Raw genomic sequence first — 53,243 nt, forward strand, 5'->3', positions numbered from 1 at the left:
CGCCCACGTTGACGCGTCGCGGTATGAGGAGATGTATGCGGCGTCGGTGTCGGATCCTGAGGGGTTCTGGGCGGAGCATGGCAAGCGGATCGACTGGATCAAGCCTTATTCGACCGTCAAGAACGTCGACTTCACGCTCGGCAATGTCGGCATCAAGTGGTTCGAGGATGGCACGCTCAACGTCGCGGCCAACTGCATCGACCGGCATCTCGAGACCCGCGGCGACCAGACCGCGATCATCTGGGAGCCCGACGACCCCGAGGACGCGGCCAAGCACATCACCTACCGCGAGCTGCACCGCAGCGTCTGCAAGATGGCCAACATCCTCGAAGAGCTGGGCGTGCGCCGCGGCGACCGCGTCGTGATCTACCTGCCGATGATCCCCGAGGCCGCCTATGCCATGCTTGCCTGCGCGCGCATCGGCGCCATCCACTCCATCGTCTTCGCGGGCTTTTCGCCCGACGCGCTGGCCGCGCGGATCAACGGATCCGACGCCAAGGTACTGATCACCGCCGACGAGGCGCCCCGCGGCGGCAGGAAGACCGCGCTCAAGACAAACGCCGACCAGGCCCTGCGCAACTGCAAGGACAGCGTCAAATGCCTGGTGGTCAAGCGCACCGGCGGCCAGACCACCTGGGTCCAGGACCGCGACTATGATTACAACGAGATGGCCGCCGAAGCCTCGGACGTGAGCCAGCCTGCCGAGATGAACGCGGAGGACCCTCTCTTCATCCTCTACACCTCGGGCTCCACCGGGCAGCCAAAGGGCGTCGTGCATACATCTGGCGGCTATCTGGTTTATGCCGCGTTAACGCACGAGATCACGTTTGATTACCACGACGGCGACGTCTACTGGTGCACCGCCGACGTGGGCTGGGTGACCGGGCATTCCTACATTGTTTACGGGCCCTTAGCGAACGGCGCCACCACCGTGATGTTCGAAGGCGTGCCGACCTATCCGGACGCCAGCCGCTTCTGGCAGGTCTGCGAAAAGCACAAAGTCGCGCAGTTCTACACCGCGCCCACGGCGATTCGCGCGCTGATGGGCCAGGGTAATGATTTCGTAACCAAATGCGATCTATCCTCGCTGAAACTGCTGGGCACCGTGGGCGAACCGATCAACCCCGAGGCCTGGAACTGGTACAACGAGGTGGTGGGCGGCGGCCGCTGTCCCATCGTCGACACCTGGTGGCAGACCGAAACCGGCGGGCACCTGCTGACCCCGCTGCCCGGCGCGCATGCGACCAAACCCGGCGCCGCGATGAAGCCGTTCTTCGGCATCAAGCCGCTGGTGCTGGACCCGCAGACCGCCGAGGTGCAGGAACAGAACCCGACCGAGGGCGTGCTGGTCATCGCCGACAGCTGGCCCGGGCAGATGCGCACGGTCTGGGGCGATCACGAGCGGTTCGAGAAGACCTATTTCTCGGACTACAAGGGCTACTACTTCTCAGGCGACGGCTGCAGGCGCGACGCGGACGGGGATTACTGGATCACCGGCCGGGTCGATGACGTGATCAACGTCAGCGGCCACCGCATGGGCACGGCCGAGGTGGAATCGGCGCTGGTGGCCCATGCCAAGGTCGCCGAGGCCGCGGTCGTCGGCTACCCGCACGAGGTCAAGGGCCAGGGCATCTATTGCTACGTCACCCTGATGAACGGGGTGGAGCCTTCGGACGAGCTGACCAAGGAACTGCGCACCTGGGTCCGCCAGGAAATCGGCCCCATCGCGTCCCCGGACCTCATCCAGTGGGCCCCCGGCCTGCCCAAGACCCGATCCGGCAAGATCATGCGCCGCATCCTGCGCAAGATCGCCGAAAACGACTACGGATCCCTGGGCGACACCTCAACACTCGCCGACCCAGACGTCGTCCAAAACCTCATCGATAACCGAAAAAACAAGGCGTGAGGGCAGCAACCTACGCCTGAACGATCTCCCGGCGTGCAATCACCACCGTGCGCCGGGCTGTTCGTCAACGATTAACCAAGGCTGACGATTCTCCACCCGTCGTGGCCGAGAGATGCTATTCTCAAAACGTGGGGCGCTACAGCAAGTGGAGACATGAGATGCAGATCTCAGGCACCCCGCCCTGGGCCGCACCGCATAGCACCGGCCACCCGCTGGGCCTGCCCGCCGCGCCGGACCGGCCCCAATCCGACACCCGCATCGCCGCCGCACGCGATGCCGCCGCCGCCGGGAGCGATCCGGGCCAGCAACGCCCGTTCGCGCATCCCACGCCGCAGAAAGCCGACGCCCCCAAAACCGCGCCGCCGTCGATCATGCAGCTGCGCATCACCTCGCATCTGCAGGAACAGGCCCAGGCCGCGCAGGACTCCGGCCAGCCGCAAGGCGATGAATCCCCTCAGGACAGCAACGCCCGCAATTCGGTCTTGAGCACCTTGCCGTAGTTGTTCTTGGGCAGTTCCGGCACAAAGACATAATCCTTGGGCCGTTTGAAACGCGCGATGTTGTCAAGGCAATGCGCGTTCAGCGCAGCCGCGTCGACACCGTCCGCAGCGACCACGAAGGCCACGACGACCTCGCCCCATTCCGGATCGGCGCGGCCCACGACCGACACCTCGCGCACGCCGAGGCAACCCAGCAAGACCTCTTCGACCTCGCGCGGATAGACGTTGGAGCCGCCCGAAATGATCAGGTCCTTTGACCGGTCCCGAAGCGTGACATAGCCGTCGGCATCCATCGCGCCCATGTCGCCGGTGCGCAGCCAGCCTTCCACCAGCGTCCGCGCCGTGGCGTCGGGATTGCGCCAGTAGCCCGGCATCACGGTCGCGCCGCGCACGCAAATCTCGCCCACCTCACCTTCGGGCATCGATGCGCCCGCCGCATCGGTGATGCAGACCTCGACCGCCGATTGTGCCCGCCCGACCGAGGCCAGCCTTTCGCGCCAACGGGCGTGCTCGCGGTCCGCGATATCCTCGCGGCAAAGCGCGGTGATGCCCATCGGGCATTCCCCCTGCCCGTAGATCTGGACAAAGACCGGACCGAACACCTGGGTCGCACGCAGGATATCCGCCTCGTACATCGGGCCGCCCGCATAAACGACCGTGCGCAGCCCGTCCCCGCCGATGCCGCGCGCCTGCGCCGCATCGGTCAGCCGCTTGACCATGGTTGGGGCGGCGAAAAGGTGGGCCCCGCCCAGATCGCGCGCCAGATCCAGCACCTCGGCGGCGTCGAACCCGCCCGAGCGTGGGAACACGTGCCGCGCCCCGGCCTGCACATGCATGAAGTTGTAAAGCCCCGCGCCGTGGCTGAGCGGTGCGGCATAGATCGTCGCATCTTCCGCCTCGACCCTGTCCACATCCGCAAGGTAGCACAGGCTCATGCTGCGCAGCATGCCGTGGGTGATGATCACCCCCTTCGGTCGCCCGGTGGTGCCGGAGGTGTAGAAGAGCCAGGCCAGATCGCCGTCCGAGCGCGGGGCAACCCGGTCGATCGGCGCGTGATCGGCCATTTGCTGCCACCGCGCGCTTCCCGTGGCGATCACCGGCGTCGGCCCCTGCCCGTCCAGCTGATCCGCGAGCACCGGCGTCGCGAGGCACAGCGCTGCCCCGGCATTGTCGAGGATCCACGCCACCTCGCGCGGGTGCAGCTTGGCGTTGATGGGCACCGCCGCGCCCCCGGCCATCCAGATGCCATAAAGCGCGACCAGGTAGTCCGGCACGTTCTGCATGAAGAGCGCCACGCGGTCGCCCGGCCCGATGCCGTGCGCCGCCAGCCCCCCGGCCAGTCGGTCGGCAGCGGCGCCGAACGCGCCGTAGTCGGCGATGCAGTCAGTGCCCAGGAAAAGCGCCGGGCGCGCCGGGTCGACCTGCGCCCTGCGCTGCAGCCAAAGTGCTATATTCATCGTATCCTCCCGCCGCCACTAAAGCCTGACCCGCAGGACGGTGCAATCGTCCGCACGACACGGATGCCGGGTTGCTTTTCATGGCCCGCAGCTTGGCCTATAAGCGGTCAACCCATGGTGGCCCCGGGGCGGGCCACACAGAGAGATTCGGGCGAGGATGGCATGACAAAGAACACCAAAGACGCAGACGTGGCCTTTATTCAGGCGCTGGCGGAACTGCTGCGCGAAAACGACCTGACCGAGCTTCAGGTCAAGCGCGAATATGGCGAGGACGACAGCCTGAACGTGCGCGTCAGCCGGTTGCAGCCGCAGGCGGCCCCGGTCGCCGCCGCGGCCCCCGCCCCGGCGGCCCCGCAGGCCAGCGCCCCTGCCGCCGCACCGGCCGCCGAGGCGGTCGAGGATCCCGCCGCACATCCCGGCGCCGTGACCTCGCCCATGGTGGGCACGGTCTACATGCAGGCTGAACCGGGCGCGCCCGCCTTCATAAATGTCGGCGCCAGCGTGTCCGAAGGCGACACGCTGCTGATCGTCGAGGCGATGAAGACGATGAACCATATTCCCGCGCCGCGCTCCGGCACGGTGAAACGTATCCTGGTCGAAGACGGGGCGCCGGTCGAATACGGCGCGCCGCTCGTGATCCTGGAATAAGGCCCGGGCATGTTTGACAAGATTCTGATCGCCAACCGTGGCGAAATCGCCCTTCGCGTCATCCGGGCCTGCCGCGAGATGGGCATCCAGAGCGTTGCGGTGCATTCCACCGCAGACAGCGACGCGATGCATGTGCGGATGGCGGATGAAACCATCTGCATCGGCCCGCCGTCCTCGACCGAAAGCTACCTGTCGATCCCGGCGATCCTGGCCGCCTGCGAGGTGACGGGCGCGCAGGCGATCCATCCCGGCTACGGATTTCTGTCCGAAAACGCGCGCTTTGTGCAGGTGGTCGAGGATCACGGTCTGACATTCATCGGCCCCACCGCCGACCACATCCGCGTCATGGGGGACAAGATCGCCGCCATCGAAACGATGAAGGATCTGGGCGTGCCCTGCGTACCCGGGTCGGGCGGCGGCGTGCCGGATCTCGACACCGCGCGCAAGCTGGGGGACGAGATCGGCTATCCGGTGATCATCAAGGCGACCGCCGGCGGCGGCGGGCGCGGCATGAAGGTAGCCAAGGACGCCTCCGAGATGGAGCGCGCCTTTCTCACCGCCCGGTCCGAGGCCAAGGCGGCCTTCGGCAATGACGAGGTCTATATCGAGAAATACCTGACCACACCGCGGCATATCGAAATCCAGGTCTTCGGTGACGGCAAGGGCCGCGCGGTGCACCTTGGCGAACGCGACTGTTCGCTGCAGCGCCGCCACCAGAAGGTGTTCGAAGAGGCCCCCGGCCCCGCCATTTCCGAAGAAGAGCGTGCACGGATCGGCAAGGTCTGTGCCGATGCGGTCGCCGCGATCAACTACGCCGGCGCCGGCACCATCGAGTTCCTCTATGAAAAGGGCGAATTCTACTTCATCGAGATGAACACCCGGCTGCAGGTCGAACATCCCGTGACCGAAGGCATCTTTGGCGTCGATCTGGTGCGCGAACAAATTCGCGTGGCCGCAGGCCTGCCGATGTCCTTCACCCAAGAGGATCTCAAGATCAACGGCCACGCGATCGAGGTGCGGATCAACGCCGAAAAGCTGCCGAATTTCTCGCCCAGCCCGGGCCGGATCACGCAATACCATGCCCCGGGCGGCCTCGGCGTGCGGATCGATTCCGCGCTTTATGACGGCTACAAGATCCCACCCTATTACGACAGCCTGATCGGCAAGCTGATCGTGCACGGCCGCGACCGCCCCGAAGCGCTGGCACGGCTGAACCGGGCGTTGGGCGAACTGATCGTCGACGGGGTCGATACCACGATCCCGCTTTTCCATGCCTTGCTGCAAGAACCCGATATCCATTCCGGGGATTACAACATCCACTGGCTGGAACACTGGCTGGAACAGGCGCTGCAGCCGGGATAGTCGCATGACCTGTTCCGCCGCGCTGCGCAACGCCCTTGCAAGCTCCGTGTTCAGCCGCCCCGGGCAGGCGGGATGAGCGTTTCACCCGAACTGCTGCTGCAGGCCTACCGCGCGGGCATTTTCCCGATGGCCGAAACCCGCGACGACCCGGATATCTTCTGGGTCGATCCGCGCCGCCGCGGGATTCTGCCGCTGGAGGGCTTTCACATCTCACGCAGCCTCGCGCGCCGCCTGCGCCGCGATCCCTACCAGGTGACGCTCAACACCGCCTTCGATGCAGTGGTCGACGGCTGCGCCGACCGGGCCGAAACCTGGATCAACGCGGAAATCCGCGACCTTTACAGCCGCCTTTTCGCCGACGGGATCGCCCATTCGATCGAGGTCTGGGACGGGTCAGAGCTGGTGGGCGGCGTCTATGGCGTGACGCTGGGCGCGGCATTCTGCGGGGAGTCGATGTTTTCGCGGCGCACGGATGCATCGAAAATCGCGCTGGCGTGGCTGGTCGATCATTTGCGGCGCTGCGGCTTCGTGCTGTTCGACACCCAGTTCATCAACCCGCATCTGGCGAGCTTGGGCGGCATCGAAATCTCTCGGGCGGAATATCACAGCCGACTGGCCGAGGCGCTGGACCGCAGCGCCAGCCTGACCGCACGCCCGCTGGCGATGTCCGGTCAGGAAGTCTGGCAGCGCAGCACCCAGACGTCGTAGCGCGGGTGATCCATCGGGTTGAGCGCCGGGGCGCTGGCGATCATCCAGCCCTGAAACACCGGCTCGGACACGCCGACCTCGCGCACCTCAAGGTAGGCAAAGGCGTCACCCGCCGGGTTTCCCTCGGGATAGCGGCATTCGTTCACGGTGATCTCGATCCGGCCCAGGGCGCGGCTCTGGCCATTGGCCAGTTCGACATCCGCCACCGTTCCGTTGAGCTTGTCGAGCGCGCGCAGCACGACACCGCTGCCGGGGCTGACCACCTCCTGCGCCGCGGCGCCGCTGGCAAGCGCGCAGAGCAGCGCCGTGCCCAGACACCGCATCCGAAACATGTCAGGGATCACTCCGGGCTCCAGGCCTCGTAATCGCTGCGGTCCTTGGGATCGACCCTGCGGATCGACCCGGCCGGGGCATAGGCCAGTGCCGTGCCGGTCAGGTTTTCCTGATGCGGTTTTTCCCAGGCCTTGTGCGTCATCGGGCGTTCGGTCGGTGGCTCCTGATAGGTGTGGTGCAGCCAGCCGTGCCATTCCGGGCCGATGCGGCTTGCCTCGGCCTCGCCGTTGAAGATCACCCAGCGCCGCGCGCCGTCCTTGCTTTGGTAAAAGATGTTGCCCTGCGCATCGTCGCCCACCTTGTGGCCCGTGCGCCAGGTGTAGAACTGCGTGTTCAGGGTCTGGCCGTTCCACCAGGTGACCGCGCGCAGCAGATTGCTCAGAATGCCCATGGATCGTACTCCGTCTCGTTGTCCCCGTGTATGGCGCATCCGCTGCGCGGCGTCCAGTGGGCGCAGGCGCTCAGGGGGCCAGCGCCGTAAGCTCGATCTCGATCCGGTATTTCGGATCGATCAGGTTGCATTCGATCATCGTGGCGGCGGGCGGCGCATCGCCGAATGTGTCGCGCAGGATCGGCCAGCAGTGTTCGAATTCCGTCGCATCGGGCAGATAGTAGGTCACCCGAACCGCATCCGCAAAGGTGGCGCCCGCCTGCCGCAATGCAGACGCGATGGTGCCAAGTGCTGTGCGGCACTGCTGCTTTACCGTGTCGCCCTGCCCGACGGTGCCCGCGACGTGCACGAAACCGCCCGCCACGACAGCGCGGCAATAGCCGATCTTTTCCTCGTAGGGGCTGCCGGAATGGATGCGCTTGACGGTCATCGCCCTCTCCTTTGCATGGGTCCGCGCCAGCAAACGGTGCCGATGCCGGTATGTCAACGGTGTCGCGCAACCCCCGGGCCAGGCAAAGAAAAAGGCGGGGACAGCCCCGCCTTCGTCGTCTTGTATGGAACCCGGGTCAGCCCGCCGACGCCGGTTCCTTCTTCTGATCGGCATAGATCATCAGGGGCTTCGCGTCCGAGGTCACGGCCTCTTCGTTGACGACCACCTCGACCACCTCGTCCATGCCCGGCAGTTCGAACATCGTCTCGAGCAGGATCGCCTCGAGGATCGACCTCAGGCCGCGTGCCCCGGTCTTGCGGGCGATGGCGCGCTTGGCGATGGCCAGCAGTGCGTCGTCGGTGAAGGTAAGCTGCGTATCCTCCATCTCGAACAGTCGCTGATACTGTTTGACCAGCGCGTTCTTGGGCGCGGTCAGGATGGTGACAAGCGCGTCTTCGTCCAGATCCTCAAGCGTGGCCAGCACGGGCAGACGTCCGACGAATTCCGGGATCAGGCCGAATTTTAGCAGATCCTCGGGCTCCAGCTCCTTGAAGACCTCGCCCACATTGCGGTCATCGACATTGCGCACATCGGCGCCAAAGCCCATGGCCGACCCCTTGCCGCGCTGCGAGATGATGCGGTCGAGCCCGGCAAAGGCGCCGCCGCAGATAAAGAGGATGTTGGTCGTGTCCACCTGCAGGAATTCCTGCTGCGGATGCTTGCGCCCGCCCTGCGGCGGCACGGATGCGACGGTGCCTTCCATCAGCTTCAGCAACGCCTGCTGCACACCCTCGCCCGACACGTCGCGGGTGATCGAGGGGTTTTCCGACTTGCGGGTGATCTTGTCGACCTCGTCGATATAGACGATGCCGCGCTGTGCCCGTTCGACGTTGTACTCGGACGCCTGAAGCAGCTTGAGGATGATGTTTTCCACATCCTCGCCCACATAACCCGCTTCGGTCAGCGTCGTGGCGTCGGCCATGGTGAACGGCACGTCGAGAATACGCGCCAGCGTCTGAGCCAGCAGCGTCTTGCCGCAGCCGGTGGGGCCGATCAGCAGGATGTTGGATTTCGACAGTTCGATGTCGTTGGTCTTCTGGCTGTGGTTCAACCGTTTGTAGTGGTTGTGCACCGCCACCGACAGCACCCGCTTCGCGGTCTGCTGGCCAATCACATAGTCGTCCAGCACCTGGCAGATTTCGCGCGGGGTTGGCACGCCGTCCGACGATTTCAGCCCCGACCCCTTGGTTTCCTCGCGGATGATGTCCATGCACAGTTCGACGCATTCGTCGCAGATGAACACCGTCGGACCGGCGATCAGCTTGCGGACCTCGTGCTGGCTTTTTCCGCAAAAGCTGCAGTACAAGGTGTTTTTGCTGTCACCGCCTGAATTCGTCGCCATATCGCACCTTTCTCGGCCCTGATGTCCGGGACCGGCGTCGCAGCCCCCACACCGCCACCGGGCCTTTGTGTTCCCGCCAGCTTAAGACAGGCATTTCCGGTCTACAATCGCAAATTTGCCCCTGCCGCGCGAGCCGCGGCAAAGGCTTTGGCAATGCTTAGGAACCGTCGCTTTCCGTCTTCGGACGGCTTTCCACGATCTCGTCGATCAGGCCCCAGTCCTTCGCCTCTTCGGGCGACATGAAATTGTCGCGCTCCAGCGCCGCTTCGACCTTTTTCAGGGTCTGGCCGGTGTGCTTGACGTAGATTTCATTCAGCCGGGTCTTGAGCTTCTGGGTTTCCTGCGCGTGGATCATGATATCCGTCGCCTGGCCCTGGTAGCCGCCCGACGGCTGGTGCACCATCACCCGGCTGTTGGGCAGCGAAAAGCGCATGCCCGCCTCGCCCGCCGTCAAGAGCAACGATCCCATCGACGCCGCCTGGCCAATCACAAGCGTGCTGACCTTGGGTTTGATGTACTGCATCGTGTCGTAGATCGACAGGCCGCTGGTCACCACGCCGCCAGGGCTGTTGATGTACATGCTGATTTCCTTGGACGGGTTTTCCGCCTCGAGGTGCAGCAGCTGCGCGACGATCAGTGACGACATGCCGTCGTGCACGGGACCCGACAGAAAGATGATCCGCTCCTTCAGGAGGCGCGAAAAGATGTCGTAGGCGCGTTCGCCGCGGCTGGTCTGCTCCACCACCATGGGGACCAGCGTGTTCATGTATGTATCGTAGGGATCTTGCATTTGCGCCTGCCTGCTCTCGCTGCGTGTGTCTAGCCATCATAGGTTACCCGAGTCTTAGTGTCGGCTACGGGCACCCGCAAGGGCTGCCGGTCAATTTGCCGGTCGCTTGGCCTCCGTCTTGAAGCGGTGCGCGCGCAGCCTATCCTTGCCGGGATGGATGCGCTGCAACACTTCCCCCCGACCCGGACCGAGGCGCTGACGCGGCTTCAGAAATTCGTGCCGCATGCGGGCCGCGACTATGCCGCACGCCGCAATTTCGATCTGGGCCCCGGACAGCACAGCGGCGTGTCGACCCTGTCGCCCTACCTGCGCCACCGCCTGCTGACCGAGGAAGAGGTGCTGCGCGCCACGCTGGGCCGGCATTCGCGCAGCGCGGCAGAGAAGTTCATTCAGGAGGTGTTCTGGCGCACCTACTGGAAAGGCTGGCTCGAGATGCGCCCGCCGGTCTGGGGCGGCTATCGCGCCGGTCTCGATCAGGCGCTGGACCGGGTGCAGACGCAATCGGGGCTGCGACAGGGGTGGGAGGCCGCATGCAAGGGCGACACCGGGATCGCCTGTTTCGACGCCTGGGCGCAGGAACTGGTGCAGACCGGATACCTGCACAACCACGCCCGGATGTGGTTCGCCTCGATCTGGATCTTCACCCTGCGCCTGCCGTGGGAGCTTGGGGCGGATTTCTTTCTGCGGCACCTGCTGGACGGCGATCCGGCGTCCAATACGCTGAGCTGGCGCTGGGTCGGCGGGTTGCAGACCAAGGGCAAGACCTACCTCGCCCGCCCGTCCAATATCGCACGCTACACCGAAGGGCGGTTTCATCCCGCAGGCCTTGCGCCCGAGGCCCCGCCGCTCGAGGGGCCCGCGCATCCGCCGCGGATGGACGCACCGACGGGCGACAGTTTCGATCCCGACCGGCCCACGGCCTTCCTGCTGCACGAAGAGGACCTGAGCCCCGGCTGGCTTTTCGATCTGGGCCTGCGCCCCCTTGCCACCGCCACGCTGCACGGCTGGCCGGGCCTCAGCCCGCTGCACACAGCGCCGCATGTGGGCGCCTTCAAGACCGCCGCGTTGGAGGATGTGACAGGCCGCTGGGCAGATCGGCTGGGCGAGATCACACCCGGTCTGGCCAGCGCCGAGGACATCACCCGCTGGGCGCAGGAGGCAGGGGCCGAGCAGATCGTGACGGCCTATGCGCCCGTGGGGCCGGTCGCGGATGTGCTGAACCAGATCACCGATCTGCCGGTGCTGCGCCCCCTGCGCCCCTACGATGCCCGCGCCTGGCCCAATGCCACCGCCGGGTTCTTCAAGTTCAAGGACAAGATCCCGACGCTTTTGGGCGAGATGTCGGGGATTCGCGCGGCCTGAGGGCCGACGCGATACGGGCGGCCTTTATCAGCCCTGCCGGAACCAGGGACCGACGGTGCTGGCCGGGATCAGTGGACGCTTTCGCCGATCTCGCTTGCATCCGCGCAGGCATGCCGGGCGCATTCCATCTCAAGCGTCAGATGCGCGATGCCGAAACGCTCTGACAGCTGCGCCTTGATCGCATCCTTGATCGCATCGGCCCGGTGCCAGGCGCCCTCCTCCACCACCACATGCGCCTGAAGCGCGCTGCGGTGTTCGTCCATCTGCCACAGATGCGCGTGATGCAGGTCCTGCACGCCCTCAACCGTCTTCGCGGCTCTCAGCACGTCCGATGGCGCCAGCCCGGGCGGTGTGCCCAGCATCAGAATGCGGATCGCGCCGCCGATTTCGGACCCGGCCAACCACAGGATGTACCCCGCGATCAGAAGCGTCACGACGGCATCCACCCAGACCCAACCGAACAGCAGGATCACGATCCCGGCGAAGATCACCGCGAGCGATCCCAGCGCATCGGCCAGATTGTGCACAAACGCCGCGCGGATGTTCATGCTGTGCTTTGACATCGCGAACGTCAGTGCAGCCGTGCCCAGGTCGACCACCAGCGCCACGCCGGCGATGATCACGACCAGCCAGCCGTCGACCCCCACGGGATCGAACAGCCGGAACACGCCTTCGTAGACCAGGTAGACGCCGATCACGATCAGCGTGGTGTAGTTGATCAGCGCCGCCACCACTTCGGCCCGGGCATAGCCGAAGGTCATGGCGCTGTCCGCCGGGCGCCGCGCGATCTTGCGGGCGCCGAAGGCGATGACCAGCGACACCGCATCCGACAGGTTGTGCACCGCGTCGGCGATCATCGCCAGACTGCCCGACAGCACCCCGCCGACGATCTGCGCCACCGTCAGTGCGACGTTGATTGCCACGGCAGCCACGACCCGGCGGTCGCCCGCCTCGGGGTCGACGTGGTGATGGTGATGTCCGTGTGCCATGCCGCGACCTAACGCCTTCGGTTGCCAGACTTCAAGCGCGGCGGCGATGAATGCCCTGGCCTGAAACGGCGAATGGCGCGCCGTAGCCCGGCGCGCCATCCGTTTGTGCCGCAGGATAAAAGCCTTAGCCGAACATGTCGGACGTGATGCCCGCGTACCAGCCGATGCTTTCCTCATAGGTCGCTTCGCGCACCGCGGCGTCTTCGCCGGTGTCGCTGATGAACCCGCCGGTGCTGGCGATCTTCTCGTCTGTCGCCTCGTAGGACGCGCCGACCTTGACGCCGTTATCGGCCGAGATCAGCGACCAGCAGGTGTTCGAGAACCGCGCCGGGAAAGCCTTGGAATCGGTCAGCGCAGCGCGCACGGCATTGGCGCAGACCTTGGCCTGGCTGTTGGCCGAGAAGCCGGATTTCGGCATGTCGCCCTGCTGGCTGGCATCGCCCAGGATGTGCACGTTCTCGTCCATCCGGCTTTGCATCGTCGCAGGCACGACAGGCGCCCAATTGCCATCGGTCAGGCCCGCCGCTTCGCAGATCAGCCCGGCCTTCTGCGCCGGGATCACGTTCACGACGCTGGCGTTGATCACCTCGCCGTCGATATCGACGGTCATGTCGTCCGGGTTGACGGAGGTGTTCTCGCCGCCGAAATCCGGGCCGATCCGGGTGATCATGCCGGAATAGTGCTGGTTCCAGCCTTCCTCAAACAGTCCCTGTTTCGAGAATTTCTCTTTCGGGTCGGCGATGATGATCTTCGCCGTCGGATTGTTCTCTTTCAGGTAGCTAGCCACCATCGACACCCGCTCGTAGGGGCCAGGCGGGCAGCGGAAGGGGTTGGGCGGGGCGACCATGACAAAGGTGCCACCCTCTTCCATATCCTCGATCTGCGCCTTCAGCAGCTCGGTCTGCGATCCGCCCTTGTAGGCATGTGGCATGGCGTTCTGCGCCGCCAGCGACCAGCCCGGAACGGAGCCTTCGATGAAGTCGATACCGGGGCTGAGGATCAGCCGGTCGTAAGGCACCGACCCGCCGCCCGCCAGCGCCACGGTCTTGGCATCGCGGTCGACACCAAGCGCCCAGTCATGCACGACGTTGATGCCGTACTCCGACGCCAGCGTGCCATACGTATGGCCCAGGCTTTCAAGCGTACGGAAGCCGCCGAGGTACAGGTTCGAGAAAAAGCAGGTGTAGTAGGTCCGCGTCGGTTCGATCAGCGTGACGTCGATCGCACCGTCGCTGTCCTTGGCGATGTAGCGCGCCGCCGTGGCACCGCCCGCACCGCCGCCGACGACCACGACACGGGGCTTGCCCTGTGCGCGCACCATCGGGGCCGCAAGGCTTAGTGCCGCCGCGCCGGTTCCCAGAAAACCGCGTCTGTTCAGTAGCATGGTATCTCCTCCCATAGTCGGGCCCGTTTATTCGAGCTCCTTGAAATAGGCCGCAAGGGCCGCGATCTCTTCGTCCGACAACCGCCCCGCCACCAGCTGCATCGCCGCGTTTTCGCGCAGTTTCTGCCGGTATTCGAGCATCGCCAGGATGAAGTGTTCCTTGTCGAGCCCCGCCAGTGGCGGGATCCCGTCGTAAGCCTCTAACTGGTGGCAGGTGGTGCATTCGCCGCCCAGGTATTCTCCGTATTCCGGATCGCCCTCCATCGTCAGCAGGCCCGGCGGCACCACAAGCGCCTCTGCCAGCCCGCCGACCGGCATGGCGACCAGCGCCGCCGCTGCTAGGATCGCCTTATTGCGCATCGGCGGATGCGCTCTTGAGATAGGCGATGACGGCGTCGACATCTTCGGCCTTTTTCAGCCCGGCAAAGGCCATCTTGGTGCCCTTGATGCTGCCGCGCGGATCGGCCAGGAAGGCGGCCAGCGTGGCCTCGTCCCAGACGCCGCCGTGATCGGCCATCGCGCCGGAATAGCGGAAGCCGTCGACCGCGCCGATGTCGCGCCCGACGATGCCGTTGAGCTGCGGACCCGACCGGTTCTTGGCGCCCTCGCCGACCTGGTGGCAGGCCTTGCACTTGCGGAAGACCTTTTCGCCCTCGGCCGCCAGTTCCGGATCAACCGCGGCAACCTCGACTGTTTCGGCCTCGGCCTCTGCCGGCGCGGCGCTTTCTTCCATCGCCGCCTCTTCCTGCATCGCCGCCTCTTCGGCGGTTTCCTCGGGCGTCACGTCCAGCACGGTCGCCCGCATGGTGATTTCCACCGAGTCCTTGCAGTTTTCCATGCACGGCTCGCCCGACCATTGCGGGTATTCGGTTTCGGCCCGGTCATCGACGAAAAAACCGTCGGCATTGGGCATCTCGACCTCCAGGAAATTCTCCTTCGACAGGACGAAATCATCCTCCACGATGAAGTTCGAGTAAAGGATATAAGCCGTGATCGCATAGACTTCGTCGGCGGTCAGGCTTTGCGCATTGCCGAACGGCATGGAACGGTGGACATAATCGAAGGTCGTGGACAGATACGGCCAGTAGCTGCCCACCGTCTTGACCGGGTCTTCGTCCGCCAGCGTGCCGTCTCCGCCGGCAAGCTTGGGCCAGTTGCCCACGCCTTCGGCAAAGACGCCGTGGCAGGCGCCGCAGGCATCGGCAAAGATCGCCTCGCCATCCTCGACCGAGCCCGACCCTTCGGGCAGGCCGGTGCCGTCGGGGCTCACGTCTAGATCCCAGGCGGCAATCTCTTCCGGCAGGGCTTCGCGGCCCAGGCCAAGAGGTTCGGCCCAGACCGGCGCGGCGGTCAGGACCAGCGCGGCGGTACCCGTAACCTTAAGAAACTTCGACATTTTCCGCCTCCCCGTTTTCCTTGACATGCCATGTCTGGATGCAGTTGTTGTGATAGACCGAATTGAGCCCGCGCACCTCGCGCAGCTGCGCTTTGGTCGGCTGGACATAGCCGGTTTCATCCATCGCGCGGCTTTGCAGCAGCATTTCCGAGCCGTCCCAGTCGATGTCGAGGTAGAAGCGCGTGAGCGCTTTGTCCTCGGCCTCGCGGGCCAGCCGCGCGGTTTCCCAGGTCATGCCACCATCCCTTGAGACATCGACACGCGTGATCTTGCCGTGGCCGGACCAGGCCAGCCCGGTGATGACCAGCGGCCCGGGGCCGTGGGTGATCGGCGATTGCGGGCTGGGGCTGGTCACGACCGATTTCGCATCCATCACCCAGGTCCATTTGCGGGCCGAACCGTCCGCCATCACGTCGGTGTACTTGCTGGTTTCTTCGCGGCTTTCCACCGGGCCATCCATGACCTCGATCCGGCGCAGCCACTTGACCCACATGTTGCCTTCCCAGCCGGGCACGACCAGGCGCACAGGATATCCGTGCTCCTTGCGCAAAGCCTCGCCATTGGCCTTGAACGCGACGAGCACGTCGTCCAGGGCTTTTTCCATCGGGATCGAGCGGCCATTCGACGACGCGTCGGCGCCTTCGACATAGACCCACTTGTCACCGGAAAGATCCGCGCCCGCCTCTTCCAGCAGGGTGCGCAGCGGCACGCCGGTGTATTCCATGTTGTGGATCATGCCATGCGTGAACTGCGCGCCATTGAGCTGCGCGCCCGCCCATTCCATGCCGGTGTTGGCGGCGCATTCGCAGAAATAGACGTGGTTTTCGCGCGGGAACCGTTCGAGATCGGCATAGGTGAAGACCAGCGGCTTATCGACAAGGCCGTTCACCATCAACCGATAGTCTGGCTTGGCCAGTTCGATGGCACCGGAATGATGCCTCTCGAACGCGCAGCCCTGCGGGGTGATCGTCCCGTCCAGCGCATGGATCGGCGTGAAATTGATCGAGCTGATCGGATCGGCCGTGAGCCACGGCACGTTGCGCCGGATCACATCCGATTCAAACTCGATCGGCAGGCCGTAGGGCGTGGCGTCGACGCCGTCGCCAAGCCCCTGCGCCCAGGGCTGGACCTCGGTGATCAACGGCTCCGGCCCCGCCGCGCGGGCCATGCCAGCGCCTGCGATTGCGGTCCCGGCGGCCAGGCTGCCCCGAAGGAACGCCCGGCGCGAGGTGCCGCTCTTGCTGTCTTGTGTCATGTTTGCCTCCTCTCGGATCATCACATTCGTCTATGTGAATGATTTTGACTGGAAAAACGGCGGGCACCCCGGGGGCACCCGCCGCAGAACGCCTTAGGCTCCGACCACCTGAACGCTGGTGTTCTCGCCCACCTCGACGGTGCCCTGCGCGCGGATGTGGCTTTCCACCACGTCCCAGATCGGCGGGCCTTCGGTACCCTCATTGACGCTGGCCCACCCCGCGACCACATAGCTGCGCGCGGGGTCGATGGGTTCGCCGGTCGACAGCAGCGTCATCTCGGAGATCCGCTCCCCCTGCGGTTTGGTCACGTCGATGCGGTAGCCCAGGCCTCCGACGCGCACCATGTCGCCGCCCTGCTGGTAATAGGGGTCGGGGTTGAACAGGTTGTCGGCCACATCCTCCATCACGACCTTGAGGAAATCGCCGGTCATTTCGGTGCGGTAGGCGTTGGGATACGTCATCGAAGTGACGTTCCAGATATCCTCGCGCGTGATCTCTTGCCCCGGCAGGATCGACGGCCCCCAGCGGACGCCGGGCGACAGGGCGATTTCCGCCTCGCGCTCGCTCAGCAGCGCGTCACAGATCACATCGTCCCAGGTGCCGTTGAAATTTCCGCGGCGATACAGAAGGCTGCTGGTCTTGCCGATCACCTCGGACATCACCGACTCGTAGGGCGCGCGCTGTTCGTCGATCAACGCGGTCATTTCGGGGTCGGGCGCGATCACGTCCGAAAGGATCGGGATCAGCTTGTGACGGAAGCCCATCATCCGCCCGTCCTTGATATTGAGATCGACCCGGCTCACGAACTTGCCGTTGGAGCCGGATGCGACGATGATCGTGTCGCCCACCAGCACCGGTTCGGGCAGCGCGTCATGGGTGTGGCCCGACAGGATCACGTCGATGCCGGTCACCTGCCCGGCCATCTTCTTGTCGACGTCGAAACCGTTGTGGCTCAGCAGGACAACGCATTCGGCGCCCATGCCCCGCACCTCGTCGACGATTTCCTGCATGCGCTCGTCGCGGATGCCGAAGGAATACTCGGGGAACATCCAGCCAGGGTTGGCGATGGGCATGTAGGGAAAGGCCTGACCGATCACCGCTACGTTGACGCCGCCCCGTTCGAAGAACTGATAGGGCTTGAAAAGCTCCGCCGGTTCGTCCCATTCCGCGTCAAAGATGTTCTGGCCGAGCGCGGCAAAGGGCAGGCCTTCGACAATCTCGTTCACGCGGTCCGAGCCCAGGGTGAATTCCCAGTGGAACGTCATCGCGTCGGGCTTTAGCCCGTTCATCACGTTGACCATGTCCTGTCCCTGCGTGTGATAGCAGGTGTAGGAGCCGTGCCAGGTGTCGCCGCCGTCCAGCAGGATCGCATCCGGGCGTTCGGCCCGGATCGCGTTGACGACGGTGGCCACGCGGTCCATCCCGCCGACCTGTCCGTATTCCTGCGCCAGCGCGGAAAAATCGTTGTAGGTCAGCGCGTAATGTGACGGGCTGCCGTCCGAGATGCCGTAAAGCTTGCGGAAATCCGCGCCGGTGATATGCGGCACCTCGCCCCGATTGGGGCCGACGCCGATGTTGATTTCAGGCTCGCGGAAATAGATCGGTTTCAGCTGCGCATGGATGTCGGTCACATGGATCAGCGTCAGGTTGCCGTAGCTGTCGAACTGCAGCAACTGGTCCTGGGTCAGGGCCTGCTGAGCCGCCAGCCGCGACCAGTTGCCGAACCCGCTTGCCCCCACCAGCGCGGTGGTGGCCATCGAAACCTGCAGGAAATCGCGTCTGGAGATCATGGGAAGGGTCTTTCCATTAGCGCAAAACACATTCGCATGTGTGCATATTTCAGAGAAGGAAAACCCCGCGCAGCCAGATGCCGCGCGGGGTCATTGCATCAGTTGCGGACCGACGGACCTTCGACCGACAGGCCGTTGCCGCGCGAGGCGACGTAAAGCTCCAGCGCCACGAATTCGGGGCTGCCGGTGCTGTAGGTTTCGGCGCGGGTGTCGCGCACGCAGCCCTTGAAGCGGCTGTGCACCCCGTTGAGCTTGGCGTTCTTCAGACGGTAGGTCGGGAACCCGTTGATCTGGCCCTGGCTCAGGTGGTCGGCGCGGATGTAGTTGCCATAGTTCTCTTCATGGCAGGACGCGCAGGACAGCTCCAGAAGGCCGGTGCGGGTGTAATAGAGCTCCTTGCCCTTTTCCCAGGTCTCGGCCGCGGGGCCGTCGATGGCGACATTCATCGGCATGCCGCGCGACACCGACGACAGCAGCGCCTCCATCTCGATGGCGGGCTTGGCGTCGTATTTCCACGCCTCGGCCTGCATGCGCTCGGTCCGGCAGGCGTTCATCTGCATCTGCAGCGTGCGCACCTCACCAGCGGATTCGACATACTTGGGATAGGTCGGCTTCACGCCTGCCATATCCTCGGGCGCGCCGTGGCAGGACGCGCAGGATTCGCCTGCCTCGCCTTCGACGGTGTCCCAGGCCTCGATCGCGTTGTCGACAAAGATCATGCCCTGGTTCTCGAAGTCGTCCAGCTGCTGCGCCTGGGTCTCGTCCTCGCGGAAGTGCCAGCCCGAGATGATCTCGTCGATGCCGGTGCCTTCCATGTGCGCGGGCGCGGCGGTCTTGGTGGTCATTTCGATCTCACCGTTGATGACCATGGTGTCATCATCCGGCCCGCCTGCCATCAGGGCCGGTGCCGCGGCGAACAGCACGGCGGCGATGGCGGTCATTGCCTTGATTTTCATTGGTTTCCCTCCCTGAAATCAGCCCTGCCCCGCGATGTTCCGGGGGGCAGGGCCGCGCACCGGCTTCAGCCGATTGCGATTTTCTTCGCGTCTTCGTAGACCGACCCGTCGTCGTCGTACCAGGTGAACTTGAACTCACCTTCTTCGGGCACCGTCGCGGTGAACTCGAAATACGGGTTGGTGGAAATCGCGGGCTCCATCTTCACGTCGATGACGTTCTCGCCGTTGAAGTCGCAGGTGAAGCGATTGATGATCGAGCGCGGGATGGTGTTGCCGTCGCTGTCCTTGCGCTGGCCGGATTCCATCGGGTGGCTGATCAGCGTCTTGATGGTGATTTCCTCGCCAGCAGATGCCGACTTGGGAACCTTGACGCGGGGTTTGACTCCAGATGCCATTTCTTTGTCTCCTATCCTTGTTGGTCGCAATCCCGAACCGCGAAACCGGTATCCACTTTCGCCGGGATTGCTCCGAGCCTTAGCCGCCGCAGCCGCCGATGGTGACCTTCACGGTCTTGGAGGAGCGGGCAAAGCTGCCGTCCTCGAGCTTGGCAATCGCGATCACGTCCTGCGTTCCGGCAAGGCGGATCCGGGTGCTCGCCGCCTGGCTTCCCGCCAGCGGGCCAAAGTTGAACGTCGCGACCGGCGGCGTCGGGTTGCCGGCGGCCAGCACCATGATGGCACTTGCGCCCGGGGCCGAAACCTCGATCGGAACGGTGTTGCCGTTTTCGGCAATTTCGGGGGCGATCAGGTCAACGCCCGCGTCGGCGATGTCGGCACCGCCCGTGAACTCGGCGACCAGATCGTCCACCGCCGCATTGGCGCGGAACGGCAGAACAGTCAGCAGCGCCGCACCGGCACCCAGGGCCAATGTCTCGCGTCGTGTGAATTCCATCAATTCTCTCCTTAGATCTCGTGCAGTGCGGGCAGGCCGTTGCGCCTGCCTAGTCTTTGAGGGTCATCAGATAGGCGACGACATCCTCGATCTGCTGTGCGGACAGCAGCGGTTCAATCTCTCCCTCGGCGGCCTTGCCGGTATAGCCGTTGCCGGGCCGGGTAAAGCCGCTGGTCTTGTAGAACGCGGGCATGACGGTGCCTTCGAAGGTCATCTTGGCATTGGCCACGATGCCGCGCAGTTCCGCCTCGGTCCGGTAGCCGCCCACACCGTTGAGCGGCGGGCCGACCTCGCCCTGGAAGGCCGCATCCAGCGCGTCGACCTTGTGGCAGGCCACGCAGTTTCCCAGCCCCCGGGTGGTCATCACCTTGGCGCCGGCCTCCGCATCGCCGGGCGTACCGCTCAGCGACGTCTCGACCGCGCCGTATTCGTCATATTTCACGTCGTCCGGAGCGACCGGGTTGGCGAGTGCGGCACTCGCCACCAGGCTCGCTGCGATCGTGATTGCTGTAAACCTCATGTTCCCTCCCTAGGCTGTCCGCCCCCGTTCTTCGTGCGGGACAGCGGTGCGTATACCGTAGGCTACCGCGCCCCCGGGACGCAACAACAAATTCACAGAAGTGAATAAATGCGGCCCGAAACTCAGGCTCAGTCCGTGTGCCCGTCGTCGCGTTCCTGGATCATCCGCGCGTGGTAACGCTGGAAATCCTCACCGTTGTCAAGCAGGTAGCGCTTTTCATTGACCCAGGTGAACATGTCCAGCGTGGTGCCCTTGGCAAAGGCGCCCGGCATCACGGCCACGGCGGCTTCGGCCGCCGAGGTGTCTTCGGGCACCTCTTCGGGCAGGAACATGATCGTGGGCGTGAAAAGGATCCGCCATTTCCGCGCCATGTCCTTTTCGGTCAGCGATTCCCCGTCGAAATCGGTCACCTCGATATCGCCATGCAGGTTGAGCTGCACCACGAAGTAATTTTCAGAAATGTAGCTGTCAATTTCGGGCTGCGGAAACACCTCCTGGTGCATCTGGGTACAGTAGACGCAGCCGCGCTGTTCAAAGAACAGCACCAGGCGTTTGTCTTCGGCGTTGGCCTCTTCCAGATCCTCGCGCAGGTCCTTGAAGGTGTTGCGCATCCAATCGGTTTTATGCAGCCCGTCGTCACCCAGTTCCGCCGCCCAGACCGGCAGCGCCGTCAGCGCCGCCGCAAGACCCGTGATCCAGTGTTTCATCTTCCTCGCCCTCCCAAGCGTCAGCTCAGCGACACCCATCCGGGAAACCACCGGATCATGGCGTCGGCAATCAGGTTCACCGTATCGGTCGCGATCAGAATCGCAAAGAGGATGAGCATCGCGCCCATCACTTTCTCGACATAGGCCAGCTTGTCCCGGTGCCGCGCGGTCCAGCGCAGGAACGGACCGGAAAAAAGCGCGGCCACCACGAAAGGCGCTGTCATCGCCAGCCCGTAGACCAGCAGAAGCAACCCGCCCTGCGTGATGTTGCCCATGCCGCTGGCGATCATCAGGATCGACGCGAGCGCAGGCCCCACGCAGGGCGTCCAGCCAAAGCCGAAGGCCAGCCCCATCACATAGGCGCCCAGCACGGTCGTGGGTTCGGTGCTGCTTTCGACGCGCGCCTCGCGGTAGAGGATCGGCACCCGGATGATGCCGAGGAAATGCAGCCCGAACACCAGAAGCAGCGCCGCGGCGACGTATTTCAGCACGTCCAGCCAGTCGGCAAAGGCCCGGCCCACCGCCGTCGCCCCCATGCCCAGCAGGACAAAGATCGTCGTGACCCCGAGAGCAAAGCAGATCGCCGACAGCAACAGACGTTTCTGCGCGCCCGGCGGAATGCCCGCATCGCTGCGCAGTTCCGCCATCGACAGGCCGGCCATGTAGCACAGGTAGAACGGCACCATCGGCAGGATGCAGGGCGTAAAGAAGCTCAGCAGCCCCGCCAATGCCGCACCTGCGAAAGAAATATCGAGCACGGCGCGGGCCTCCTTGATCAATTCACATATTCATATTATGTTGTGAGTTACCTACTCGTCAATTGGATCGTCCAATGCAGCGTCCCCTGCCCCTGATCGCCGCAGCACTTTGGCTGCTTTCGACCGGCCCGCTGCTGGCCGATCCGCAGCTTGTCATGGTCGAACAGCCCGGCTGTGTCTACTGCGAACGCTGGGACGAGGAAATTTCCGAAGCCTACCCCAAGACCCGCGAAGGGCAGCATGCGCCGCTGCTGCGTGCCGATCTGCGCACCGGCCCGCCCGACGGCATCGAATACGACCGTCGCGTGAACTTCACCCCGACCTTCATCCTGGTCGAGGACGGCACCGAACTGGCCCGGATCGAAGGGTACCCGGGCGCGGACTTCTTTTGGGGCGTGCTGTCGATGATGCTGGCCGAACACACGGATTACGCCCCGGATGTCCAGTCGGCCACACCTGTCGCATCCGAAGATAAGGGATAGCACCATGGCCCTGCCCGTTCTGCGCGACGACATGACCGACGAGGAATTCGACCGCATCGTCGAAAAGGCGACAACGGCGTCGGCCTTTCTCAAGGCGATCAGCCACGAGGGGCGGCTGATGATCTTGTGCCATCTGGTGTCGGGCGAAAAATCCGTGACCGAGCTAGAGGATCTGCTGTCGGCCCGGCAGGCCGCGGTCAGCCAGCAACTGTCGCGCCTACGGCTCGAAGGGTTGGTGGTGCCGCGCCGCGATGGCAAGGCGATCTATTACCGGCTGGCCGACGACAAGCCGCGCAAGATGCTGGAATGCGTCTACGATCTTTTCTGCAAGGACGACTGACCGGCGTTGCGGCACGGGCCGATTTCTGCCGGATTTGATCAAACCGCCAAATTTTCGCCCAATTTTAGCAGTAGTCCCCTTTGCAGCAGACTCGGGTGGGGCGTTCGAGTTTCTCAAAGGAGCATATCATGCTGCGCAAAACCGGGCTCTTTGCCGTACTGGCCGCGCTGGTCGTCGCAACCCCGTCGCAGGCCGAAGAGCATTATGTCGTCATGCTCGATACCGGCTATTTCCCCGATGTCGTTTATCCGGAGCCGGGCGACACGATCCGGTTCTACAACCAGGGCGAACTGCCGATGTCGGCCACCGCGGTCGACGGCAGCTGGTCCACGGGCGTACTGCTGCCCGAGCAGGATTACATCCTTCTGGTCGAAGAGGGGATGAAGGCGCAATACGACAATTCGCTCGACATCGTCGCCGACCCGGCGACCGCGACGGGCGAAGCAGGCCAGGTCGTCGAGGCCATCGGCACCATCGACTATCTCAACCCCGCGCCGACCGATCTAGGCGCTGACGGCAAGCCGCTGATGCTCGCCGATGAGGCCTACGCCAACTGATCACGCTCTGTATCGTTGCAAGGCGCGGCAGCTACGCTGCCGCGTTTCGCCGTTCCGGCAACCGCCCTGAGCGGTTTGCGCATCTGCGCCCGGCGCAGGCGTTGGCCCGCGCGTTCGACCTCTTCCCGCGTCACGACCGCAAAGCCCATTTTGGCAAACGGCGCCTCGGCCATCAGGCTGGCATGGGTCTCCAGCTTCGCCATTCCCAGATCAAGCGCCTTGGCCTCGACCGCCGTGAAAAGCTGCCGGAACTGTCCCTGCCCGCGCGCCCGCGGCAGCAGGAAGGCGAGGTCGATATAGCCGTCGCCGCGCAGGGTCATGAACCCGGCCGGTCCCGCCGCATCCTCGACAAGCATCACCAGCGCCTGTTGCGCCAGCCGGTCGTCCCAGCCATCACCGCCCGGCGGTTCCGGGCACCACGCGGCGCGCTGTGCCTCGCTATAGGGGCATGGCCCGGTGCGTATAGCGTCGAACATCACCTGCCCGAGCGCGGCAAAGTCCGCAGGCATCGCCGGTCGCAGCTGCACGCCCGCCTCAGAACGCCTTGAAGGTCAGCGTCGTAAGCGTCCGCTCTAGACCCTTGATATCGCTCAGGTTTTCGTTGATGAAATGCCCCACATCCTGGCCCTGCGGCACATAAAGCTTGAGCAGAAGGTCATATTCGCCGCTGGTCGAATAGAGCTCTGAATGGATTTCGCGCAGTGCGATTTCCTCCGCCACGCTGTAGGTCGTGCCCGGCGTGCAGCGGATCTGGACAAAGACGCATGTGGTCATGGCAGGTCACCCCTCTGTTGGCGTTCAATCTGGCACATCCGCACCGGTGGCCACAATGTCGAAATCAGGCCCCTTGGCGTCCCCGCCCCCCGGCCCTATAAGCGCACCGAAGTCACAGGAGACGCGACATGCGCAGCGCCACCGTCACCCGCAAGACCCACGAGACCGATATCGCGGTCACCGTCGATCTGGACGGCACCGGACAGTACGACAACCAGACCGGTGTCGGCTTTTTCGATCACATGCTGGACCAGCTGGCGCGCCACGCGCTGATCGACATGACCGTGCGCGCGGCGGGCGATCTGCACATCGACGATCACCACACGGTCGAGGATACGGGCATCGCGCTGGGTCAGGCGCTGGCACAGGCGGTCGGGGACAAGACCGGCATCCGCCGCTACGGGTCGTGCCTTCTGCCGATGGATGACGCGCTGGTGCGCGCGGCGCTCGATATCTCGGGCCGCCCCTATCTGGTGTGGAACGTGGCGCTGCCCAGTGCCAAGATCGGCACGTTCGACACCGAACTGGTGCGAGAATTCTTTCAGGCCTTCAGCACCCATGGCGGCCTGACCTTGCATGTCGATGCGCTGCACGGCATCAACGTCCATCACATCGCCGAGGCCGCGTTCAAATCCGTCGCCCGCGCCTTGCGCGACGCGCTCGAGGTCGATGCCCGCACGGCCAAGGCGATCCCGTCGACCAAAGGCGCGCTCTGACCGGTCGAAGCCAGACAGACCCGAGGCATTCATGCTCACAACGATCATCGATTACGAAAGCGGCAACCTGCATTCGGCCGACAAGGCGTTTCAGAAGATGGCGCGCGAGACTGGCGCAGGCACGGTCATCGTCACCTCGGACGCGGACACCGTCGCGCGGGCCGACCGGATCGTGCTGCCCGGCGACGGCGCCTTTCCGGCCTGCGCCGAGGCGTTGCGCGGGCAAGGCGGACTTTACGAGGCGATGGTCGAGGCGGTCGAGGTCAAGGCGCGGCCCTTCCTGGGCATCTGCGTCGGCATGCAGCTGATGGCTCGTAAAGGGCATGAATACACCGAAACCGACGGGCTGGGCTGGATTGATGGCGAAGTCATGCACATCGCCCCTAAGGACCCGGCCTACAAGGTGCCGCACATGGGCTGGAACGATCTGGTCATCGACCATCCGCATCCGGTGCTGGACGGGGTCAAGACCGGCGATCACGCCTATTTCGTGCATTCCTACCAGATGCGCATGGCCGACCTGAGCCAACGCATCGCGCATGTGGACTATGACGAGGAAACCACCGCTATCGTCGGGCGTGACAACATGCTGGGCCTGCAGTTCCACCCCGAGAAAAGCGCCGGTATCGGCCTGCGCATGATCGCCAACTTCCTGACCTGGACGCCCTGACGGGCCGACCGGAAACGCAAAACGCCCGGCGTAATCCACACCGGGCGTGCATGCCGTCAGAGAAACGGGTCAGCTTTTCAGGAAATCGAGCATCGCCTCGGTCACCTGATCCGCATGGGTGGCAGTCATGCCATGCGGCGCGCCGTCGATTTCCTTGAGAGTCGCCCCCTCGATCATCTTGGCCGCCTGACGGCCCGACGGATCAATGGGCACGATCTTGTCGGCCGTGCCGTGGAGCACCAGCGTCGGCACCTTGAACGCCGCCATGTCCGGGCGCAGGTCGGTGTGGCCGAAGGCGTCGATGCAGTCCAGCGTCGCCTTGACGCTGCCCATCATGGCCATGCTCCAGGTCCAATGGCGCACCGCGTCGCTGACGCCGCCACCATCGGTTCCTTCGCCATAGAAATCACCAAAGAAGGATTCAAGAAAAGCCTGACGGTCCTTGCGCACACCGGCTTTCATATCCTCGAATACATCGGCGGGCACGCCGTCGGGGTTGTCGTCGGTCTTTTTCATGAAAGGCGCAATGGACGAAACCAGCATCGCCTTGCTGACCCGGTCGCCGGCGTGGCGCGACATGTAACGGGCCACCTCGCCCCCTCCCATGGAGAACCCGGCGATGGTTGCGTCGCGCAGGTCAAGCGCATGGATCACGCTGCTCAGATCGTCGGCCATGGTGTCGTAGTCATAGCCCTGAAATGGCTGGCCCGATCGGCCAAAGCCGCGCCGGTCGTAGGACACCACACGGTATCCGGCCTCGGCCAGCGCCAGCGCCTGATGTTCCCAGCTGTCGGCGTTGAGCGGCCAGCCGTGAATCAGAACGACGGGCGTGCCTTCGCCCCAGTCCTTGACGAAAATGTCGGTTCCGTCGGCGGTGGTTACAGTCGTCACGATGAACTCCTCTCGTATCGTTTCATCTAAGCAACGCGAGCGAGCAAAGGTCTGTTCCGGGGCCAGCGCGGGCCTTTCGTCGCGGCGGAGCCGCAGTCGCCCGACACAAAAAAGGGCGGGTTGCCCCGCCCGATTTCACGCAGCTTTTGCGCGGATCAGTTGACCCGGCTCCACGTCTGTTTGGAACACAGCAAGCCGCCCGCGACGCAGCCCGAAAGCTGCAGCGTGCTGCCGTTCAGCTGCATCTTGCCCATGTAGATCTTGTCGTTCGACGGGCGCCACACCTTGCCCTCGTACTTGCCGCCGCCCTGCGGTGCCATGTTGATCACCAGCGTCTTGCCAAGGTTCGGGGATTTGTATTCGCCGCGCGAATTGAAGGTCCGGTCGATGGTGCCGCAGATGTAGGGGCCGCAAGGCTTCAGCCCGACATAGGCGTAGGATCCGTCGTCAACCTCGGTCTTCCAGGTGCCTTCCGCCGGATCGGCCAGTGCCGCGCCCGCCGTCAGGGCCAGCCCGGCCAGCAGCATGCTCAGTCTCTTCACGTTCTCTCTCCTCCCGTGAGTGGTGGGCAAAGCCTGACGCGCGGACGGGCGGCAGATCAAGTCTGACGTGAGGTCGCGTTGCATCTGCCGTCCCGTCATGCAAAACCGCGCGCACCAGCGCAGGAGAGCCGCCATGATCCTTTACCCCGCCATCGACCTCAAGGACGGTCAGGCCGTGCGCCTGCTGCGCGGGGACATGGAAAAATCGACCGTATTCAGCGACACGCCCGACCAGCAGGCGCGCAGCTTTGTCGACGCGGGCTGCGACTGGCTGCATCTGGTGGACCTCAACGGCGCCTTCGCGGGTACACCGGTCAACGCCGCAGCGGTCGAGGCGATCCTCGCCGCCTGCCCCGACACGCCCGCACAGCTGGGCGGCGGCATCCGCGACATGGCGACGATCGAGACCTGGCTGTCAAAGGGGCTGGCCCGGGTCATCCTGGGCACGGTGGCGGTGGAAAATCCCGGCCTCGTGCGCGACGCCGCGCGCGCCTTTCCGGGGCAGGTCGCCGTCGGCATCGACGCGCGCGACGGACGAGTCGCCACCAAGGGATGGGCGGAAGAGACCGATGTGATGGTCACCGACCTTGCCAAATCCTTTGAGGATGCCGGGGTCGCGGCGATCATCTATACCGATATCAACCGCGACGGCGCGATGCAGGGCCCGAACATTCCGGCGACCGAGGCGCTGGCCCGCGCCGTAGATATCCCGGTGATCGCGTCGGGCGGGGTGTCGTCGCTGGACGACCTCATTGCCCTGCGCGACACCCGCGTCATTTCCGGCGCGATCTCGGGCCGCGCGCTTTACGACGGCGCGCTGGACCTTGGCGAAGCCCTCAAGGCCCTGCGCGCCTGACGCCTCATTCGACCGCGGCGCCGGTCAGCTTCTTCAAGGCACCCTGCATTTTTCCAAGGTACTCCGCGTCCTCGGAAATGCCTTCAAGCGCGGTCAGGGCCATCGGGTCCTCGTAAGCGACGGTCACGATGCCCGCCGCATCTTCATAGACCAGTACCTTCATCGGCAGGAACAGCCCGGCCTGCCGGTTGTCCATCATCGCGGGGGTGCCGACCTGCGGGTTGCCAAAGATCACCAGCTTGGAATTGCCGATGTCCATGTCGACCTCTTTCGCGCCCGCACCATGATCCACCACGGCAAACACGGTCGCACCGGCCCCCTCGATGGCGCTCACCAGCTGGTCGACCGTGGCATCGACGCTTTTCTGCGACGCATCGGTCATGATGTCCTGTGCAGCTGCGCCCTGCGGCAGGATCGGGGCCAGCGCCAACGCGCCCACCAAAGCCAAAGCATGTTTCATAGCCATTCCTTTCATTCGGATCACAATCTGGGGCGTACCCACTGGAAGCTAACCGCCATTCCCCCTAAAAGGTCCTCAAATCGGATAACGTTGATGAGACCATGCTGAAAACCCGCATCATTCCCTGCCTCGATGTCGCCGATGGCCGCGTGGTCAAAGGCGTGAACTTTGTCGATCTGGTGGATGCGGGCGACCCGGTCGAGGCGGCGCGTGCCTATGATGCCGCGGGCGCCGACGAGATCTGTTTTCTCGACATCATGGCGACCGAGGAAAACCGCGGCACGATGTTCGATGTCGTGACCCGCACCGCCGAACAGTGTTTTATCCCGCTCACCGTGGGCGGCGGCGTGCGGACCGTGGCCGATGTGCGGGCGCTGCTGCTGGCGGGGGCCGACAAGGTCAGCTTCAACTCCGCCGCTGTGGCCAACCCGGATGTGGTGACGGCAGCCGCCGACCAGTTCGGCAGCCAGTGCATCGTCGTGGCCATAGACGCAAAGACCGTCGAGCCGGGCCGTTGGGAGATTTTCACCCATGGCGGGCGACGGGCCACCGGCATCGACGCGGTGGATTTCGCCATGACAGTGGCGGCCAAGGGGGCTGGCGAGATCCTGCTGACCTCGATGGACCGGGACGGCACGCGCGAAGGCTTCAACCTGCCGCTGACCCGGGCGATTTCGGATGCGGTCAGCATCCCGGTGATCGCCAGCGGCGGCGTCGGAACGCTGGATCATCTGATCGACGGCGTGACCCAAGGCGGTGCGTCAGCGGTGCTGGCCGCATCGATCTTTCATTTCGGCGACTTCACCATTGCCGAGGCCAAGGCGCATATGGCCGCCAACGGCATTGCCGTGCGCCAGTGACCCCGGAAAGGCCCCGCCATGACCCTTGACGATCTTGCCGCCCTGATCGCCACCCGCGCGGACGCCGATCCCGGCGAAAGCTGGACCGCCAAGCTGCTGTCGCAGGGCCCCGATAAATGCGCCGAGAAGTTCGGCGAAGAGGCGATCGAGGCGGTGATCGAGGCGGTCAGGGGCGACCGCGCCCGCCTGACATCAGAGGCGGCGGATGTGCTCTTTCACCTGCTGGTGATGCTGCGCGCACGCGACGTGGACATTGCCGATGTCATGGCCGAGCTTGCGCGGCGTCAGGGCACCTCGGGTCTGGCAGAGAAAGCGTCGCGCAAGGGCTGACGGCCCCGCATGCTGGCAAGGCGGCGTGAGGGCGCTACCCTTTGATCATGAAAAACATCCATGTCACCCGCCGTGGCGTTCTGGCGCTTTTGCTGGCCGCCCCGACCCTGCTGCAGGCCCGCCCCATGCTGATCGACGATTTCACCGGCGCCCCCCAGAACCGCTGGCGCTTTTTCACCGATCAGGTGATGGGCGGCGTATCCACCGGATCGCTTGAATTTGGCGCGATGTACGGCGTGCCCGCCATGCGCCTGACCGGCGATGTCTCGACCGAAAACCGTGGCGGCTTCGTGCAGGCGCGCCACGATCTGCCGGGCGGGTTGCCGCAGGACACCTCGGCCATCACCCTGCGCGCGCGCGGCAACGGCCAGCGCTATTTCGTGCATCTGCGCACCTCGGGAATGATGCTGCCGGGGCAATACTGGCAGGCCGGGTTCGACGCAGGCGCCGACTGGGCCGACATCACCCTGCCGCTCAGCGCGTTCGAGCCGTCGGGGCGGCTGGTGCGGGCGCGCCCCAATGGCGGCAACATCCGCAGCGTGGCGCTCGTGGCTTACGGTCGGGATCATCAGGCAGATGTGGCGCTGGCGCGGATCGGCACGGCCTGAGGGTCAGCCCGCCGTCGCGGGATCGCCCTGATGATCATGCCCGTCATGGTCGGTCATGCGCGGGTCCATCATCCCTTCCTTCACGCCGAAATGCAGCAGCAGAACGTTGACCGGATAGGCCGCCAGCAGGCCACAGCTCAGCGACACGATCAGCGCGGTCCAGAACCGCACGTCGCCCATACCCGCTCCCGCCGCAAGCCACAGGCTGACACTGATCGCGGTGACCTCCATCACCGTGATCGACGCCGTTTCCGCAACGACCGCGTCGCGCATGGCGGTGCGCAGCGGCACGCCGTCCTGCACCAGCGGCCCGACGGTCAAGGCGTATCCGGCGGCATAGGCCAGCGCGAAGGTGATGACGGACACCCAGACCGAGCCCAGCGACAGGATCCCCGCCGCCACGACCACGCCGACAATCTCGCCCATGCCGCAGCCGGAACAGCAATGCGCCACCGACCGGAACGCCCGGCGCGGCAGGCTGTCGGTCGCGATCTCCTTGCGGCCCGACCACAGGTAGATGGCCAGGCCCAGCGGCCCGGTATAAATTACGGTGAGCCCCCAGACGACCTTCATCAGCGGCATCAGATGGGTATTGCGTCTTTGCAGGTCGCGGATAAGCCAGAAAAGACTTGGCAGCATAAGCGCCAGAAAGCCGATCAGGAAGGCTGGTGTGTCAATGGCGTCGTGCAGGGTGTCGAGGATGTCCATGACGGGCCAACCACCCAGAACCGGCCCGGTTCCCTCAATCGGCCGCTCCGGAAGCCCGCCGGATCAGACGAACTGCTCCCGGATCAGCCGTTCCTCGAGCCCGTGGCCGGGATCGAACAGCACCCGGTGCGCGATAGACGGCTCGGACCGGATGTCGACCTGCACCACGTCGCGCACCGCGCGGGCATCGGCCTCGGCCATCACCGGGCGCTTTTCCGCATCCAGCACCTCGAACCGCACTTCTGCGGTCTTGGGCAGCAGCGCGCCGCGCCAACGCCGGGGCCGGAACGCGGCCATCGCCGTCAGCGCCAGCACGTCCGACCCGATGGGCAGGATCGGCCCGTGAGCAGAGTAGTTGTAGGCGGTGGACCCGGCCGGCGTGGCCACCAGCGCGCCGTCACAGACCAGTTCCGACATCCGCAGCCGCCCGTCGACGCTGATCCGCAGCCGCGCCGCTTGCGGCCCCTGCCGCAGCAGCGACACCTCGTTGATCGCCAGTTCCTTGTGCAGGGTGCCATCGGACGTGGTCGCATGCATCGACAGCGGCGTGATCACCGCCGCCTCGGCCGCGCTCAGCCGCTCTTCGAGCCCGTGATCGGAATATTCGTTCATCAGGAACCCGACCGTGCCCCGGTTCATGCCGTAGACCGGCGCGCCCAGCCCCTGGGTCCGGTGCAGGGTGTGCAGCATGAAACCGTCCCCGCCAAGCGCCACGATGACGTCGGCGCCTGCTTCGGCGTGGTCGCCATATTGCCGGGTCAGCGTCTCGCGCGCCGCCTGTGCAATGGGCGCGTTGCTTGCGGCGAAGGCAATTCTGAGCGACATGGGTTTTCCCGGCTAGGTGCTATCTGTTTCTGAAACAAGCACAAGTTTCCGACACACACCAGCAAAGCCAAGGTCTTAAGACCATTTCCTTCTTTTCAACGCTTGATCGAGGATTAATTTCCTATAGGAAACGCGCACAGATTCCGCACCCTCAAAGGAGGCCACGACATGAATGCCCCGCACCGTGACACCGGATTTTTCACCGAGACGCTTGCCGATCGCGACCCCGAGATCAGCGCCGCCATCCGGGGCGAGCTGGGCCGTCAGCGCGACGAGATCGAGCTGATCGCGTCGGAAAACATCGTCTCTGCCGCCGTGATGGAAGCGCAGGGATCGGTGATGACCAACAAGTACGCCGAAGGCTATCCGGGCCGCCGCTACTATGGCGGCTGTGACTGGGTCGATGTCGCCGAAGAGTTGGCCATCGATCGCGCCTGCAAGCTTTTTGGCTGCAGCTTCGCCAATGTGCAGCCGAACTCCGGCTCGCAGGCCAACCAGGGCGTGTTTCAGGCGCTGCTGAAGCCGGGCGACACAATTCTGGGCATGTCGCTCGATGCGGGCGGCCACCTGACCCACGGGGCCAAGCCCAACCAGTCGGGCAAGTGGTTCAACGCCGTGCAATACGGGGTGAAGCGCGACACGCTCGATATCGACTATGACGAACTGGCCGCCCTCGCGGCCGAGCACAAGCCGCAGATGATCATCGCGGGCGGATCGGCCATCCCGCGCAAAATCGACTTTGCCAAGTTCCGCGAGATTGCCGACAGCGTCGGGGCCTATCTGCTGGCCGACGTGGCGCATTTCGCCGGGCTGATCGCGGCGGGCGAATATCCCAACCCCTTCCCGCATGTGCATGTCGCCACAACGACCACCCACAAGACCCTGCGCGGCCCGCGCGGCGGCATGATCCTGACCGATGACGAGGCTCTGGCGAAAAAATTCAACTCCGCCATCTTCCCCGGCATTCAAGGGGGCCCGCTGATGCACGTGATCGCCGCCAAGGCCGTGGCCTTCGGCGAGGCACTTCAGCCCGAATTCAAGACCTACATCCAGAACGTCATCACCAACGCCCAGGCGCTGGCGGACGAACTGCACAAAGGCGGGCTCGAAACCGTGACCCACGGCACCGACACGCATATCGTACTGGTCGATCTGCGCCCGAAGGGTGTGAAGGGCAACGCCACCGACAAGGCGCTTGGTCGGGCCCACATCACCTGCAACAAGAACGGCGTGCCCTTCGACGAGGAAAAGCCGACGATCACCAGCGGCATCCGCCTTGGGTCGTCCGCCGGCACCACGCGCGGCTTTGGTGAGCCGGAGTTCCGTCAGATCGCGCGCTGGATCCTCGAAGTCGTGGACGGCCTCGCGGCCAACGGCGAAGACGGCAACGGCGCGGTCGAGGAAAAGGTCAAGGCCGAGGTGGCCGAACTCTGCGCCCGCTTCCCGCTCTACCCGAACCTCTGATCCGACCCCACCGGATCGAACGGAAACGCCCCGCAGAGCTGCGGGGCGTTTTCTTTTGGCGCGGTGTCAGGCCTTGGCCTTCTTCGCCTTCTTGGTCTTTTTCTTGGCGTCCTTGACCGCCTGCTTTGCCTTGGCGGCGGCCTTCTTGGCCTTGGCCTTGGCTTTTTCGGCAACCGTCTGGGCCTTCTTCGCGGCCTTGTCCGCTTGCTTCTTGGAGCTGGCGGCTTTGTCCTTGGCGGCGGCTTTCTTCTTGCCCGAGGTCTTGGGCGCCTTCTTGGATTCAGCCGGGGCCTTCGCCTTCTTCGATTTCGCGGGCTTGTCGGCCTTCGCGGTCTTTTCAGCTTTCGCAGGCTTCGCAGCCTTGTCGGCTTTCGCGGGCTTCGCAGCCTTCGCGGGCTTTTTGGTTTTCGCAGGCTTCGCAGCCTTGTCGGCTTTCGCGTGCGTCTCAGCTGCCTCTGCCGTCGCAGGCTCCGCGGCCGTGCCGTTGACCACCTCTGTCGGCTGCTCTGCGATCGGCTCGGGCGTCGCGACCACCGGCGATGCGGCGGTCTCGGCCTCTGCGGGCGTTGCGTCAACCGTCGCATCGGCCGCCGCAGACGACAGGCTGCGCGCGCGGGCAGCGCCGATGCCGGGGATCTCTTGCAGGTCTTCCGGGCTGCGCGACGCAAGGTCGGCGGCGGACATGATGCCGTGCTCCCGCAGCAGCGTGGCAAGGGCCGGACCGACGCCGGACACCTCTTCAATCGATTTCATCGTCAGACTCTCCTTGGTCTGGGCGGCCGGCGACCCCGCAACCCGGGACCGCGGAACCGGGCCTCAGGCGGCTTTCTTGAGCGCCTTCTTGGCGGATTTCAGTTTGCTCTCGTGACGCTTGATCTTGGCCTTGCGGGCTTTGACCTCGGCCTTGAGCGACTTGATCTTGGATTTCTTCGACATCGGTGTCTCCTTTGACAGTTCTTGGCTCCGCGTCAGGACCCGTCTTCGTGCGACGCAAGGAAATCGCGAATGAACCTGCGGATTTCGCGCGCGGCGCTGGTGTCGAGCTCTTCGCACAGCGCCACAAATCGGTCCCGGTCGGCGCCCGCGATCCTGATGATCAGCTGGCTGTCCTTGAGGTCCTTTTTTTTCGATTTCTTCTTGTCGGCCACGGTTCCGGTCTCCACGGACAGGGTGCACCGCATATGCAATGCATATCTAATGTATATACTTTTTCAGCAGAGGCAACCGGGCCGGCCACCCTTGGCAAACCGGTGCCATTGGTGTTCCCTTGGTGCGAGGCATAAAGGGACCCCAACCATGCAGATCACCCGCAGCGCAGATCATGACAGCCGCCCCGGCAATCCCGCGTATTTCACCGGCAGTGTCACACTTGAACAAGTGCCGACGCCCGAGGCCCCTGCCCGCCTGAACGCCGCGCGGGTGACCTTTGCCCCCGGCGCACGCACCTTCTGGCATACGCACCCGCTGGGCCAGACGCTGGTGGTGCTGTCGGGGACCTGCCTAGCGCAGACCGACGGCGGGCCGCTGCAAACGCTGCAACCGGGCGATACCGTCTGGTTCGCGCCGGGCGAAAAGCACTGGCACGGCGCGGGGCCGGACGGCGCGATGACCCACCTGGCCCTGCAAGAGGCACAGGACGGCTCTGCCGCCGACTGGCTCGAGGAGGTCAGCGCGCAGCAATACTCCGGCGGGTGACGGAAAAATCCGCCCCCGTCGCGACGGACCGCGCCGCCTGCGCCGTATTATCCCCTGACGCCCAAAGTCAGGAGGATCCGATGCGCCTTCCCTTCGACACCGGCCTGATCGGCCCCGCGCTCGGGCTCCTTCTGGGGCTGGCGGCGCAGGGGCTGACCGTCGAGGTCTGGCCGGCCCCGGGGCCAGACCCCCTCTCCCCCCTGAGCGAAGAGCGCGCCGCGCCCGGGGATTGAGCAGCGCACCCCGGCTGGACATGACCGCGATTCTGCGGCTTTCATGCCGCCATGACCGCCCCGACCCGCCGCAGCCAAACCGCCCGGATCGAACGCCGCATGGGCGACTGGATGCGCGCGCGCCTGCCGCACGGGCTGGCCGAGTTTGTCATGTTCGTGCTCAAACAGGGCTGGGCCTGCCTTTTCGCGATCATGATGCTGGTCGGCATCCTTGTGTCGTCGCGCATCTGGCAGGGCGACTGGCCGGTGTGGCGCTACGACGCGCTGACGCTCTATGCGATCGGATTGCAGGTGCTTTTTCTGACGCTGAAGCTGGAGACCTGGGCCGAGGCGCGGGTGATCCTGCTCTTTCACCTGACCGGCACGGCAATGGAGATCTTCAAGGTCAACGCCGGGTCCTGGAGCTATCCGGAACCGGCGCTGCTGAAGCTTTGGGGCGTGCCGATGTTCTCGGGATTCATGTATGCCTCGGTCGGCAGCTACATGGCGCGGGTGATCCGCATCTTCGACATGAAATTCGCCCCCTACCCGCCGTTCTGGACCACCGTGGTGCTGGCGGTAGCGATCTACGTGAATTTCTTTGCGCATCACTTCCTGCCCGACATCCGGCTGGCGCTGTTTGCCGCGACGCTGGTGCTTTTCGCGCGCACCCGGGTCTGGTTCACCATCGGGCAGACCCCGCGCTGGATGCCGCTGCCGCTGGCGGCGTTTCTCACGGCGATCTTCCTGTGGGTGGCCGAAAACGTCGGCACCAACACCGGCACCTGGATCTACGCGGGCCAGACCCCGTTCGAGCGGGTGAGCTTTGCCAAGATGGGGTCGTGGTACCTGCTGCTTTACGTGAGCTTTGTCACGGTGACGCTGGTCCTGCGCGATGTTCTGCTGCGCGCGCCGTTCACACCAGCCCGCGCCAGCGCAGCAGCAGCAGAAGGATCACCCCCAGCAGCAAGAGGTTGAAGACCAGCGCCCCCAGCATGCCCAGCAGCCGCCCCCGCCGCCGGTCACGGGCATCGACGTCGGTCAGGTGCGCCTCGGCGCGCTCGGCCGCGGCCAGCACGGCGGCCTGATCGACCCGTAGCGCCAGCTTGGGATGGGCCAGCATGATTTCGGCCTGGCTCACCCGGTCAAGATCGTGCCGGACCGCGCGCGGCAGGTCGCGGCCGACCTTGCCGCTTCTCCGGGCCAGCCCGCCGCGCCGCGCGCCGAAGCGGGACTCGAGCAAACCTTCGAGGCGCGCGATCCGCGCCGGTATGTCCGTCTTTTCATTCATCGGCCCTGACTAGCGCGCCGCCGGGCCAAGCAAAAGCGCAAAGCGTGTCCACGGCACTGGCCCCGCCCGGCAAAGCCCGCTAAACCGCTGGCATGCTCAATACGCTTTCACATGGCACACCTACCGACCAGCCGCCGCTGGTGATCGTGCACGGCCTTTACGGATCGGCCCGCAACTGGGGCGTGATCGGCAAGCGCCTGTCGGATCAGCGGCAGGTTATCGCCGTGGATCAGCGCAACCACGGCGACAGCGGCTGGACCGACAGCCACAGCTATCCCGACATGGCCGGGGACCTGGCAGAGGTGATCGCGGGGCTGGACGGCCCGGCGGATGTGCTGGGCCATTCCATGGGCGGCAAGGCCGCGATGGTGCTGGCCATCACGCAGCCCGCCCTGGTCAACCGCCTGATCGTGGCGGACATCGCGCCGGTGCCCTATAGCCACAGCCAGATCCAGTATATCGAGGCGATGCGCGCGGTGGACCTTGCCCGCGTCGAAAAACGCTCGGACGCGGTGGCGCAACTGGCCGCACATGTGCCGGATCCGGGGTTGCAGGCGTTCTTTACCCAATCGCTCGACCTGAAGGAAAAGCGCTGGAAACTGAACCTCGACACGCTTGCGGCCGAGATGGACAAGGTGCTGGGCTTTCCTGATGTATCGGGCCAGTTCGACGGCCCGACGCTGTTTCTGTCGGGCGCGGAGTCGGACTACGTGACCCAGGACGCCCGGCCCGTGATCCGCGACTTCTTTCCGCAGGCCCGGTTCGCCAGGATCCCCGGCGCCGGGCACTGGCTGCATGCCGAAAAACCCCGCGAATTCGAAGCGTCGGTGCGCGCCTTTCTGGACCTGACCGCCTGACAAGGCGAGGAAAGCCCGCAAGGGCTTGAGGAGCAGCGCCACCGGTTTTCAAAAACTGAAAACCGTGCTAGCCGTCCAGCAGCCGCAAATCGCCCTCGAGCCAGGGCAGTTGCGTCAGCGCCGGGTCGATCACCAGCGTCTGCAGCAGGTGCCGCGCCGTACGCGCCACGTCCCGTGGCACCTCGTCGGTCCAGTCCGTCCCGGCAAAAAGTGCGATGGTGCGGGCAAATGGCGGAAACGGCAACGCATGCGCCTCGACCTCTCCATGCACCCGCGCCGCGCGCATGTACCCCAGCGGCGTCGTGATACTCCACCCCACGCCGCGGGCCACCAGCGTCATCAGCGACAGATGCGTGCCGATCTCGAACCGTTCGTCGAAGCGCAGGTCATGCCGCGCCAGGTGCGCCTCGACCTGCCGCCCGATCAACTGATCACGGTCATGCCGCAAAAGCGGCAGGCCCTGCATCACCGCATCCAGCGATCCGGCCTCGCGCAGCGCGCCGCGCGGCGTCACCAACAGGAACGGATCGCGCACCAGCGGATATTCCGCCACGCCGTCAAGCGCCTGCCCGCTGCTGGCGGCGACGGCGATGTGCAGCCGACCGGCCTGCATCGCGGCGCTGATCTCGTGGCTCGGGGCGGAAATCAGCTTGAAGCGGCAGCGCGTCAGGCTGTCGGCCAGGATCGTCACCAGCCGCGGCGTCAGGTCATTTTCGAAATCGTCGATCATGCCAAGGTTCAGCGTGCTGAGATGCGTGAGATCCATCACCGTCAGCTCGTTGCGGGCCTGTCGCAGCTCGCCCAGCACGGTCTGGGTGCGCGCCAGGAACGACCGCCCCGCCGCTGTCAGGGTCATCGGGCGGCGACCGTGATCCAGCAGATCGACGTCGAGCGCGGATTCCAGGTTGCGCATCTGCTGGCTGACGGCGGGCTGGCTCAGCCCCGTTGCCTCGGCCGCCTGGGCGACCGATCCGGTAGCGGCCAGCGCCTCGAACACCTCGAGCCCGCGCAGCGTCACGCCCTTCATCACCATCCCGCGCCCCTTTGGCAGCCACATTCACCTTTTGTGAATAGGGCCCGCCCTCAGGTCAACGAAAATCACCGCACGCCTAGCGGTAGATCCGGCACAGCTGTTCGGCCCGCGCAGCATAGCCGGTGTAGCGTTTCCAGAACGCTTCATGCGTGCTGCGGTCGGATTGCCGGATCTCCTGCGCGCGGTGCGGATCCTTGTAGAACTTCACCGCCATGCGCTGATCCTGCCCTGAAAGATCCTGGTTCGCCACGGTCTGGATACATCCGCAAAGCTCGCGGCTGCGCGCCTTGCGGTCGCTGGCGAGACAGGCCCGGGCGATGGGGCCGCCCGACAGCCGCATCACCTGTGCCGGTTCCCGGTCGTACCGATTGCCGCCACCGCATGCCGCCAATAGCGACAGACAGATCAGAATTCCAATCACTCTCATGACACCGCCTCGATCCCGGGCCGGGCCAAAGGGTTCGTCCCTCCGTGCAACCGGCCAACATTGCCTGCGCAGCAGAGTGCCCGATTGCCACGGGATTTTCAATTCACGTTTGTTTTGGACGGGCCCCGGATCAATCCGCGCCGAAGAGCCGCCTGGCCGCCTCCGGCGTGTAGCGGCCCAGCCGCACATCCTCGGCCACCAGCGCCGGGTCGCGGTCCGCGGCCGGTCCATAGCCGCCGCCCCCCGGCGTGCGCACCCGTACCCGGTCCCCGGCAGACAGCGCGATATCCTGCGCCTTGGACAGGTGTTCGGGCACAAAGGTCGTGTCGCCCTGCGTGACCTCGACCCGGTTCACCCCGCCGTCACAGCCGCCCAGCACGCCCTGAGGGCCGAACCGCCCATGATCCATGACAAAGCTCGCGCGCGCCGTGCCGCGCAGAATCTCGACCTCGTAATCAAGGCCAAAGCCGCCACGCTGCCGTCCCGCGCCGCCCGAGCCATCATGAAGCGCGTAGCGGTGATATAGCACCGGAAACTGCTGCTCCATGATCTCGACCGGCGGGGCCTTTGAAATGCCGATGGTCGAACAGCCGTTGGAAATGCCGTCGCCGCCCGCATAGCCGCCATAGCCGCCGCCGGAAATCTGGTACATCACGTAGGACCGTCCCTCCTCGGGCACCTCGCCCCCCAGCGCAAAATTCCCCGACGACCCCGCAGGGGCCGCGGTCACGCGGTCGGGCAAAGGCGCGACAAGCGCGGCGAACACCGCCTCGGCGATGCGCTGGCTGACCTCGGCGGCGCAGCCCGACACCGGGCGCGGATAGCGCGCGTCGAGAAAGGTGTTTTCCGGTCGGATGATATTCAGCGGCTCGAACGCGCCGGCGCTGATCGGCACGTCGGGAAAGATGTGCCGCATGGCGAGGTAGACCGATGAATGCGTGGTCGCCAGAACCGAATTCATCGGCCCCGCGCAGGGGGCGGAGGAACCGGTGAAATCAAAGGTCAGCGTGTCGCCGTCGGCGGTGATCGCCAGCCTGATTTCCAACGGTTCGTTCACCACGCCGTCACTGTCGATATAAGCGGTGGACCGGTAAGTGCCGGACGGGATCAGGGCGATATTGGCGCGCATCTGCCGCGCGGCGCGGGTCCGAAGCTCGGCGATCGCCGCCTCGACCGTGGCGTCGCCATAACGGTCCAGCAGTCGCGTCAGCCGCGATTGCCCCACGTATAAGGCAGCCGCCTGTGCCTTGACGTCGCCGATGCGCTGGTCAGCCACGCGGATGTTGGAACAGATGATGCTGTAGATCTCTGTATCCAGCTTGCCTTCCTTGAAAAGCCGCACCGGCGGCAGGCGCAGCCCCTCCTGCTCTACCGCCGTGGCGCTGGCGGAAAACCCGCCCGGTACCGCGCCGCCGGTGTCGGGCCAATGCCCGGTGTTGGACAGCCAGCAGAAAATCCGCCCCTCGCGCCAGACCGGCATGGCAAAGCGCACGTCCATCAGATGCGTGCCGCCCAGATAGGGGTCATTGACGATATAGATGTCGCCGGGTTTCGGGGCCGCCACCCGCCCGTCGCCGATCATCTCGATCAGCGTGGCGGTGGAATACTGCATGGTCCCGACAAAGACCGGCAACCCTTGCGAGCCTTGCGCGATCAGGCTGCCGTCCGCCGCCGAATAGATGCCGTCAGAGCGGTCGTTCGCCTCGGCGATGACCGGCGAAAACGCCGCGCGGGAAAAGCTCAGGTCCATTTCGTCGCAGACCTGCTGCAGACCCGATTGGATGACCGTGAGGGTGATCGGATCAAGAGACGTCGTGTCGGTCATTGGTTCTGCCCCACGGTTACGACAAGATTGCCATCCGCATCCTGAACGGCGGTATCGCCCGGCTCCATCACCAGGGTGCAATCCATCTGTTCCACGATGGCCGGACCTTGCAGCGTCGCGTCAGCGGGCAGATGATCGCGCCAGTAGACCGGCGTGTCGACCCAAGCGTCGAACCAGACCTGCCGGGTGCCTGTCAGGGCCGCATCCAGCCTGTCCTTGCGTCCGGCGGGGTCGATCAGTGCCGACAGGTCCACCTCGGCGCGGCGCCCGATGACGGAGGTGTTGACGTTGACAAGCGAAGCGCGGATTTCCGGCAGTTCGACCTGAAAGCGTCGGAAATACGCCTCTTCGAAGAGCCGCTGCAGGGTGTCGCCGTCCGGTGTCGCATCGGGCAGCGGCACGCGCAAAAGGTGGGTCTGGCCGATGAATTGCATGTCGACCGAATGCATCACCCGGGTTTCCGCCACCTCGACCCGCTCGCGGGCAATGGCGGCGGTCCCGTCCGCCACCTGCCGGGCAAAGGCGGCGTGCACCGCGTCCATATCGCAGTGATCCAGCGGGCTGTTGATGGTCTGCACGAAATCGTGCCGCAGATCCGCGACGATGCACCCCAGCGCGTTGGTGATCCCGGGTCGCGCGGGCACCAGCACCCGCGGCACGCCCAATTCGCGGGCGATGGCGCAGGCATGCAGCGGCCCGGCCCCGCCAAAGGCGAAGAGCGCGAAATCGCGCGGGTCCTCGCCCAGCGAGATCGACACCATGCGCACCGCATCCGCCATCTTGGCGGTCGCGATCCGCAGCACCGCCGCCGCCGCCTGCGTCGCGTCCAGCCCCAGCGGCACGCCCAGCTTGTCGGCAAAGACCGTGCGGATCGTGTCTTGCGTGACGCCGCCCGCACCGGTGTTCAGCTGGCCGGGGTTCATCCGGCCCAGCAGCATGTTGGCGTCCGAAATCGTCGGATCGGTCCCGCCCTTGCCATAGCAGATCGGCCCCGGCGTGCTGCCCGCGCTGTCGGGCCCCACCTGCAGCAGCCCCGCAGTACTGACCCGCGCGATCGACCCGCCGCCGGCACCCACCGTGCGCACATCGACCATGGGGACATGGATCGGCATGGCATATTCGATCTCGATCTCGTGGCTGACGGCCGGGTCCGCGCCCCGGATCATCGCCACATCCGTGGACGTGCCGCCCATGTCATAGGTCAAAAGGTCCGGAATGCCCGCACGCCGCCCGGTATAGGCGGCGGCCATCACCCCCGACGCGGGGCCGGACATCACCGTCTTCGCCGCCTCATCCGCGACGATGCGGGCCGACACCATGCCGCCGTTGCCGTTCATCACCAGCAGATCGCGGGTATAGCCGCGGTCGGCCAGCCGGTCGGCCAAGCGTTCCACGTAGCGGCGCAGAAGCGGCTGCACGCTGGCGTTGACCGCCGCCGTCACCCCGCGTTCGAATTCGCGACTTTCCGACAGCAGCGCGTGACCCAGGGTGATGTTGCCGTTGGGCCAGATCTCGGCCGCGATCTCTCCGGCGCGGCGTTCATGGGCGGGGTTGGCATAGGCGTGCAGGAAATGGATCACCAGCGCCTCGCACCCCGCCTCTGCCAACTGCCGCAGGGCGGCGCGCAGGGCGTCTTCGTCCAGCGCACGATGCACGCTGCCGTCGGCCAGCATCCGCTCTGGCACCTCTAGCCGCAGGTCGCGGGGGATGAGCGGGCGGAACTGGCCCGACATGCCGTAGGCCTGCGGACGGGTCCGCCGCCCCAGTTCCAGCACGTCGCGGAACCCTTGGGTGGTGATCAGACCGGTCTTGCACAGCCGCCGTTCCAGCACCGCGTTCGTCGTCGTCGTGGTGCCGTGCACGATCAGATCAAGCGCGGCGGCATCCACATCCGCCGCATCCAGCGCCGCCAGAACGCCATGCGCCTGATTGTCAAGCGTTGTCGGGACCTTGGCGAGTTTGACCCGGCCCGCACGGCTGTCGTAATGCACCAGATCGGTGAAGGTACCGCCGACGTCGATCCCGGCAAAGCTGCCGGTGCCGGTTTTCGTCCCGTCGCTCATTCCGGCACCTGACCTGCGGCCAGGATCGCCGCGCGCACGCGGTCGGGCGTGGCGGGCAGATGGTGGACACGTGCGCCGCTGGCATGGGCGATGGCATTCAGGATCGCGGGCGCTGTCGGGATCAGGCAATGTTCGCCCAGCCCCTTGGCCCCGTAAGGTCCGTGCGGATCGGGGCATTCGATGATCAGGCTTTGCACCTCTGGCACATCACCGAATGTGGGGATCAGATAGTCGTGCAGGTTCTCGGTCCGGCCCGGCAGGAATTCCTCCATCAGCGCAAGGCCGATGCCCTGCGCGATGCCGCCTTCGATCTGGCCTTCGACCAGAAGCGGATTGATGGCGCGGCCGACGTCATGCGCGGCGGTGACCTTGATCAGCGTGACGGTGCCCAACTCCAGGTCGACCTCGAGCGTGACCATCTGCGCGGCGGTGCCGAAAACGGCGTAAGGCACGCCCTGCCCGTCGGCATCCAGAGGCGTGGTGGGCGGATCGTAGCTCTCGCAGGCTTCCAGCGCATAGCCGTCGCCGGGCGGCAGCGGGATGCGCAGGGTGGTACCGTTGTCCGACAGGGTGACCATGCCGTCTTGCAGCGAGATTTCCGCGTCATCCCCCACATTGCCCAGCCGCAGGATCTGCGCGCGCAGGGAGGCGCCGCAAAGCCGCGCGGCATTGCCGGTGACAAAGGTCTGGCGGCTGGCCGAGGTCTTGCCCGCGTCGGGCGTCACATCGGTATCCGCGCCGATCAGCGTGATCTGATCCACCGGCAGGCCAAGCGCCGTGGCAAAGATCTGCGGGATCACGGTGTTGGAGCCCTGACCGATGTCCACCGCGCCCTGATGCAGACAGACCGTGCCGTCGGGCGTGATGCCCGCGCGGATGGTCGACGGGTTCGACATCGAGGTGTTGCCGCAGCCGTACCATCCCCCGGCCACGCCGACACCGCGCTTGCGTGTGGTGTTTGCGGCGTTGAAGGCTGCGACCTCGTCCAGCGCTGTCTGCCAGTGCGGCACCAGCGCGTCGAAACAGTCGCCGATGCCCATGCCGGTATCAAAGACCTGCCCGGTCACTGTCGGATCGCCATTGCGCAGGCAGTTGCGGCGGCGAAACTCCAGCCGGTCGATGCCCAGTTTCCCGGCCAGCATGTCGAAAAGCTGTTCCTGCGCCACCGCCGATTGCGGCACGCCAAAGCCGCGGAACGCCCCTGATGGCGCGGTGTTGGTGTGCACCCCGATGCTGCGCGCGCTGTAATGCGGCACCCGGTACGGGCCCGAGGCATGGATCGGTACGCGATTGGCCACGGTGGGGCCCCAACTGGCATAGGCGCCGGTGTTGAACGTGCCCTCGAACTCGGCCGCCTGCAGCCGGCCATCGGCATCGGCGCCAATGCGCATGGTGATCTGCGACGGGTGCCGCTTGGTCGACGAGGCGATGCTTTCGCCGCGGGTGTAGGCGATGCGCACGGGCCGCCCCAGCCGCCATGCCGCGAGCGCCACATAGGGCTGCGCGGTCAGGTCTAGCTTGGAGCCGAAACCGCCGCCGGTCGCGGTCGGCTGAATGCGCACGGCATCGGGCGAAATGCCCAGGATGCGCGCAAGGCCATCGCGGTTCATGTAAGGCGCCTGGGTGCAGCACTGCACCTCGATCCGGTCACCGACCCGGCGGGCGACCGCCGCTTCGGGTTCGATGTAGGCATGTTCGATAAAACCGGTGGAAAATTGCCCCTCCACCACATGTGCCGCATCCTCCAGCGCCGCCTTGGCGTTGCCCTTGCCGACGTAACCCCGGCACATGATGTTGCGCGCGCGTTCGTTGTGCAGGAGTGCCGCGTTCCCCGCCCCGTCGGGGGTCAGCACCGCGGCGCGTTCTTCCCATGTCACCGGAAAGGCGGGCATCCGCGCCAGCGCTTCTGCCGGGCCGACCACGGCGGCCACAGCCTCGCCCCGGAACCGTGTCTCGGCCTCGGCAAAGACCGGCTGATCCTCGAACCCCGGGATCACGCCAAAGCGGTTGTCGCCCGGCACGTCGGCGGCGGTCAAGATAAGGTCGAGGCCGTTTTCGGCGCGGAACGCCTCGAGATCGCCAAAGACAAAGCCCGCGCGGTGATACGGCGACCGGATCACCCGCAGATGCAGCGCATCCGCAGGGGCCACGTCGTCGCCAAAGCGTTCGGCGCCCGACACCTTGGGCCAGCCGTCGAGCCGCGCGATGGGCGCGCCCAGACCGCCCTCGGCCGGGGGCGCGTCGTTCGCGGTATCCATCACCGCCGCGATGATCTTGCGATAGCCGGTGCAGCGGCACAGCACCCCGCCCAGCGCATCGCTGACCACGTGTTCGTCAAGCGCCGCACCGGTCCGTAACAGCGCCACCGCCGACACCATCATGCCCGGCGTGCAGATGCCGCATTGCGCCGCCTGATGGCGCTGAAACGCACGCGCCAGCCGCTGGGCATCCGGGTCGCGCGCCACCAGCCCCGCCAACGTATCCACCTGCCGCCCCTGCGCCTGCCCCGCGGCGGTGATGCAGGCGCAGACCGGCACGCCGTCCAGCAGCACCGTGCAGGCGCCACAATCCCCGGCGTTGCAGCCGACCTTGACGTCGCGGGCACCCGCGGATTCGCGCAGCACCTCGGACAGGCGCGCGGTTGGCGCGGTTGGCACCGACACCTCTTCGCCGTTGAGCAGAAAGGCAATCCCGTCCTCGGGCAGATCAAGCGACATTCGAAACCTCCATCGCCTGCAGGAGCGCGCGGCGGACCAGGGTGCGCACCGCGTCGGTGCGGTAGGTGGCGGGTGCGCGCACATCGTCGATGGGCGTCAGCACCGACAGATCGGCCTGCGCGACGATGTCGGCCACGTCACGGGCGTCGGCCCCGGCCAGCGCCGCCTCGAGCGTATCGAGCCGCCGGGCGACCGGGGAACAGGCCCCGACGGCGATGCGGGCACGGCTGATCCGGCCCTGCTGGGCGGCGACCGTGACCCCGATCATCGCGATCGAGATCACCAGGTAGCGCCGCGCGCCCAGCTTGAGGAAGCCGCCAGTGTCCTCGGCAAAGGGCACCTCGAGCGCGGTCATTAGTTCGTCCGGGCGGCAAGCGGTCTGGCGCGGCCCTTGCAGGAAATCGCCCAGCGGCAGACGCCGTTCGCGGCCTTCGCGGGCCAGCACCACCTGCGTGTCCAGCGCCAGAAGCGGCGGCACCCCGTCGGCGGCGGGCGAGGCGTTGCAAAGGTTGCCCGCCAGTGTCCCGGTGTTCTGGATCTGCATCGCGCCCACCTCGGACGCGGCCAGCTTCAGCCCGTCGAACAGCGGCGGCAGATCGGCGCGCAGCACGTCCGTCCAGGTCGTGGCCGCCCCGATGCGCCAGCCGCTGTCGGTGCGCGCGATGCCACGCAGCCCGGCAATCCCGGTGACGTCGATCATCCGGTCGGGCGGGGCGGCATCGCGCAGCGCCGGATAGACGTCCGTCCCCCCTGCCAGCACCACCCCGCCGTCCGCCAGCAACGCCAGCGCCGCGTCAAGCGATGTGGGGCGATGCAGCGTCATGGGATAAGCCCTCCGGCGGCCAGGTTCATTTGTGTGCAAACGATATCGCCACGTTAGGAACTTGCACGAAGCGCTGTCAATTCCCTTTCCGACGGCGCTGCGGATTCGGCGAAAGATTCCCGCCGAGGCGCTTTTTGAATGGGCTTTGCCCGCTTGGCGCCAAAGCGCGGCGGATGCGCCAATTTTGGGCGCCTCTGCCCCGCAGCCGCCGAAACGTCGTCAAAACCTGTTGACTCCGAAAGGTCTGCCGTGCGTTCGTATACAAACGAATTTGCCGCCTCTGCCGCAACCGGAGTTCGCGCCCTTGACCGCACCGACCGCCAAACGCAGCGCCGCTGAAAAGCCCGACAAGATCCGCTGCGATGCCTGCCCCGTGATGTGCTACATCGCCGATGGCCGGTCGGGTGCCTGCGACCGCTACGCCAACGAAGGCGGTGAGCTGGTGCGGCTCGATCCGCTCACCATCCTCGAGAATCGCGCCGACGACGCGCCGCTGGTGCCGTTTCTGGACCGCGAGTGGGACGGCGAAATCGTATCGGGCGAAGAGGCGTTCCTGACCGCCGTCGGGTCGGGCACCACCTATCCCGACTACAAGCCCGCGCCCTTCATCGTCGCCTCGCGCATCCAGGGCGCGGACATGATCACGGTCGTGACCGAAGGCATCTTTTCCTACTGCGGCGCCAAGGTGAAGATCGACACCGACCGGCACCTGGGCAGCGAATGCGCCTGGGTCCGCGCCGAGGGCGAGGTGATCGGCCACGTCACCACATCGGAATACGGCTCTCAGATGCTGAGCCTGGGCGGCGTCAACCACCTGACCGGCGGATCGAAGAAGGAAGGCCGCGCCACCTGTTCGGCGCTGCTGGCGCTCTGCAACGGCGAAAGCGTGGAGCTGACCATCGACGGCGGGGCCGAGCTTGAGATCGCCGCCGGGGCCGCGCCGGTGGTCAACGGCCAGCGCGAGGAACGCATGCGCGTGGGCTGCGGATCGGCAACCGTCGGCATGTTCGCGGCGCAGTGGCAGGGGCTGGTGGACGAGGTCGTGGTGGTCGACGATCACATCACCGGCGTGATGTCCGAACATCAGGCGGGCAAGGTCATCGGCTGGCCACAGACCGGCATCCGCATCAAGGGCCGCCGGTCCACGCCCGGGCGCTATTTTCAGGTGGCCGAACCCGGCACCGGCTGGGGCGGTACGGACCTGTCCGATCCGCTGACGATCCTCGACAGCTGGAAACCGGCACAGGCCTGGCCGGGGCTATCGCTGCTGATGGTGTCGACCACGGGCGAAAACGCCGCCTATTACGAATTGAACGAGGATCTGGTGCCCGTGCAGCACGAAATGCCCGAACGGTTGCTGCCATCGGTCCGGCGGATCGAGGAGAATTGCGAACCGTCATTGACGTCGGTCCTGTTCATGGCCGGGGCGGGCGGATCGCTGCGCTCGGGCGTGACGGAAAACCCCGTGAGCCTGACCCGGTCGGTGCAGTCGCGACTGACGCGGGTGACCGCGGGGGGCGCGCCGGTGATGATGTGGCCGGGCGGCGGCATCACCTTCATGGCCGATGTGACGCAGATGCCCAAGAACGCCTTTGGCTACGTCCCCACGCCCGCGCTGGTGGCCCCCATCGAATTCACGCTCAGGGCCGACGACTACGCCGCACTTGGCGGACATATGGATTATGTCATGCCGCTTGAGGACGCGCTGCGCGGTGGCATCGGGCGGCAAAGCGACCATCGCCTGTCGGGTCAACGGTCCGAAAGCCGCAAGACCGGCGCGCCCTGGCCCATCAGCCGGGAGTCGCAGACATGAGCTGGGCCGAAACCCCAACCGCGCGTCTGTCGCGCGATGGCAAACTGCGGCTGACCCATGGTCCCATCGACGTGCTGATCACCGGCGAAGGCCCGGCGCAGGCGGTCCGCGCCGCCTATCAGCGCGCACATCGCGCCTTTGCCCCCGTGCTGACCGATCTGGTCGCCGAACTGCCGCGCCTGCGCAGCGCCACGGGCCCCGCGCCCGCCGGTCAGGTGGCGCAGCGGATGCAGTGCGCCGTGGCCTCCTTCGCGCAGCACTTTGTCACGCCGATGGCCGCCGTGGCGGGGGCGGTTGCGGATCATCTGCTGGCCGCGATGCTGACGCCGGGCCACGGGTTGTCCCGCGCCTTCGTCAACAACGGCGGCGACATCGCGCTTTGGACCGGGGCCGCGCCCTTTCGTATCGCGATCTGCGAGGATCCCGTGACCGCGCAGCCGGGCGCACGCGCCACCGTTGGTGCAGAGGTCGGCGGGGTCGCCACGTCGGGCTGGCGCGGGCGGTCGCATTCGCTGGGCATCGCCGATGCGGTGACGGTCCTGGCCCGCAACGCCGCAACCGCCGATGCCGCCGCCACGCTGATCGCCAACGCCGTGGACCTTCCCGGACATCCTGCCATCACCCGCCAGCCCGCCAATGATCTGAGCCCCGACAGCGATCTGGGGCAGCGTCTTGTCACCACCGATGTCGGGCGGCTCTCTGCCACCGAAGCCGAACGCGCGCTGGGTTCCGCAGCAGACCTGGCGGACGCCTGGCGTAAATCCGGCCTGATCACCGCCGCCTGCCTTGCATGTCAGGGCGCAAGGCGCATGATCGGCCCCCTCGCGCCCCCCTCTGCGATCCTCAAGGAACCCGCCCATGCCTGAACCGCAAATCCGCAAATCCGCGATCCTGGTCGAAACCGTGCATCACGAAGGCGGCCCTGCCCCCGAAGTCCCCCTGCGCCGCGCGGCGATCATGACGGTGATCGCGAACCCCTTTGCCGGGCGGTATGTCGAGGACATCCAAGGCTTTATGGAAGACCTCAAACCCCTGGGCGCGCAGATGGCGCAGGACCTGATCGACGCGCTTGGCGGTGATCCGTCGGTGGTCGAAGGATACGGCAAGGGTGCCATTGTCGGCACCGCGGGCGAGGTGGAGCATGGCGCGCTTTGGCACGCGCCCGGCGGCTATGCGATGCGCGCCAAGATCGCCGACAGCATGGCGATCGTGCCCTCAACGAAAAAGGTCGGCGCCCCGGGCGCGCGGCTCGACGTGCCGGTGACCCATACCAACGCGTCCTATGTGCGGTCGCATTTCGACGCGATGGAGGTGGGCCTCCCCGACGCACCCCGCGCCGACGAAATGCTGCTGGTGCTGGTGATGACCACCGGCGCGCGCATCCATGCGCGCAGCGGCGGGCTGGCAGCGGCGGATATCAAGGGCGAGGACGGACTGCGGTGAAACTGCGCCGGATCATAACGCTGGTCGAGGTGACCCGCCGCGAGATGGGGCAGGACATCGCCCCGCCGTCGCGCCGCGCATTGGCGGCGGCGGTGATCAGCAACCCCCTTGCCGGCCGCTACGCCGCCGACCTCGGCGAGTTGATCGACACCGGCGCGGAGTTGGGCGCGCTGCTGGGGCAAGAGGCGCTGGACGCGCTTGGCTGTGCGGCGCGCGACGTGCAGGGCTATGGCAAGGCCGCGCTGGTGGGCGAGGATGGCGAGCTTGAGCATGCCGCCGCGCTGCTGCATCCCGCCCTTGGCGCACCCCTGCGCGCCGTTCTGGGCGGCGGCAAGGCGCTGGTGCCCTCGTCCAAGGCGATGGGCGGCCCGGGCGACGTGATCGACGTGCCGCTGGGCCACAAGGACGCCGCCTATGTGCGCAGCCATTTCGACGGCATGCGCCTGCAACTGCCCGATGCGCCACGGGCGGACGAGATTCTGATCGCGGTGGCGCTGCAACTGACCGGGCGGCCCAATCCCCGCGTCGGCGGGCTGCGCCACGAAGAGGTCGTCGGCGCGGACGGCCTGCGTTGACCCCATGACAGACGGAGGAAGACCCATGACATCCTTTGTACGAAACGCCTGGTACGTCGCCGCCTGGTCGACCGAGGTGGATGACGAACTGCGCCGCTTCACCATCCTTGGCGATCACGTGGTGATGTTCCGCAAATCCGACGGCTCCGTTGCCGCGCTCGAGGATCGCTGCCCGCACCGGCTCTTGCCGCTGTCCAAGGGCAAGCGCATCGGCGACACGGTGCAATGCGGCTATCACGGGCTGACCTTCGACTGTTCGGGCCAGTGCGTGCGTGTGCCGGGCCAGACCAACCTGCCCAAGAGCGCCTATGTGGAGGCGTATCCGATTGAGGAGCGTCACGGCATCGTCTGGATCTGGATGGGCGACCCGGACCGCGCGGAGACGTCGAACGTGTTCGACATGCCCGAATTCACCGATCCCGGCTGGAAAGTGCACCACGGCGACGCGCTGCATTTGAAATCAAACTACCTCAACGTTGCGGAAAACCTTGTCGATCCCGCGCATGTGAGCTTTGTCCATCCCACGACCCTGGGCAACGCCGCGTCCGAAAACGTGCCCGTGCATGTGAAAACCGATGGCGAGGCGATCCTGGCCTGGCGCTGGATCCGCGATGCCGAACCCATCGGGTTTTTCAAGGGCTTCGGCGGGTTCGACGGCAATGTCGACCGCTGGCATTACTACTACCTCTACACCCCCTGCACCGCGGTGATCGACTTCGGCTCGGCCCCGGCCGAGGACGCGATTGCCGAGGATGACCGCAACAAGGGCGTGCGCATCTTTGCGCTGCACTTCATCACGCCGGTGACCGAAACCCACACGATCGACCGCTGGATGCACATCCGCAACACCGCGCTGGACGACCCCGAGGCCGAAGAGGTCATGGACAAGATGTTCCGCACCGCCTTTGCCGAAGACAAGGCGATCCTCGAGGCCGTGCAGGAAGAAGAACTGCGACCCGCCAAACGGCGGCCCATCCGCATCGCCATCGACAAGGGCCCGCTGGTCTACCGCAAGCGCATAAATGATTTGCTGGAACTGGAACGGACCGAGGATCTGGCAGCCGACCCGTCGCCGGCCTTTGTCTATCACGACTGACCGGCGTAAGACCGGACCATACCGGTTGCCGGTACGGCAACCAACAACAGGAGAGACTGAAGATGAGCCTGACCCGACGCACCCTGATGGCCACCGCCACGGCACTCGCGCTGACACCTCTGGCCGCGATGGCCCAGGACGGCCCGATCAAGATCGGCGAGATCAACCACTACAAGCGCATGGCCGCCTTCGCCGAACCCTACAAGCTGGGGATCGAGCTGGCGCTGGACGAGATCAACGCCGATGGCGGCGTGCTGGGCCGTGAACTCGAATTCGTGTTTCGCGACGACCAGGGCGACCCCGCCGAGGCGGTGAAGATCGCCGAGGAACTGATGACCCGCGACGGCACGGTGATGCTCACCGGCACGATCCTCAGCCACGTGGGCTTGGCGCTGTCGTCCTTTGCGGCCGAGAAGGGCTACCTCTACCTCGCCGCCGAACCTCTGGCCGACAGCCTGGTCTGGGCCTCGGGCAACCCCGAAACCTTCCGGCTGCGTGCCTCGACCTGGGTGCAGGCGGCGATGCTGGCGGAAGAGGCGGCGCAAACCGACGCGGTGAAATACGCCACCATCGCGCCCAATTACGCCTACGGGCAGGATGCCGTTGCGGCGTTCAAGGAAAACCTCAAGCGGCTGAAGCCCGAGGTCGAATTCGTCGCCGAACAGTGGCCCGCGCTTTTCAAGATCGACGCGGGTGCCGAGGTGCAGGCCATCGAACGCGCCAAGCCCGACGCAATCTACAACGTGACCTTCGGCACGGATCTGGCGAAATTCGTCCGCGACGGCACCGACCGGGGCCTCTTCGACGGGCGCGACGTCTACGGCCTGCTGACCGGAGAGCCGGAATACCTCGAACCGCTGGGCGACGAGGCGCCGGAAGGCTGGTACGTCACCGGCTACCCCTGGTACGGGTTCGAGGACGGCACACCCGAACAGGCCTTTGTCGACGCCTATACCGAAGCGACCGGCGAAACGCCGAAGATCGGATCGCTGGTCGGATACCTTGCGGTACAGTCCATCGCGGCAGCCATCGAAAAGGCCGGATCGACCGATACCGCGGCACTGATCGACGCCTTCGAGGGGCTGGAAATCCCCGACACGCCCATCGGCCCGCTCAGCTACCGCGAGATCGACAACCAGTCGACCATGGGCGCCTATGTGGGCACCATCGCGCTGGAAGACGGCAAGGGCGTCATGGTGGACTGGGAATACAAGGACCCCGCCCCCTACATGCCGTCGGACGCGGATGTGACCGCGATGCGCCCGGCGGAGTGACCGGCAGGGGGTGCGGCTGCCTTGGGCCGCGGCCCCCCTGCTTCTTCTTGGCAGATAACCTCCGGGGTGAATTGGCCATCGGCCAAGAGGGGCAGCGCCCCTCCCCACCCCTGCCGCCCCCACAACGCCAGAAGGGATGTCCCGGACCATGGCCTTTCTCTTTGCCCAGTTCCTGACCGGCCTTGCCAATGCGGCGGCGCTTTTCCTTGTCGCCTCGGGCCTGTCGCTGATCTTCGGCGTCACCCGGATCGTCAATTTCGCGCATGGGTCGTTCTACATGCTGGGTGCATTCATCGGCATCACGTTGATGGAGGTGCTGCCCGGCGCCGTCGGCTTCTGGGGGGCGATCCTGCTGACCGGCGTGGCGGTCGGGCTGATCGGCGCGCTGGTGGAGATGGTGGTGCTGCGCCCGATCTACCGCGCGCCGGAACTCTTCCAACTGGTCGCGACCTTCGGCGTGATCCTCGTCATTCAGGACCTCGCCCTGATGATCTGGGGCGCCGAGGACAGGCTGGGCCCGCGCGCGCCAGGGCTGCGCGGCGTCTGGCGCATCTTTGGCGAACCGGTGCCAAAATACGATCTGGTGCTGATCGCGATCACGCCCTTCATCCTCTTTGCGCTCTGGTATCTCATCACTCGCACCCGGCTGGGCGTCCTGGTCCGCGCCGCCACGCAGGACCGTGAGATGGTCGGCGCGCTTGGCGTCAACCAGGCCTGGCTTTTCACCGGCGTCTTCGCGCTTGGCTCGGCGCTTGCCGGCTGGGGCGGCGCGCTGCAACTGCCCAAGGGCGGGGCCGACCTGCTGATGGATTTCAACATCATCGGCGCGGTCTTCGTGGTGGTGGTGATCGGTGGCATGGGGTCCTTGCCGGGCGCGTTCATCGCCGCCGTGCTGATCTCGGTGCTCAACGTCTTTGGCGTGACCTACCTGCCGCAATCGACGCTGGTGCTGATGTTCGTGGTGATGGCCGTTGTCCTGATCATCCGCCCCTACGGCCTGCTTGGCCGCGAAGAAGTCGCGGGCGAACACGGGCAGGTCGGCGCGCCCGAAACCCCGATCCGTCCCTATGGCCGCACCGG

61 protein-coding genes (1 of these 61 running past the window's edge) are annotated in these 53,243 nt (G+C 65.6%); 27 read left to right on the plus strand and 34 right to left on the minus strand.

Annotated elements, in window-relative coordinates; genetic code table 11:
- Nucleotides 1–1,906: acetate--CoA ligase (acs, locus tag ACOXXX_RS18455; protein ID WP_422828086.1), on the plus strand; the 1,906-nt coding region annotated here is incomplete at its 5' end.
- A gap of 158 nt (nt 1,907–2,064) precedes the next feature.
- Nucleotides 2,065–2,406: a hypothetical protein gene (locus ACOXXX_RS18460; protein ID WP_422828087.1), complete on the plus strand. Its 342-nt coding sequence runs from the start codon at nt 2,065–2,067 to the stop codon at nt 2,404–2,406.
- Here the strand turns inward: ACOXXX_RS18460 and ACOXXX_RS18465 are convergent.
- Nucleotides 2,361–3,863, minus strand: coding sequence for a class I adenylate-forming enzyme family protein (locus ACOXXX_RS18465; RefSeq protein ID WP_422828088.1), 1,503 nt, complete (start codon nt 3,861–3,863; stop codon nt 2,361–2,363). The genes ACOXXX_RS18460 and ACOXXX_RS18465 overlap by 46 nt on opposite strands.
- A gap of 162 nt (nt 3,864–4,025) precedes the next feature.
- Between ACOXXX_RS18465 and accB the strand changes: the two genes are divergently transcribed.
- From accB to aat, 3 genes are all read left to right on the plus strand, one after another.
- Nucleotides 4,026–4,511 carry an acetyl-CoA carboxylase biotin carboxyl carrier protein gene (gene accB, locus ACOXXX_RS18470; RefSeq protein ID WP_422828089.1) on the plus strand — a complete coding sequence of 162 codons (486 nt, stop codon included), beginning with the start codon at nt 4,026–4,028 and terminating at the stop codon, nt 4,509–4,511.
- 9 nt (nt 4,512–4,520) lie between these two features.
- Nucleotides 4,521–5,873, plus strand: coding sequence for an acetyl-CoA carboxylase biotin carboxylase subunit (gene accC, locus ACOXXX_RS18475; protein ID WP_422828090.1), 1,353 nt, complete (start codon nt 4,521–4,523; stop codon nt 5,871–5,873).
- 72 nt (nt 5,874–5,945) lie between these two features.
- Nucleotides 5,946–6,581: a leucyl/phenylalanyl-tRNA--protein transferase gene (aat, locus tag ACOXXX_RS18480; RefSeq protein ID WP_422828091.1), complete on the plus strand. Its 636-nt coding sequence runs from the start codon at nt 5,946–5,948 to the stop codon at nt 6,579–6,581.
- Here the strand turns inward: aat and ACOXXX_RS18485 are convergent.
- The 5 genes from ACOXXX_RS18485 to ACOXXX_RS18505 form a co-directional block, all read right to left on the minus strand.
- Nucleotides 6,545–6,913: a DUF2155 domain-containing protein gene (locus ACOXXX_RS18485; protein WP_422828092.1), complete on the minus strand. Its 369-nt coding sequence runs from the start codon at nt 6,911–6,913 to the stop codon at nt 6,545–6,547. The two genes, aat and ACOXXX_RS18485, sit on opposite strands and share 37 nt — an antisense overlap.
- Before the next feature lie 8 nt (nt 6,914–6,921).
- Nucleotides 6,922–7,305: an NADH:ubiquinone oxidoreductase subunit NDUFA12 gene (locus ACOXXX_RS18490; RefSeq protein ID WP_422828093.1), complete on the minus strand. Its 384-nt coding sequence runs from the start codon at nt 7,303–7,305 to the stop codon at nt 6,922–6,924.
- A 70-nt stretch (nt 7,306–7,375) separates the two neighbouring features.
- A complete protein-coding gene (locus ACOXXX_RS18495; RefSeq protein ID WP_422828094.1) occupies nt 7,376–7,735 on the minus strand; it encodes a RidA family protein in 360 nt (119 codons plus the stop codon).
- Between the two features lie 136 nt (nt 7,736–7,871).
- Nucleotides 7,872–9,137, minus strand: coding sequence for an ATP-dependent Clp protease ATP-binding subunit ClpX (clpX, locus tag ACOXXX_RS18500; RefSeq protein ID WP_422828095.1), 1,266 nt, complete (start codon nt 9,135–9,137; stop codon nt 7,872–7,874).
- A 157-nt stretch (nt 9,138–9,294) separates the two neighbouring features.
- Nucleotides 9,295–9,927, minus strand: coding sequence for an ATP-dependent Clp protease proteolytic subunit (locus ACOXXX_RS18505; RefSeq protein WP_422828096.1), 633 nt, complete (start codon nt 9,925–9,927; stop codon nt 9,295–9,297).
- A 153-nt stretch (nt 9,928–10,080) separates the two neighbouring features.
- Between ACOXXX_RS18505 and ACOXXX_RS18510 the strand changes: the two genes are divergently transcribed.
- A complete protein-coding gene (locus ACOXXX_RS18510) occupies nt 10,081–11,289 on the plus strand; it encodes an FAD-binding domain-containing protein (RefSeq protein ID WP_422828098.1) in 1,209 nt (402 codons plus the stop codon).
- Nucleotides 11,290–11,357: 68 nt separating this feature from the next.
- Here ACOXXX_RS18510 and ACOXXX_RS18515 read toward each other — a convergent pair whose 3' ends face one another.
- From ACOXXX_RS18515 to ACOXXX_RS18570, 12 genes are all read right to left on the minus strand, one after another.
- Nucleotides 11,358–12,278, minus strand: a complete 921-nt coding sequence (locus ACOXXX_RS18515) for a cation diffusion facilitator family transporter (protein ID WP_422828099.1) — start codon at nt 12,276–12,278, stop codon at nt 11,358–11,360.
- A 124-nt stretch (nt 12,279–12,402) separates the two neighbouring features.
- Nucleotides 12,403–13,662 (minus strand): NAD(P)/FAD-dependent oxidoreductase, encoded by a 1,260-nt coding sequence (locus ACOXXX_RS18520; RefSeq protein WP_422828100.1) that lies wholly within the window; start codon nt 13,660–13,662, stop codon nt 12,403–12,405.
- A gap of 27 nt (nt 13,663–13,689) precedes the next feature.
- Entirely contained in the window at nt 13,690–14,022 is a 333-nt protein-coding gene (locus tag ACOXXX_RS18525) for a c-type cytochrome (protein ID WP_422828101.1), read from the minus strand.
- On the minus strand, nt 14,012–15,058 hold the full coding sequence (locus tag ACOXXX_RS18530; protein WP_422828102.1) for a c-type cytochrome: 1,047 nt from the start codon (nt 15,056–15,058) through the stop codon (nt 14,012–14,014). The genes ACOXXX_RS18525 and ACOXXX_RS18530 overlap by 11 nt, the downstream gene beginning before the upstream one ends.
- Nucleotides 15,042–16,313, minus strand: coding sequence for a sulfite dehydrogenase (soxC, locus tag ACOXXX_RS18535; RefSeq protein WP_422828103.1), 1,272 nt, complete (start codon nt 16,311–16,313; stop codon nt 15,042–15,044). The genes ACOXXX_RS18530 and soxC overlap by 17 nt, the downstream gene beginning before the upstream one ends.
- A gap of 93 nt (nt 16,314–16,406) precedes the next feature.
- Complete coding sequence (gene soxB, locus ACOXXX_RS18540; RefSeq protein WP_422828104.1) at nt 16,407–18,104, minus strand: thiosulfohydrolase SoxB; 1,698 nt, start codon at nt 18,102–18,104, stop codon at nt 16,407–16,409.
- A gap of 98 nt (nt 18,105–18,202) precedes the next feature.
- Nucleotides 18,203–19,060 (minus strand): sulfur oxidation c-type cytochrome SoxA, encoded by an 858-nt coding sequence (gene soxA, locus ACOXXX_RS18545; protein WP_422828105.1) that lies wholly within the window; start codon nt 19,058–19,060, stop codon nt 18,203–18,205.
- A 65-nt stretch (nt 19,061–19,125) separates the two neighbouring features.
- Complete coding sequence (gene soxZ, locus ACOXXX_RS18550; RefSeq protein WP_422828106.1) at nt 19,126–19,455, minus strand: thiosulfate oxidation carrier complex protein SoxZ; 330 nt, start codon at nt 19,453–19,455, stop codon at nt 19,126–19,128.
- 79 nt (nt 19,456–19,534) lie between these two features.
- Nucleotides 19,535–19,951, minus strand: a complete 417-nt coding sequence (soxY, locus tag ACOXXX_RS18555) for a thiosulfate oxidation carrier protein SoxY (RefSeq protein WP_422828107.1) — start codon at nt 19,949–19,951, stop codon at nt 19,535–19,537.
- A 49-nt stretch (nt 19,952–20,000) separates the two neighbouring features.
- Nucleotides 20,001–20,471: a sulfur oxidation c-type cytochrome SoxX gene (soxX, locus tag ACOXXX_RS18560; protein WP_422828108.1), complete on the minus strand. Its 471-nt coding sequence runs from the start codon at nt 20,469–20,471 to the stop codon at nt 20,001–20,003.
- Between the two features lie 128 nt (nt 20,472–20,599).
- Nucleotides 20,600–21,178 carry a thioredoxin family protein gene (locus ACOXXX_RS18565; protein WP_422828109.1) on the minus strand — a complete coding sequence of 193 codons (579 nt, stop codon included), beginning with the start codon at nt 21,176–21,178 and terminating at the stop codon, nt 20,600–20,602.
- A gap of 20 nt (nt 21,179–21,198) precedes the next feature.
- Nucleotides 21,199–21,936 (minus strand): cytochrome c biogenesis CcdA family protein, encoded by a 738-nt coding sequence (locus ACOXXX_RS18570; RefSeq protein ID WP_422828110.1) that lies wholly within the window; start codon nt 21,934–21,936, stop codon nt 21,199–21,201.
- Between the two features lie 74 nt (nt 21,937–22,010).
- Here ACOXXX_RS18570 and ACOXXX_RS18575 point away from each other — a divergent pair, with 74 nt between their 5' ends.
- From ACOXXX_RS18575 to ACOXXX_RS18585, 3 genes are all read left to right on the plus strand, one after another.
- Nucleotides 22,011–22,418 (plus strand): thioredoxin fold domain-containing protein, encoded by a 408-nt coding sequence (locus ACOXXX_RS18575; protein ID WP_422828111.1) that lies wholly within the window; start codon nt 22,011–22,013, stop codon nt 22,416–22,418.
- A 4-nt stretch (nt 22,419–22,422) separates the two neighbouring features.
- A complete protein-coding gene (locus tag ACOXXX_RS18580) occupies nt 22,423–22,758 on the plus strand; it encodes an ArsR/SmtB family transcription factor (protein ID WP_422828112.1) in 336 nt (111 codons plus the stop codon).
- A 128-nt stretch (nt 22,759–22,886) separates the two neighbouring features.
- Nucleotides 22,887–23,315 (plus strand): cupredoxin domain-containing protein, encoded by a 429-nt coding sequence (locus ACOXXX_RS18585; protein ID WP_422828113.1) that lies wholly within the window; start codon nt 22,887–22,889, stop codon nt 23,313–23,315.
- Here the strand turns inward: ACOXXX_RS18585 and ACOXXX_RS18590 are convergent.
- Both ACOXXX_RS18590 and ACOXXX_RS18595 read right to left on the minus strand, forming a co-directional pair.
- Nucleotides 23,303–23,842: a GNAT family N-acetyltransferase gene (locus tag ACOXXX_RS18590; RefSeq protein ID WP_422828114.1), complete on the minus strand. Its 540-nt coding sequence runs from the start codon at nt 23,840–23,842 to the stop codon at nt 23,303–23,305. The two genes, ACOXXX_RS18585 and ACOXXX_RS18590, sit on opposite strands and share 13 nt — an antisense overlap.
- Before the next feature lie 7 nt (nt 23,843–23,849).
- Complete coding sequence (locus ACOXXX_RS18595; RefSeq protein ID WP_422828115.1) at nt 23,850–24,089, minus strand: Lrp/AsnC ligand binding domain-containing protein; 240 nt, start codon at nt 24,087–24,089, stop codon at nt 23,850–23,852.
- Between the two features lie 128 nt (nt 24,090–24,217).
- Between ACOXXX_RS18595 and hisB the strand changes: the two genes are divergently transcribed.
- Entirely contained in the window at nt 24,218–24,805 is a 588-nt protein-coding gene (gene hisB, locus ACOXXX_RS18600; RefSeq protein WP_422828116.1) for an imidazoleglycerol-phosphate dehydratase HisB, read from the plus strand.
- Nucleotides 24,806–24,836: 31 nt separating this feature from the next.
- The gene (gene hisH, locus ACOXXX_RS18605) at nt 24,837–25,475 is read left to right on the plus strand and encodes an imidazole glycerol phosphate synthase subunit HisH (RefSeq protein ID WP_422828117.1); all 639 of its coding nucleotides are present in this window, start codon (nt 24,837–24,839) and stop codon (nt 25,473–25,475) included.
- 69 nt (nt 25,476–25,544) lie between these two features.
- Here hisH and ACOXXX_RS18610 read toward each other — a convergent pair whose 3' ends face one another.
- Together ACOXXX_RS18610 and ACOXXX_RS18615 are read right to left on the minus strand one after the other, a co-directional pair.
- Complete coding sequence (locus ACOXXX_RS18610; RefSeq protein ID WP_422828118.1) at nt 25,545–26,366, minus strand: alpha/beta fold hydrolase; 822 nt, start codon at nt 26,364–26,366, stop codon at nt 25,545–25,547.
- A gap of 155 nt (nt 26,367–26,521) precedes the next feature.
- A complete protein-coding gene (locus ACOXXX_RS18615) occupies nt 26,522–26,893 on the minus strand; it encodes a DUF2147 domain-containing protein (RefSeq protein WP_422828165.1) in 372 nt (123 codons plus the stop codon).
- A gap of 148 nt (nt 26,894–27,041) precedes the next feature.
- Here ACOXXX_RS18615 and hisA point away from each other — a divergent pair, with 148 nt between their 5' ends.
- On the plus strand, nt 27,042–27,764 hold the full coding sequence (hisA, locus tag ACOXXX_RS18620; RefSeq protein ID WP_422828119.1) for a 1-(5-phosphoribosyl)-5-[(5-phosphoribosylamino)methylideneamino]imidazole-4-carboxamide isomerase: 723 nt from the start codon (nt 27,042–27,044) through the stop codon (nt 27,762–27,764).
- 4 nt (nt 27,765–27,768) lie between these two features.
- Here the strand turns inward: hisA and ACOXXX_RS18625 are convergent, their stop codons facing one another.
- Nucleotides 27,769–28,224, minus strand: coding sequence for a DUF302 domain-containing protein (locus tag ACOXXX_RS18625; protein ID WP_422828120.1), 456 nt, complete (start codon nt 28,222–28,224; stop codon nt 27,769–27,771).
- 101 nt (nt 28,225–28,325) lie between these two features.
- Between ACOXXX_RS18625 and hisF the strand changes: the two genes are divergently transcribed.
- The 3 genes from hisF to ACOXXX_RS18640 are packed head-to-tail and all read left to right on the plus strand — an operon-like array spanning nt 28,326 to nt 30,022.
- Nucleotides 28,326–29,084 (plus strand): imidazole glycerol phosphate synthase subunit HisF, encoded by a 759-nt coding sequence (gene hisF / locus ACOXXX_RS18630; RefSeq protein ID WP_422828121.1) that lies wholly within the window; start codon nt 28,326–28,328, stop codon nt 29,082–29,084.
- An 18-nt stretch (nt 29,085–29,102) separates the two neighbouring features.
- On the plus strand, nt 29,103–29,414 hold the full coding sequence (locus tag ACOXXX_RS18635; RefSeq protein ID WP_422828122.1) for a phosphoribosyl-ATP diphosphatase: 312 nt from the start codon (nt 29,103–29,105) through the stop codon (nt 29,412–29,414).
- A gap of 47 nt (nt 29,415–29,461) precedes the next feature.
- Complete coding sequence (locus tag ACOXXX_RS18640) at nt 29,462–30,022, plus strand: CIA30 family protein (protein ID WP_422828123.1); 561 nt, start codon at nt 29,462–29,464, stop codon at nt 30,020–30,022.
- A 3-nt stretch (nt 30,023–30,025) separates the two neighbouring features.
- Here ACOXXX_RS18640 and ACOXXX_RS18645 read toward each other — a convergent pair whose 3' ends face one another.
- Both ACOXXX_RS18645 and ACOXXX_RS18650 read right to left on the minus strand, forming a co-directional pair.
- On the minus strand, nt 30,026–30,730 hold the full coding sequence (locus tag ACOXXX_RS18645) for a DUF4396 domain-containing protein (RefSeq protein ID WP_422828124.1): 705 nt from the start codon (nt 30,728–30,730) through the stop codon (nt 30,026–30,028).
- A 63-nt stretch (nt 30,731–30,793) separates the two neighbouring features.
- Complete coding sequence (locus tag ACOXXX_RS18650) at nt 30,794–31,555, minus strand: NAD kinase (protein WP_422828125.1); 762 nt, start codon at nt 31,553–31,555, stop codon at nt 30,794–30,796.
- 168 nt (nt 31,556–31,723) lie between these two features.
- Between ACOXXX_RS18650 and glyA the strand changes: the two genes are divergently transcribed.
- Nucleotides 31,724–33,019, plus strand: a complete 1,296-nt coding sequence (gene glyA, locus ACOXXX_RS18655; RefSeq protein WP_422828126.1) for a serine hydroxymethyltransferase — start codon at nt 31,724–31,726, stop codon at nt 33,017–33,019.
- A gap of 66 nt (nt 33,020–33,085) precedes the next feature.
- On the opposite strand, the gene ACOXXX_RS18660 is transcribed toward glyA, so the two are convergent.
- Together ACOXXX_RS18660 and ACOXXX_RS18665 are read right to left on the minus strand one after the other, a co-directional pair.
- Complete coding sequence (locus ACOXXX_RS18660) at nt 33,086–33,754, minus strand: helix-hairpin-helix domain-containing protein (RefSeq protein ID WP_422828128.1); 669 nt, start codon at nt 33,752–33,754, stop codon at nt 33,086–33,088.
- A gap of 233 nt (nt 33,755–33,987) precedes the next feature.
- A complete protein-coding gene (locus ACOXXX_RS18665) occupies nt 33,988–34,182 on the minus strand; it encodes a hypothetical protein (protein ID WP_422828129.1) in 195 nt (64 codons plus the stop codon).
- Nucleotides 34,183–34,315: 133 nt separating this feature from the next.
- Between ACOXXX_RS18665 and ACOXXX_RS18670 the strand changes: the two genes are divergently transcribed.
- From ACOXXX_RS18670 to ACOXXX_RS18680, 3 genes are all read left to right on the plus strand, one after another.
- Nucleotides 34,316–34,714 (plus strand): (R)-mandelonitrile lyase, encoded by a 399-nt coding sequence (locus ACOXXX_RS18670; protein ID WP_422828130.1) that lies wholly within the window; start codon nt 34,316–34,318, stop codon nt 34,712–34,714.
- Nucleotides 34,715–34,794: 80 nt separating this feature from the next.
- Nucleotides 34,795–34,947 (plus strand): hypothetical protein, encoded by a 153-nt coding sequence (locus tag ACOXXX_RS18675; protein WP_422828131.1) that lies wholly within the window; start codon nt 34,795–34,797, stop codon nt 34,945–34,947.
- 51 nt (nt 34,948–34,998) lie between these two features.
- On the plus strand, nt 34,999–35,904 hold the full coding sequence (locus ACOXXX_RS18680; protein WP_422828132.1) for a DUF817 domain-containing protein: 906 nt from the start codon (nt 34,999–35,001) through the stop codon (nt 35,902–35,904).
- Here ACOXXX_RS18680 and ACOXXX_RS18685 read toward each other — a convergent pair.
- On the minus strand, nt 35,843–36,169 hold the full coding sequence (locus ACOXXX_RS18685; RefSeq protein WP_422828133.1) for a hypothetical protein: 327 nt from the start codon (nt 36,167–36,169) through the stop codon (nt 35,843–35,845). The genes ACOXXX_RS18680 and ACOXXX_RS18685 overlap by 62 nt on opposite strands.
- A 140-nt stretch (nt 36,170–36,309) precedes the next feature.
- On the opposite strand from ACOXXX_RS18685, the gene ACOXXX_RS18690 reads away from it, so the two are divergent.
- Entirely contained in the window at nt 36,310–37,074 is a 765-nt protein-coding gene (locus tag ACOXXX_RS18690) for an alpha/beta fold hydrolase (RefSeq protein ID WP_422828134.1), read from the plus strand.
- Between the two features lie 67 nt (nt 37,075–37,141).
- Here ACOXXX_RS18690 and ACOXXX_RS18695 read toward each other — a convergent pair whose 3' ends face one another.
- The 6 genes from ACOXXX_RS18695 to ACOXXX_RS18720 form a co-directional block, all read right to left on the minus strand.
- Nucleotides 37,142–38,107, minus strand: coding sequence for a LysR family transcriptional regulator (locus ACOXXX_RS18695; RefSeq protein ID WP_422828166.1), 966 nt, complete (start codon nt 38,105–38,107; stop codon nt 37,142–37,144).
- A 76-nt stretch (nt 38,108–38,183) separates the two neighbouring features.
- Nucleotides 38,184–38,534, minus strand: coding sequence for a hypothetical protein (locus ACOXXX_RS18700; RefSeq protein WP_422828135.1), 351 nt, complete (start codon nt 38,532–38,534; stop codon nt 38,184–38,186).
- A 130-nt stretch (nt 38,535–38,664) separates the two neighbouring features.
- Nucleotides 38,665–40,359, minus strand: coding sequence for a hydantoinase B/oxoprolinase family protein (locus ACOXXX_RS18705; protein WP_422828136.1), 1,695 nt, complete (start codon nt 40,357–40,359; stop codon nt 38,665–38,667).
- Nucleotides 40,356–42,422, minus strand: coding sequence for a hydantoinase/oxoprolinase family protein (locus tag ACOXXX_RS18710; RefSeq protein ID WP_422828137.1), 2,067 nt, complete (start codon nt 42,420–42,422; stop codon nt 40,356–40,358). Before ACOXXX_RS18710 ends, ACOXXX_RS18705 begins: the two co-directional genes overlap by 4 nt.
- Nucleotides 42,419–45,139: a molybdopterin-dependent oxidoreductase gene (locus tag ACOXXX_RS18715; protein ID WP_422828138.1), complete on the minus strand. Its 2,721-nt coding sequence runs from the start codon at nt 45,137–45,139 to the stop codon at nt 42,419–42,421. Before ACOXXX_RS18715 ends, ACOXXX_RS18710 begins: the two co-directional genes overlap by 4 nt.
- Nucleotides 45,129–45,962, minus strand: coding sequence for an FAD binding domain-containing protein (locus ACOXXX_RS18720; RefSeq protein ID WP_422828139.1), 834 nt, complete (start codon nt 45,960–45,962; stop codon nt 45,129–45,131). The genes ACOXXX_RS18715 and ACOXXX_RS18720 overlap by 11 nt, the downstream gene beginning before the upstream one ends.
- Nucleotides 45,963–46,338: 376 nt before the next feature.
- Here ACOXXX_RS18720 and ACOXXX_RS18725 point away from each other — a divergent pair, with 376 nt between their 5' ends.
- The 7 genes from ACOXXX_RS18725 to ACOXXX_RS18755 all read left to right on the plus strand — a co-directional run.
- Complete coding sequence (locus ACOXXX_RS18725; protein ID WP_422828167.1) at nt 46,339–47,775, plus strand: 6-hydroxynicotinate reductase; 1,437 nt, start codon at nt 46,339–46,341, stop codon at nt 47,773–47,775.
- A complete protein-coding gene (locus tag ACOXXX_RS18730) occupies nt 47,772–48,641 on the plus strand; it encodes a UPF0280 family protein (protein ID WP_422828140.1) in 870 nt (289 codons plus the stop codon). Before ACOXXX_RS18725 ends, ACOXXX_RS18730 begins: the two co-directional genes overlap by 4 nt.
- Complete coding sequence (locus ACOXXX_RS18735) at nt 48,634–49,218, plus strand: amino acid synthesis family protein (RefSeq protein WP_422828141.1); 585 nt, start codon at nt 48,634–48,636, stop codon at nt 49,216–49,218. The genes ACOXXX_RS18730 and ACOXXX_RS18735 overlap by 8 nt, the downstream gene beginning before the upstream one ends.
- On the plus strand, nt 49,215–49,793 hold the full coding sequence (locus tag ACOXXX_RS18740; RefSeq protein WP_422828142.1) for an amino acid synthesis family protein: 579 nt from the start codon (nt 49,215–49,217) through the stop codon (nt 49,791–49,793). The genes ACOXXX_RS18735 and ACOXXX_RS18740 overlap by 4 nt, the downstream gene beginning before the upstream one ends.
- Before the next feature lie 25 nt (nt 49,794–49,818).
- Nucleotides 49,819–50,889, plus strand: coding sequence for a Rieske 2Fe-2S domain-containing protein (locus ACOXXX_RS18745; RefSeq protein WP_422828143.1), 1,071 nt, complete (start codon nt 49,819–49,821; stop codon nt 50,887–50,889).
- A gap of 62 nt (nt 50,890–50,951) precedes the next feature.
- A complete protein-coding gene (locus ACOXXX_RS18750) occupies nt 50,952–52,163 on the plus strand; it encodes an ABC transporter substrate-binding protein (RefSeq protein ID WP_422828144.1) in 1,212 nt (403 codons plus the stop codon).
- Nucleotides 52,164–52,311: 148 nt separating this feature from the next.
- Nucleotides 52,312–53,243 carry the beginning of an ABC transporter permease gene (locus ACOXXX_RS18755; protein WP_422828145.1) on the plus strand. 943 nt of this gene lie beyond the right edge of the window, so only the first 932 of its 1,875 coding nucleotides appear in the window; it begins with the start codon at nt 52,312–52,314; its stop codon lies off the right edge, out of view.

This window comes from Thalassococcus sp. BH17M4-6 (genome assembly GCF_049323015.1).
Taxonomy (GTDB): Bacteria; Pseudomonadota; Alphaproteobacteria; order Rhodobacterales; family Rhodobacteraceae; genus Puniceibacterium.

Excerpts from the sequence above, each read along its gene's own strand:
- ACOXXX_RS18505 (WP_422828096.1), bottom strand. The coding sequence starts at position 9,927 with ATGCAAGATCCCTACGATACATACATGAACACGCTGGTCCCCATGGTG.
- ACOXXX_RS18650 (WP_422828125.1), bottom strand. The coding sequence starts at position 31,555 with ATGTCGCTCAGAATTGCCTTCGCCGCAAGCAACGCGCCCATTGCACAG.
- ACOXXX_RS18690 (WP_422828134.1), top strand. The coding sequence starts at position 36,310 with ATGCTCAATACGCTTTCACATGGCACACCTACCGACCAGCCGCCGCTG.
- ACOXXX_RS18645 (WP_422828124.1), bottom strand. The coding sequence starts at position 30,730 with ATGGACATCCTCGACACCCTGCACGACGCCATTGACACACCAGCCTTC.
- ACOXXX_RS18490 (WP_422828093.1), bottom strand. The coding sequence starts at position 7,305 with ATGGGCATTCTGAGCAATCTGCTGCGCGCGGTCACCTGGTGGAACGGC.
- ACOXXX_RS18510 (WP_422828098.1), top strand. The coding sequence starts at position 10,081 with ATGGATGCGCTGCAACACTTCCCCCCGACCCGGACCGAGGCGCTGACG.
- ACOXXX_RS18580 (WP_422828112.1), top strand. The coding sequence starts at position 22,423 with ATGGCCCTGCCCGTTCTGCGCGACGACATGACCGACGAGGAATTCGAC.
- glyA (WP_422828126.1), top strand. The coding sequence starts at position 31,724 with ATGAATGCCCCGCACCGTGACACCGGATTTTTCACCGAGACGCTTGCC.
- hisA (WP_422828119.1), top strand. The coding sequence starts at position 27,042 with ATGATCCTTTACCCCGCCATCGACCTCAAGGACGGTCAGGCCGTGCGC.
- ACOXXX_RS18750 (WP_422828144.1), top strand. The coding sequence starts at position 50,952 with ATGAGCCTGACCCGACGCACCCTGATGGCCACCGCCACGGCACTCGCG.
- soxA (WP_422828105.1), bottom strand. The coding sequence starts at position 19,060 with ATGAAAATCAAGGCAATGACCGCCATCGCCGCCGTGCTGTTCGCCGCG.
- ACOXXX_RS18615 (WP_422828165.1), bottom strand. The coding sequence starts at position 26,893 with ATGCTGCTGGCCGGGCTGGCCCTGACGGCGGGCGCGGCACTGGCCGAT.
- ACOXXX_RS18725 (WP_422828167.1), top strand. The coding sequence starts at position 46,339 with ATGTGCTACATCGCCGATGGCCGGTCGGGTGCCTGCGACCGCTACGCC.
- ACOXXX_RS18485 (WP_422828092.1), bottom strand. The coding sequence starts at position 6,913 with ATGTTTCGGATGCGGTGTCTGGGCACGGCGCTGCTCTGCGCGCTTGCC.
- soxZ (WP_422828106.1), bottom strand. The coding sequence starts at position 19,455 with ATGGCATCTGGAGTCAAACCCCGCGTCAAGGTTCCCAAGTCGGCATCT.
- hisH (WP_422828117.1), top strand. The coding sequence starts at position 24,837 with ATGCTCACAACGATCATCGATTACGAAAGCGGCAACCTGCATTCGGCC.
- ACOXXX_RS18730 (WP_422828140.1), top strand. The coding sequence starts at position 47,772 with ATGAGCTGGGCCGAAACCCCAACCGCGCGTCTGTCGCGCGATGGCAAA.
- ACOXXX_RS18625 (WP_422828120.1), bottom strand. The coding sequence starts at position 28,224 with ATGAAACATGCTTTGGCTTTGGTGGGCGCGTTGGCGCTGGCCCCGATC.
- ACOXXX_RS18530 (WP_422828102.1), bottom strand. The coding sequence starts at position 15,058 with ATGTCGAAGTTTCTTAAGGTTACGGGTACCGCCGCGCTGGTCCTGACC.
- ACOXXX_RS18595 (WP_422828115.1), bottom strand. The coding sequence starts at position 24,089 with ATGACCACATGCGTCTTTGTCCAGATCCGCTGCACGCCGGGCACGACC.
- ACOXXX_RS18585 (WP_422828113.1), top strand. The coding sequence starts at position 22,887 with ATGCTGCGCAAAACCGGGCTCTTTGCCGTACTGGCCGCGCTGGTCGTC.
- ACOXXX_RS18670 (WP_422828130.1), top strand. The coding sequence starts at position 34,316 with ATGCAGATCACCCGCAGCGCAGATCATGACAGCCGCCCCGGCAATCCC.
- ACOXXX_RS18705 (WP_422828136.1), bottom strand. The coding sequence starts at position 40,359 with ATGACCGACACGACGTCTCTTGATCCGATCACCCTCACGGTCATCCAA.
- accB (WP_422828089.1), top strand. The coding sequence starts at position 4,026 with ATGACAAAGAACACCAAAGACGCAGACGTGGCCTTTATTCAGGCGCTG.
- ACOXXX_RS18715 (WP_422828138.1), bottom strand. The coding sequence starts at position 45,139 with ATGTCGCTTGATCTGCCCGAGGACGGGATTGCCTTTCTGCTCAACGGC.
- ACOXXX_RS18745 (WP_422828143.1), top strand. The coding sequence starts at position 49,819 with ATGACATCCTTTGTACGAAACGCCTGGTACGTCGCCGCCTGGTCGACC.
- ACOXXX_RS18565 (WP_422828109.1), bottom strand. The coding sequence starts at position 21,178 with ATGAAACACTGGATCACGGGTCTTGCGGCGGCGCTGACGGCGCTGCCG.
- ACOXXX_RS18635 (WP_422828122.1), top strand. The coding sequence starts at position 29,103 with ATGACCCTTGACGATCTTGCCGCCCTGATCGCCACCCGCGCGGACGCC.
- soxX (WP_422828108.1), bottom strand. The coding sequence starts at position 20,471 with ATGAGGTTTACAGCAATCACGATCGCAGCGAGCCTGGTGGCGAGTGCC.
- ACOXXX_RS18520 (WP_422828100.1), bottom strand. The coding sequence starts at position 13,662 with ATGCTACTGAACAGACGCGGTTTTCTGGGAACCGGCGCGGCGGCACTA.
- clpX (WP_422828095.1), bottom strand. The coding sequence starts at position 9,137 with ATGGCGACGAATTCAGGCGGTGACAGCAAAAACACCTTGTACTGCAGC.
- soxY (WP_422828107.1), bottom strand. The coding sequence starts at position 19,951 with ATGGAATTCACACGACGCGAGACATTGGCCCTGGGTGCCGGTGCGGCG.
- ACOXXX_RS18680 (WP_422828132.1), top strand. The coding sequence starts at position 34,999 with ATGACCGCCCCGACCCGCCGCAGCCAAACCGCCCGGATCGAACGCCGC.
- ACOXXX_RS18515 (WP_422828099.1), bottom strand. The coding sequence starts at position 12,278 with ATGGCACACGGACATCACCATCACCACGTCGACCCCGAGGCGGGCGAC.
- aat (WP_422828091.1), top strand. The coding sequence starts at position 5,946 with ATGAGCGTTTCACCCGAACTGCTGCTGCAGGCCTACCGCGCGGGCATT.
- accC (WP_422828090.1), top strand. The coding sequence starts at position 4,521 with ATGTTTGACAAGATTCTGATCGCCAACCGTGGCGAAATCGCCCTTCGC.
- ACOXXX_RS18675 (WP_422828131.1), top strand. The coding sequence starts at position 34,795 with ATGCGCCTTCCCTTCGACACCGGCCTGATCGGCCCCGCGCTCGGGCTC.
- ACOXXX_RS18640 (WP_422828123.1), top strand. The coding sequence starts at position 29,462 with ATGAAAAACATCCATGTCACCCGCCGTGGCGTTCTGGCGCTTTTGCTG.
- ACOXXX_RS18720 (WP_422828139.1), bottom strand. The coding sequence starts at position 45,962 with ATGACGCTGCATCGCCCCACATCGCTTGACGCGGCGCTGGCGTTGCTG.
- ACOXXX_RS18460 (WP_422828087.1), top strand. The coding sequence starts at position 2,065 with ATGCAGATCTCAGGCACCCCGCCCTGGGCCGCACCGCATAGCACCGGC.
- hisB (WP_422828116.1), top strand. The coding sequence starts at position 24,218 with ATGCGCAGCGCCACCGTCACCCGCAAGACCCACGAGACCGATATCGCG.
- ACOXXX_RS18735 (WP_422828141.1), top strand. The coding sequence starts at position 48,634 with ATGCCTGAACCGCAAATCCGCAAATCCGCGATCCTGGTCGAAACCGTG.
- ACOXXX_RS18495 (WP_422828094.1), bottom strand. The coding sequence starts at position 7,735 with ATGACCGTCAAGCGCATCCATTCCGGCAGCCCCTACGAGGAAAAGATC.
- ACOXXX_RS18695 (WP_422828166.1), bottom strand. The coding sequence starts at position 38,107 with ATGGTGATGAAGGGCGTGACGCTGCGCGGGCTCGAGGTGTTCGAGGCG.
- soxB (WP_422828104.1), bottom strand. The coding sequence starts at position 18,104 with ATGATCTCCAGACGCGATTTCCTGCAGGTTTCGATGGCCACCACCGCG.
- ACOXXX_RS18525 (WP_422828101.1), bottom strand. The coding sequence starts at position 14,022 with ATGCGCAATAAGGCGATCCTAGCAGCGGCGGCGCTGGTCGCCATGCCG.
- ACOXXX_RS18700 (WP_422828135.1), bottom strand. The coding sequence starts at position 38,534 with ATGAGAGTGATTGGAATTCTGATCTGTCTGTCGCTATTGGCGGCATGC.
- ACOXXX_RS18465 (WP_422828088.1), bottom strand. The coding sequence starts at position 3,863 with ATGAATATAGCACTTTGGCTGCAGCGCAGGGCGCAGGTCGACCCGGCG.
- ACOXXX_RS18710 (WP_422828137.1), bottom strand. The coding sequence starts at position 42,422 with ATGAGCGACGGGACGAAAACCGGCACCGGCAGCTTTGCCGGGATCGAC.
- ACOXXX_RS18575 (WP_422828111.1), top strand. The coding sequence starts at position 22,011 with ATGCAGCGTCCCCTGCCCCTGATCGCCGCAGCACTTTGGCTGCTTTCG.
- hisF (WP_422828121.1), top strand. The coding sequence starts at position 28,326 with ATGCTGAAAACCCGCATCATTCCCTGCCTCGATGTCGCCGATGGCCGC.
- soxC (WP_422828103.1), bottom strand. The coding sequence starts at position 16,313 with ATGACACAAGACAGCAAGAGCGGCACCTCGCGCCGGGCGTTCCTTCGG.